The sequence below is a fragment of the Nocardioides sp. NPDC059952 genome, assembly GCF_042730435.1.
Taxonomy (GTDB): domain Bacteria; phylum Actinomycetota; class Actinomycetes; order Propionibacteriales; family Nocardioidaceae; genus Nocardioides.
Genome location: NZ_JBHWLY010000015.1, coordinates 1 through 55,605, shown reverse-complemented (window position 1 = coordinate 55,605; position 55,605 = coordinate 1). Strand labels below are relative to the sequence as shown.

At 70.0% G+C, this 55,605-nt stretch carries 55 protein-coding genes and 1 riboswitch (1 of these 56 only partly in view); of the genes, 25 read left to right on the top strand and 30 right to left on the bottom strand.

The genetic code is table 11. The features are described 5' to 3' along the window. On the top strand, positions 1–1,100 hold the 3' portion of the coding sequence (locus ACFV9G_RS09570) for an FAD-binding oxidoreductase (RefSeq protein ID WP_378727127.1). Its footprint begins 265 nt before the window's first position; 1,100 of the gene's 1,365 nt are visible here — the last part of the coding sequence; its start codon lies beyond the left edge, outside the window; its stop codon occupies positions 1,098–1,100. A 21-nt stretch (positions 1,101–1,121) separates the two neighbouring features. On the opposite strand, the gene ACFV9G_RS09565 is transcribed toward ACFV9G_RS09570, so the two are convergent. Beyond that, positions 1,122–1,499 (bottom strand): hypothetical protein, encoded by a 378-nt coding sequence (locus ACFV9G_RS09565; protein WP_378727125.1) that lies wholly within the window; start codon positions 1,497–1,499, stop codon positions 1,122–1,124. Positions 1,500–1,571: 72 nt separating this feature from the next. On the opposite strand from ACFV9G_RS09565, the gene ACFV9G_RS09560 reads away from it, so the two are divergent. Beyond that, a complete protein-coding gene (locus tag ACFV9G_RS09560) occupies positions 1,572–2,777 on the top strand; it encodes a M20 family metallopeptidase (RefSeq protein ID WP_378727123.1) in 1,206 nt (401 codons plus the stop codon). A 4-nt stretch (positions 2,778–2,781) separates the two neighbouring features. Here the strand turns inward: ACFV9G_RS09560 and ACFV9G_RS09555 are convergent, their stop codons facing one another. The 5 genes from ACFV9G_RS09555 to ACFV9G_RS09535 form a co-directional block, all read right to left on the bottom strand. Beyond that, positions 2,782–3,294 (bottom strand): hypothetical protein, encoded by a 513-nt coding sequence (locus tag ACFV9G_RS09555; protein WP_378727121.1) that lies wholly within the window; start codon positions 3,292–3,294, stop codon positions 2,782–2,784. Between the two features lie 172 nt (positions 3,295–3,466). Beyond that, positions 3,467–3,733: a DUF202 domain-containing protein gene (locus tag ACFV9G_RS09550; protein WP_378727119.1), complete on the bottom strand. Its 267-nt coding sequence runs from the start codon at positions 3,731–3,733 to the stop codon at positions 3,467–3,469. Next, positions 3,730–4,098 carry a YidH family protein gene (locus ACFV9G_RS09545; protein ID WP_378727117.1) on the bottom strand — a complete coding sequence of 123 codons (369 nt, stop codon included), beginning with the start codon at positions 4,096–4,098 and terminating at the stop codon, positions 3,730–3,732. Before ACFV9G_RS09545 ends, ACFV9G_RS09550 begins: the two co-directional genes overlap by 4 nt. Next, complete coding sequence (locus ACFV9G_RS09540; RefSeq protein WP_378727115.1) at positions 4,095–5,420, bottom strand: MFS transporter; 1,326 nt, start codon at positions 5,418–5,420, stop codon at positions 4,095–4,097. Before ACFV9G_RS09540 ends, ACFV9G_RS09545 begins: the two co-directional genes overlap by 4 nt. A 101-nt stretch (positions 5,421–5,521) precedes the next feature. Then, complete coding sequence (locus tag ACFV9G_RS09535) at positions 5,522–6,127, bottom strand: TetR/AcrR family transcriptional regulator (RefSeq protein ID WP_378727114.1); 606 nt, start codon at positions 6,125–6,127, stop codon at positions 5,522–5,524. 111 nt (positions 6,128–6,238) lie between these two features. On the opposite strand from ACFV9G_RS09535, the gene ACFV9G_RS09530 reads away from it, so the two are divergent. From ACFV9G_RS09530 to ACFV9G_RS09510, 5 genes are read left to right on the top strand one after another with little or no spacing between them, the layout of a single operon-like run. Continuing rightward, entirely contained in the window at positions 6,239–7,816 is a 1,578-nt protein-coding gene (locus tag ACFV9G_RS09530) for a class I adenylate-forming enzyme family protein (RefSeq protein ID WP_378727112.1), read from the top strand. Between the two features lies 1 nt (position 7,817). Next, positions 7,818–9,002, top strand: coding sequence for an acyl-CoA dehydrogenase family protein (locus ACFV9G_RS09525; RefSeq protein ID WP_378727110.1), 1,185 nt, complete (start codon positions 7,818–7,820; stop codon positions 9,000–9,002). Then, positions 9,002–10,822, top strand: a complete 1,821-nt coding sequence (locus ACFV9G_RS09520) for an alkyl/aryl-sulfatase (protein WP_378727108.1) — start codon at positions 9,002–9,004, stop codon at positions 10,820–10,822. Before ACFV9G_RS09525 ends, ACFV9G_RS09520 begins: the two co-directional genes overlap by 1 nt. Before the next feature lie 31 nt (positions 10,823–10,853). Further along, on the top strand, positions 10,854–12,356 hold the full coding sequence (locus ACFV9G_RS09515) for an acyl-CoA carboxylase subunit beta (RefSeq protein WP_378727106.1): 1,503 nt from the start codon (positions 10,854–10,856) through the stop codon (positions 12,354–12,356). Between the two features lie 46 nt (positions 12,357–12,402). Continuing rightward, on the top strand, positions 12,403–12,840 hold the full coding sequence (locus ACFV9G_RS09510; protein WP_378727104.1) for a DUF3592 domain-containing protein: 438 nt from the start codon (positions 12,403–12,405) through the stop codon (positions 12,838–12,840). 18 nt (positions 12,841–12,858) lie between these two features. Here ACFV9G_RS09510 and ACFV9G_RS09505 read toward each other — a convergent pair whose 3' ends face one another. The 4 genes from ACFV9G_RS09505 to ACFV9G_RS09490 form a co-directional block, all read right to left on the bottom strand. Beyond that, complete coding sequence (locus ACFV9G_RS09505) at positions 12,859–14,304, bottom strand: collagen-binding domain-containing protein (RefSeq protein ID WP_378727102.1); 1,446 nt, start codon at positions 14,302–14,304, stop codon at positions 12,859–12,861. A gap of 119 nt (positions 14,305–14,423) precedes the next feature. Then, the gene (locus ACFV9G_RS09500; RefSeq protein WP_378727100.1) at positions 14,424–15,302 is read right to left on the bottom strand and encodes an LLM class F420-dependent oxidoreductase; all 879 of its coding nucleotides are present in this window, start codon (positions 15,300–15,302) and stop codon (positions 14,424–14,426) included. 42 nt (positions 15,303–15,344) lie between these two features. Further along, entirely contained in the window at positions 15,345–16,583 is a 1,239-nt protein-coding gene (locus ACFV9G_RS09495) for an MFS transporter (protein WP_378727098.1), read from the bottom strand. Between the two features lie 6 nt (positions 16,584–16,589). Continuing rightward, positions 16,590–16,934, bottom strand: a complete 345-nt coding sequence (locus ACFV9G_RS09490) for a winged helix-turn-helix transcriptional regulator (RefSeq protein ID WP_378727096.1) — start codon at positions 16,932–16,934, stop codon at positions 16,590–16,592. 129 nt (positions 16,935–17,063) lie between these two features. Between ACFV9G_RS09490 and ACFV9G_RS09485 the strand changes: the two genes are divergently transcribed. After that, the gene (locus tag ACFV9G_RS09485) at positions 17,064–17,414 is read left to right on the top strand and encodes a DoxX family protein (RefSeq protein WP_378727094.1); all 351 of its coding nucleotides are present in this window, start codon (positions 17,064–17,066) and stop codon (positions 17,412–17,414) included. Between the two features lie 17 nt (positions 17,415–17,431). On the opposite strand, the gene ACFV9G_RS09480 is transcribed toward ACFV9G_RS09485, so the two are convergent. Beyond that, positions 17,432–18,850, bottom strand: a complete 1,419-nt coding sequence (locus ACFV9G_RS09480) for an aminopeptidase (RefSeq protein WP_378727092.1) — start codon at positions 18,848–18,850, stop codon at positions 17,432–17,434. Between the two features lie 115 nt (positions 18,851–18,965). Here ACFV9G_RS09480 and ACFV9G_RS09475 point away from each other — a divergent pair, with 115 nt between their 5' ends. Then, positions 18,966–19,388 carry a PPOX class F420-dependent oxidoreductase gene (locus ACFV9G_RS09475; protein ID WP_378727090.1) on the top strand — a complete coding sequence of 141 codons (423 nt, stop codon included), beginning with the start codon at positions 18,966–18,968 and terminating at the stop codon, positions 19,386–19,388. Between the two features lie 84 nt (positions 19,389–19,472). On the opposite strand, the gene ACFV9G_RS09470 is transcribed toward ACFV9G_RS09475, so the two are convergent. Further along, positions 19,473–19,796 (bottom strand): SPW repeat protein, encoded by a 324-nt coding sequence (locus tag ACFV9G_RS09470; protein ID WP_378727088.1) that lies wholly within the window; start codon positions 19,794–19,796, stop codon positions 19,473–19,475. Positions 19,797–20,043: 247 nt separating this feature from the next. Here ACFV9G_RS09470 and ACFV9G_RS09465 point away from each other — a divergent pair, with 247 nt between their 5' ends. The 7 genes from ACFV9G_RS09465 (at position 20,044) to ACFV9G_RS09435 (ending at position 24,927) form a co-directional block, all read left to right on the top strand. Further along, entirely contained in the window at positions 20,044–20,409 is a 366-nt protein-coding gene (locus tag ACFV9G_RS09465) for an MmcQ/YjbR family DNA-binding protein (RefSeq protein ID WP_378727086.1), read from the top strand. 84 nt (positions 20,410–20,493) lie between these two features. Further along, a complete protein-coding gene (locus tag ACFV9G_RS09460) occupies positions 20,494–20,769 on the top strand; it encodes a Fe-S cluster assembly protein HesB (protein ID WP_378727084.1) in 276 nt (91 codons plus the stop codon). A gap of 96 nt (positions 20,770–20,865) precedes the next feature. Beyond that, positions 20,866–21,615: a VOC family protein gene (locus tag ACFV9G_RS09455; RefSeq protein WP_378727082.1), complete on the top strand. Its 750-nt coding sequence runs from the start codon at positions 20,866–20,868 to the stop codon at positions 21,613–21,615. 9 nt (positions 21,616–21,624) lie between these two features. After that, the gene (locus ACFV9G_RS09450) at positions 21,625–22,749 is read left to right on the top strand and encodes an endonuclease/exonuclease/phosphatase family protein (RefSeq protein WP_378727080.1); all 1,125 of its coding nucleotides are present in this window, start codon (positions 21,625–21,627) and stop codon (positions 22,747–22,749) included. Between the two features lie 89 nt (positions 22,750–22,838). Further along, positions 22,839–24,128, top strand: a complete 1,290-nt coding sequence (locus tag ACFV9G_RS09445; protein WP_378727077.1) for a CehA/McbA family metallohydrolase — start codon at positions 22,839–22,841, stop codon at positions 24,126–24,128. Positions 24,129–24,211: 83 nt separating this feature from the next. Then, on the top strand, positions 24,212–24,403 hold the full coding sequence (locus ACFV9G_RS09440; RefSeq protein WP_378727075.1) for a hypothetical protein: 192 nt from the start codon (positions 24,212–24,214) through the stop codon (positions 24,401–24,403). Next, a complete protein-coding gene (locus tag ACFV9G_RS09435; RefSeq protein ID WP_378727073.1) occupies positions 24,400–24,927 on the top strand; it encodes a DoxX family protein in 528 nt (175 codons plus the stop codon). Before ACFV9G_RS09440 ends, ACFV9G_RS09435 begins: the two co-directional genes overlap by 4 nt. Here the strand turns inward: ACFV9G_RS09435 and ACFV9G_RS09430 are convergent. Then, positions 24,882–25,352: a GNAT family N-acetyltransferase gene (locus tag ACFV9G_RS09430; RefSeq protein WP_378727071.1), complete on the bottom strand. Its 471-nt coding sequence runs from the start codon at positions 25,350–25,352 to the stop codon at positions 24,882–24,884. The two genes, ACFV9G_RS09435 and ACFV9G_RS09430, sit on opposite strands and share 46 nt — an antisense overlap. Before the next feature lie 185 nt (positions 25,353–25,537). Here ACFV9G_RS09430 and ACFV9G_RS09425 point away from each other — a divergent pair, with 185 nt between their 5' ends. After that, positions 25,538–26,266, top strand: coding sequence for a peptidylprolyl isomerase (locus ACFV9G_RS09425; protein WP_378727069.1), 729 nt, complete (start codon positions 25,538–25,540; stop codon positions 26,264–26,266). 106 nt (positions 26,267–26,372) lie between these two features. Here the strand turns inward: ACFV9G_RS09425 and soxR are convergent, their stop codons facing one another. Next, positions 26,373–26,846 (bottom strand): redox-sensitive transcriptional activator SoxR, encoded by a 474-nt coding sequence (gene soxR / locus ACFV9G_RS09420; RefSeq protein WP_378727067.1) that lies wholly within the window; start codon positions 26,844–26,846, stop codon positions 26,373–26,375. Positions 26,847–26,907: 61 nt separating this feature from the next. Here soxR and ACFV9G_RS09415 point away from each other — a divergent pair, with 61 nt between their 5' ends. Beyond that, entirely contained in the window at positions 26,908–27,606 is a 699-nt protein-coding gene (locus ACFV9G_RS09415) for an SDR family oxidoreductase (RefSeq protein ID WP_378727065.1), read from the top strand. After that, entirely contained in the window at positions 27,603–28,664 is a 1,062-nt protein-coding gene (locus ACFV9G_RS09410; protein WP_378727063.1) for an S-adenosylmethionine:tRNA ribosyltransferase-isomerase, read from the top strand. Before ACFV9G_RS09415 ends, ACFV9G_RS09410 begins: the two co-directional genes overlap by 4 nt. A 13-nt stretch (positions 28,665–28,677) precedes the next feature. On the opposite strand, the gene ACFV9G_RS09405 is transcribed toward ACFV9G_RS09410, so the two are convergent. Continuing rightward, positions 28,678–29,115, bottom strand: a complete 438-nt coding sequence (locus ACFV9G_RS09405) for an OsmC family protein (protein WP_378727061.1) — start codon at positions 29,113–29,115, stop codon at positions 28,678–28,680. A gap of 37 nt (positions 29,116–29,152) precedes the next feature. Between ACFV9G_RS09405 and pepN the strand changes: the two genes are divergently transcribed. From pepN to ACFV9G_RS09385, 4 genes are all read left to right on the top strand, one after another. After that, positions 29,153–31,603 (top strand): aminopeptidase N, encoded by a 2,451-nt coding sequence (gene pepN / locus ACFV9G_RS09400; RefSeq protein ID WP_378727059.1) that lies wholly within the window; start codon positions 29,153–29,155, stop codon positions 31,601–31,603. Positions 31,604–31,663: 60 nt separating this feature from the next. Then, positions 31,664–32,863, top strand: coding sequence for an exonuclease SbcCD subunit D (locus tag ACFV9G_RS09395; RefSeq protein WP_378727058.1), 1,200 nt, complete (start codon positions 31,664–31,666; stop codon positions 32,861–32,863). After that, complete coding sequence (locus tag ACFV9G_RS09390) at positions 32,863–35,784, top strand: AAA family ATPase (protein WP_378727056.1); 2,922 nt, start codon at positions 32,863–32,865, stop codon at positions 35,782–35,784. Before ACFV9G_RS09395 ends, ACFV9G_RS09390 begins: the two co-directional genes overlap by 1 nt. A gap of 197 nt (positions 35,785–35,981) precedes the next feature. After that, complete coding sequence (locus ACFV9G_RS09385; RefSeq protein ID WP_378727054.1) at positions 35,982–37,202, top strand: hypothetical protein; 1,221 nt, start codon at positions 35,982–35,984, stop codon at positions 37,200–37,202. 52 nt (positions 37,203–37,254) lie between these two features. On the opposite strand, the gene gcvP is transcribed toward ACFV9G_RS09385, so the two are convergent. The 3 genes from gcvP to ACFV9G_RS09370 form a co-directional block, all read right to left on the bottom strand. Then, the gene (gcvP, locus tag ACFV9G_RS09380; RefSeq protein WP_378727052.1) at positions 37,255–40,143 is read right to left on the bottom strand and encodes an aminomethyl-transferring glycine dehydrogenase; all 2,889 of its coding nucleotides are present in this window, start codon (positions 40,141–40,143) and stop codon (positions 37,255–37,257) included. Positions 40,144–40,207: 64 nt separating this feature from the next. Then, a riboswitch (glycine riboswitch) is annotated at positions 40,208–40,298 on the bottom strand. A gap of 81 nt (positions 40,299–40,379) precedes the next feature. Next, positions 40,380–40,997 carry a MerR family transcriptional regulator gene (locus tag ACFV9G_RS09375; protein ID WP_378727050.1) on the bottom strand — a complete coding sequence of 206 codons (618 nt, stop codon included), beginning with the start codon at positions 40,995–40,997 and terminating at the stop codon, positions 40,380–40,382. Positions 40,998–41,148: 151 nt separating this feature from the next. Then, complete coding sequence (locus ACFV9G_RS09370) at positions 41,149–42,549, bottom strand: MFS transporter (protein WP_378727048.1); 1,401 nt, start codon at positions 42,547–42,549, stop codon at positions 41,149–41,151. A gap of 142 nt (positions 42,550–42,691) precedes the next feature. Here ACFV9G_RS09370 and ACFV9G_RS09365 point away from each other — a divergent pair, with 142 nt between their 5' ends. Beyond that, the gene (locus tag ACFV9G_RS09365) at positions 42,692–43,528 is read left to right on the top strand and encodes a helix-turn-helix transcriptional regulator (protein WP_378727046.1); all 837 of its coding nucleotides are present in this window, start codon (positions 42,692–42,694) and stop codon (positions 43,526–43,528) included. A 6-nt stretch (positions 43,529–43,534) separates the two neighbouring features. Here the strand turns inward: ACFV9G_RS09365 and ACFV9G_RS09360 are convergent, their stop codons facing one another. From ACFV9G_RS09360 to ACFV9G_RS09315, 10 genes are all read right to left on the bottom strand, one after another. After that, the gene (locus ACFV9G_RS09360; protein WP_091042032.1) at positions 43,535–44,002 is read right to left on the bottom strand and encodes a bifunctional nuclease family protein; all 468 of its coding nucleotides are present in this window, start codon (positions 44,000–44,002) and stop codon (positions 43,535–43,537) included. A 64-nt stretch (positions 44,003–44,066) separates the two neighbouring features. Further along, positions 44,067–44,819: a MerR family transcriptional regulator gene (locus ACFV9G_RS09355; RefSeq protein ID WP_378727044.1), complete on the bottom strand. Its 753-nt coding sequence runs from the start codon at positions 44,817–44,819 to the stop codon at positions 44,067–44,069. A gap of 3 nt (positions 44,820–44,822) precedes the next feature. Beyond that, positions 44,823–45,305 carry an FHA domain-containing protein gene (locus tag ACFV9G_RS09350; RefSeq protein ID WP_378727043.1) on the bottom strand — a complete coding sequence of 161 codons (483 nt, stop codon included), beginning with the start codon at positions 45,303–45,305 and terminating at the stop codon, positions 44,823–44,825. A gap of 101 nt (positions 45,306–45,406) precedes the next feature. Then, positions 45,407–45,793, bottom strand: coding sequence for a glycine cleavage system protein GcvH (gene gcvH, locus ACFV9G_RS09345; protein ID WP_378727041.1), 387 nt, complete (start codon positions 45,791–45,793; stop codon positions 45,407–45,409). A gap of 93 nt (positions 45,794–45,886) precedes the next feature. Then, positions 45,887–47,224, bottom strand: coding sequence for a DUF881 domain-containing protein (locus tag ACFV9G_RS09340; RefSeq protein WP_378727039.1), 1,338 nt, complete (start codon positions 47,222–47,224; stop codon positions 45,887–45,889). Further along, the gene (locus ACFV9G_RS09335; protein WP_008359542.1) at positions 47,217–47,549 is read right to left on the bottom strand and encodes a small basic family protein; all 333 of its coding nucleotides are present in this window, start codon (positions 47,547–47,549) and stop codon (positions 47,217–47,219) included. The genes ACFV9G_RS09340 and ACFV9G_RS09335 overlap by 8 nt, the downstream gene beginning before the upstream one ends. After that, a complete protein-coding gene (locus ACFV9G_RS09330; protein ID WP_378727037.1) occupies positions 47,546–48,469 on the bottom strand; it encodes a DUF881 domain-containing protein in 924 nt (307 codons plus the stop codon). The genes ACFV9G_RS09335 and ACFV9G_RS09330 overlap by 4 nt, the downstream gene beginning before the upstream one ends. Beyond that, the gene (locus ACFV9G_RS09325) at positions 48,462–49,154 is read right to left on the bottom strand and encodes a CDP-alcohol phosphatidyltransferase family protein (RefSeq protein WP_378727035.1); all 693 of its coding nucleotides are present in this window, start codon (positions 49,152–49,154) and stop codon (positions 48,462–48,464) included. The genes ACFV9G_RS09330 and ACFV9G_RS09325 overlap by 8 nt, the downstream gene beginning before the upstream one ends. Positions 49,155–49,196: 42 nt before the next feature. Then, positions 49,197–50,255 (bottom strand): hemolysin family protein, encoded by a 1,059-nt coding sequence (locus tag ACFV9G_RS09320; protein WP_378727033.1) that lies wholly within the window; start codon positions 50,253–50,255, stop codon positions 49,197–49,199. Further along, positions 50,255–51,598, bottom strand: a complete 1,344-nt coding sequence (locus ACFV9G_RS09315) for a hemolysin family protein (RefSeq protein WP_378727031.1) — start codon at positions 51,596–51,598, stop codon at positions 50,255–50,257. The genes ACFV9G_RS09320 and ACFV9G_RS09315 overlap by 1 nt, the downstream gene beginning before the upstream one ends. A 289-nt stretch (positions 51,599–51,887) precedes the next feature. Between ACFV9G_RS09315 and ACFV9G_RS09310 the strand changes: the two genes are divergently transcribed. Then, on the top strand, positions 51,888–53,498 hold the full coding sequence (locus tag ACFV9G_RS09310; RefSeq protein ID WP_378727208.1) for a GMC oxidoreductase: 1,611 nt from the start codon (positions 51,888–51,890) through the stop codon (positions 53,496–53,498). A 163-nt stretch (positions 53,499–53,661) separates the two neighbouring features. Here ACFV9G_RS09310 and ACFV9G_RS09305 read toward each other — a convergent pair whose 3' ends face one another. Beyond that, positions 53,662–53,997, bottom strand: a complete 336-nt coding sequence (locus tag ACFV9G_RS09305) for a DUF1048 domain-containing protein (RefSeq protein ID WP_378727029.1) — start codon at positions 53,995–53,997, stop codon at positions 53,662–53,664. Between the two features lie 122 nt (positions 53,998–54,119). Next, on the bottom strand, positions 54,120–55,466 hold the full coding sequence (locus tag ACFV9G_RS09300) for a DUF222 domain-containing protein (protein ID WP_378727027.1): 1,347 nt from the start codon (positions 55,464–55,466) through the stop codon (positions 54,120–54,122). Positions 55,467–55,605: the final 139 nt, after the last annotated feature.

The window sequence follows — 55,605 nt, the reverse complement described above, 5'->3', positions numbered from 1 at the left end:
CCATGCGTTCGATCGAGGTCGATGCCGAGGCTCGAACCGCTCGCGTGGGCGGCGGGGCGACACTCGCCGACCTCAACGAGGCAACCCACGCGCACGGCCTCGCGACGCCCGGCGGGATCGTGTCGACGACCGGCGTCGGCGGCCTGACGCTGGGCGGCGGCATCGGCTACCTCACGCGCGGTTTCGGTCTCTCGATCGACAACCTTCGCTCGGCCGACGTCGTCACCGCGGACGGGCAGCTCCGCCACGCCAGCGAGACCGAGAACCCCGACCTGTTCTGGGCACTCCGCGGAGGCAGCGGGAACTTCGGGGTCGTCACCACGTTCGAGTTCGACCTGCACCCCGTGGACCAGGTCGTCGTCGGACTCTTCTTCTACGAGCTGGAGCACGCCGGCGACCTGCTGCGCTTCTTCCGCACCTGGATCACCGACGCCGACGAGCGCTACGGCGCCTTCCCCGCCTTCCAGGTCGCTCCTCCCCTGCCCTTCCTGCCTGAGGACCGCCACGGCGACACGTTCTGCGCCGCCGTCGTCCACTGGAGCGGGCCGGTCGAGGAGGGCCAGGCGGCGATGCAGCCGTTCCGGGACCTCGCGCCGCGCGTCGGCGAGATGGTCGAGACCATGCCGTACACGTGGCTCAACGGTGCGTTCGACGACCTGTTCCCCCGTGGCGTACGCAGCTACTGGAAGGGCAACTACGTCACCGAGCTGACCGACGAGGCGATCGACGCGCACCTGGCCCACGGCCCGAAGGCGCCGAACGCGAGCTCGACGATGCACCTGTACCCGATCAACGGTGCTGCTTCCCGCGTCGGCGCGACGGACACCGCGTTCTCCTACCGCCACGCGACGTTCTCGACAGTGATCGTCTCGGCCTGGCCGGACGCTTCGGAGGACGCCGCCAACATCGCCTGGGTTCGCGACTACGCCGACGCACTCACGCCGCACTCCGAGGCCGGCGGCTACGTGAACTTCATGTCCGACGACGACCAGGGCCGCGTCACCGACACCTACGGCAGCAACTACGCGCGACTCAAGAAGGTCAAGCAGGCCTACGACCCGGGGAACCTGTTCAGCCACAACCAGAACATCGCGCCCTAGCCGGATACGCCTGGCGAGTACCTAGCGCAGAGACGGTGCGTCCTCACCTCGACTCAGCGCGTGGATCGTCCGGGCGTCGGCAGCCGTCGCGAACACCAGCGCCGATGCCGCGATCTTGGGCCCGATGTTGCCCTCGCTGCGCGCCAGATGGGTGCAGTACGCCGCGATCGCCACGTTGAGCCCGGCCCGGGCAGCCATCCACGGCAGCCTGCGGCGTCCGGCCAGCAACCCGGGCACGAGCGCCAGATCGGCGGCACCGATGACGCGCAGCGCGACCGGATGATCACCGAGCTTCAGGGTCCGGCCCACCCACTCCGGCTTGAAGAGGATCGCCACCCCTATCGGCAGCGTGGCAATTCCGACGACGGCGGCCGAGCGCCGCGCACTCTCAGAGTCCATGAAGCCATCCTGTCCGATGGCCGGTGATGCCAGGCGCTGACGGCCGACACCTCAGCCTGGTACTTTCTAGACATGCTGTCCAGTAACGCCGGAATCGCCACTCGGATCATCGATACCGCCCACGCGCTCGTGCCGGAACTGGTCGAGCTTCGCCGGAGCATCCATGCGGAGCCCGAGCTGGGGCTCGACCTACCGGCCACGCAGCGGCGGGTGCTCGAGGCGTTGTCCGGACTCGACCTGGAGATCACTGAGGGACGGTCCCTGTCCTCCGTGACCGCGGTGCTGCGCGGCGGGCGGCCGGGTCCGACCGTACTGCTCCGCGCCGACATGGATGCGTTGCCGATCACCGAGGCGGTCGAGGTCCCCTACCGGTCCAGCAACGGCGCGATGCACGCATGTGGTCACGATCTGCATGTCGCCGGCCTCGTGGGCGCCGCCCGCGTTCTCGCCGAGCACCGCGCCGACCTGGCTGGCAACGTCATCCTGATGTTCCAGCCGGGCGAAGAGGGACACGGTGGCGCGAAGCTGATGATCGAGGAGGGAGTGCTCGATGTGGCCGGCGGCCGGCCGGTGGCGGCGTACGCAATCCATGTCGGCAACGCGCCGCGCGGCATCTTCCTCACCCGCCCGGGCACTGTCACCGCGAGCTCGACCCACCTGAGGATCGACCTCGAGGGCCGCGGCGGTCACGGCTCCCGCCCGCACGAGGCCCTCGATCCGGTTCCGATCGCGGCCGAGATCGTGCTGGCGCTGCAGGGCTACACCGCGCGCCGCTTCGACTCCTTCGACCCGGTCGTCGTCTCGGTGACGAACCTGACGGCGGGCACCGGAGCCGATAACGTGATCCCCGAATCGGTCCAGCTCACCGGAACCGTACGCACTGTCGATCCGAACACGCTGTCCAGGATCGAGGAGGAGCTTCCCAGGCTCGTCGAAGGCATCGCTGCGGCCCACGGCCTGGTCGCCAGGGTCACGCTCGACACCGGCTACCCGAGCGTCGTCAACCACGAGGCAACCGCCCGGCAGGCGATGGAGACACTGCGCAACGCCTTCGGACCTCGGGTCGTCGAGGTGCCGCGGCCGACGATGGGTGCCGAGGACTTCGCGTTCGTCAGCCAGCAGGTCCCAGCCACCATGATCCTGTTGGGCGCCGCCCCGACCGACGATGCCGCGCCCAACCACTCCCGCGACGCCGTGTTCGACGACAGCGTGCTCGGCGACCAAGCGGCGGCACTCGCGCTGCTCGCGATCGACGCTCTGGCCGCGGAGCGTCGGTGAGGGCTCAACCCTTGTCGGGACCGTTGGCGCGTACGCGCTCGACGTTGACCAACGACTCCTGAAGCTCGCTCAGCCATTCGCTCGAGTGCTGCTGGACGAGCTTGACGCACCAGCCGAGCGCGTCGCTCCGGCTCCGGGCGACACCGCCGGAGACGAGCAGGTCGAGGACCGCACGCTCAGGCTGACGCAGCCGTGTCATCACCGGTGCGGAGACCGTGGTGAACATGTGCCGCTCTCCCCCGACCTCCACGCCCCAGGAAACCTTCCGGTCGAACCGTCGCTCCGCCTGCCGCGCGACAGCCATCCGGTCCTCACGGGTGCGCTCACGGAACTCGCTCGCGCGCCCCTCGTTCGCAGCGGCCCGCTCTTCGTCCGAAGCGCCCTCGGCGGTCTTCGGCTCCTTGATCCGCCCGACCACCGTGATCTCCTCGCGGTCGACCACGACGTCGACGATCTCGTCGTACACACCATCGGGCAGTCGTCCGCTGAACCACCCGCGCAACTCGTTTGTAAGCATGTAATCATGCTTACTCGCCGTCACCAGGAATTCAAGGGACGCCGTCAGTGGGCTGCCCACGCTCCGCCAGGCCGGCTGGGATAGCGATGACCGCAGTCCTGCGGGCCGCGGTCGAGCAGTGCGTGCTCACGAGACTGCCGTGACCGGATTGGACGGCGAAGTGAATGGCGCGTTACGAGACCAACCCGACCACCTCGACGAGGGCGATCAGCGCCGCGACAGTCGCTGTCACGCCGACCCGGCGCCGCCCGAGAAGCAGGTACGCGGCCAGCCCGCCCACGGCCAGCGCGGCCGCGAGCCGCCACCACAGCTGACCCTCGGCCAGCGGGTGCCGAGCGACGACGAGAGCGGCGACCACCAGGGAGAGGTGGGTGCGCCGCCAGGCGAGCTCGGTCCGCTCCGGTTGCAGTCCGGGGTCGGCCGCCTCTCCCCCGCTCACGCCAACAGCGCCAAGGAGACGAGGGCGATGGAACCGAGCACGCCGAACACCAGGGGAAGCGGTGCCCGGCGGCCCGGGAGGGCGTCGCGCCGGCGGATCGCGCGCTCGCTGCGTACCCAGCTCCACCAGGACCAGACGGCGCAGCCGGCCGCCAGGAGCGCCAGGCTGAGCGGGGCAAGCACGGCCAGTGCCGTGCCGCCACCCACCTCCAGGGTGTCGACCGCGACCGCGACGGCGAGGAACGCCAGCGAGGTGCGGATCCAGGCCAGGAAGGTGCGCTCGTTCGCCAGGGTGAACCGGACGTCGGGCTCCTCGGTCTCACGGTAGACCCAGCTGTCCAGCCGGCCTCGTGCCGCGCGGTTCACGACGCAGGCTGCGTGACGGCCCCGGCGTCGGCATCGGAGTCCGTCCGGGAACGACGACCGGTCGCGGCGGGGACGAGCGCCGCGGTGAGGGTGAACAGGACCGTCGCGACCCAGACGACCGTCATCCAGCGCTCCCAGCCGCCGGTCGCCTCGACCACGCGCGGCGCGAAGAGCACCGTCGCCAGGATGAAGGTGCGGTTCAGCAGATGGTTGAGACCGAAGGCGCGGCCCTGGATGTCGGGGTGGACCTCCTCGACGTGCTCGGAGAAGCTCGCCATCCACGGGCCGAAGATCGCCGCGAGGGCCACGCCGATGCCGATGAACAGGACGACCACCAGGCTCGTTGACGCCTCGCTACCCCGGTCCATGAGTGCCAGGAAGGCGCCGAGGAAGATCGCCGCGGCGATGCCGCCGCCGACCATGAAGGCACTGCGTCGCTGCGTACGGTCGGAGACTCGGGCGAAGACCAGGCTCAGTGCGAGGTTGCTCAGCCAGAAGACCATCGTCATCGCCGAGGCGGCCCGGACCGAGACGCCGAACTGCTGGACGAGCATCGTCTGGGCATAGGCGTTCATGGTCGCCAGCAGGACGTAGAGGAACGACATCGCGAGCACGTGCGTCCAGAACGCGCGGCGCCCGACGAGGAGTCGCAGGCCCTTCGCGCCCTGCGGCACCTCGACCGTGTGAGCCTCGCGCTCGGTGAGGCGTACGGCGCGGCGCACCTCCGGGGCGAGGTCGCGCAGAATCATCGCGACCACGATGGCACCGACCAGGGCGGCGCCGGCCATGATGAACAGCTGGGATCGCCACTGGTTGCCGAAGACGCCCAGCGTCGCCGAGGCCACGGCCGCAGCGAAGAAGTTGGCGCCGACCGAGCCCCAGCTCCAGAACGCGAACGCCTGGGCGCGGCCCATCCGCGGGGTGAAGTCGCGGATCAGCGGCTGGGTGCCGGCGACGGCGACACCCTCGACGAACGCGAGCACGATCCGGGCGAGCGCGAAGTGGGCCACCGAGTCGGCGGTCGCCATGAACAGGCAGGCGGCAGCGGAGAGGAACATGAACGGGACCAAGATCCTCACCCGGCCGACGCGGTCGGCGAGCTCGCCGCCGAGATAGCCGGCCAGAGCACCGAAGATCAGCGACGCGGCCGTGATCAGGCCGTACGTCTTGAGCGACATCCCGAGGTCGTCGAGCAGCAACGGCAGGACGGGGGCCAGCTGGCCCTCGAACGCCGAGATGAACAGGGCGAGCACGACAACGGCCAGCAGCACGCGACGGCGTGCTCCGACCGGGTACTCGGTGAGCAGGGTGCGGTAGGACATGGGGATTCGCCCTTCAAGATGTTAGACATAGCGTCTATTAACGGTCGACGCGTCTGACTGTAGGCCGAGTGACCCGCACCACACAAGACACCGTGTCCACGTCAGCGCGGGTCGGGGTCGAATCCCGTCGCCCAGAAGCGCCCGCGGCGCGAGAGCTCGACGAGCGTCTCGACAACCTGGTCGGTGGCCGGCCGCGGCTCGGGAGCATCGAGCCACCACAGCAGCACCGCCATCTGCTCGCCCACCCACGCTCGCGCCAGCACCTGGAGATCAACCCGCGGGCGCACTGCGTTCGCCTTCACCCGCGCAGTGAAGATCTCGAAGGCGGTGGCGCTCCAGGCATCCTCGAAAGCCCGCAGGCCACGACCGTCCCCCTCGCCCCGCAGGATCATCCGGTACGCATCGGGCTGCTCGGTCGCATGCCGGAAGACCTCGGCCACCGGCTCCCCGGTGAACCCGGCATCCTCCGGGGCCAGCACCTCGGCCAGTCGCTCCTTCAGGTCCTGGAGCACCGAGGCCACGACGTGGTCATAGAGCGCCTCCTTGTCCTTGAAGTGCGTGTAGAAGGTCGCCCTGCCCACGTCGGCCGCGCCGACGATGTCCTCCACCGTCACCGCGGCGTAGCCACGCTCGAGCACCAGGGAGACGAGCGCGTCACGGAGCGCCCCTCGCGTTCGCCGGCTGCGCCGGTCCTCAACCACCGTCATGCGCACTGTTGTAGCACTTTCCCGAACAACTGGACTGTTTCTGGACACTCTGTCTATGATCTCGGGTGACCGCGCTCACAGCAGCGACACCCGACAACCAGGAGGGCACCCGTGAATCTCGGCAGCTATCTCACCCGCACCGCGACCTTCACCCCCGACGCCACCGCCCTGGTCTCCGGCACCGACCGATGGACCTACCGCCAGCTCGAGGACGACACGAACCGGCTCGCGGCCGCCCTCATCGCCCGCGGCTGCACACCCGGCACTCCCGTCGCGACCCTCGCCGCCAACCGTGGCGAGCTGGTCGTCGCCGAGATGGCGATCTGCAAGGCAGGTGCTCTCCGCGTCCCGATCAGCGCTCGGCTCGCCGCTGCCGAGGTCGAGCACGTGCTGCTCGACGCCGCGGTCAAGGTCGTCTTCACCGGCGGCGCCCACCTCGACCTCGTCCGCAAGATCGTCGACGCCCACAGCCTGGACGCCCTGGTCATCGACCTCGACAACGGCACCACCGCAGGCGCCGGCGCGACAGCGTACGACGCCCTGCTCGCCGAAGGCGCCACCGAACCGGTCTGCGTCGACGTCGAGGAGGATGCCCCGGCAGTCCTCAACTTCACCTCCGGCTCGACCGGCACCCTGAAGGCAGCGGTCCAGACCGTCGGCAACCGGCTCGCCAACATGCGCAAGCTGGCGATGAACCCCTACGGCTCGCTGACCGCGGAAGCCGTCTACCTCGCACCCGGACCGATCACCCACGCCAGCGGCATGGTGATCCTCGGCTGCTTCTTCCGCGGCGCGGCCGTGGTCGTGCTGCCCGCGTTCGACACCGAGGCCTACCTCGACACGCTCGAGCGCGAGCAGGTCACCCACACCTTCGTCGTGCCGGTCATGCTCAACCTGGTCCTCGCCTCTCCCACCTTGGGTGAGCGCGATCTCTCCGCGCTGCGGAGCATCACCGTCGGCGGCGCCCCGGTCAGCCCGGCTCGGCTGCGCGAGGCTGTCGAGGCCTTCGGTCCGGTGGTCAACCAGGGCTACGGACAGGGCGAGACGACGAGCGCGATCACCTTCCTCAGCTCCGAGGACGTCGTCCGCGGCATCGAGTCGGACCCGGAGCTGCTGCTCTCCTGCGGCCGTCCGGTCTACGACACCGAGGTGATCGTGGTCGATGACGACCACCACCCGCTGCCCGCCGGCGAGATCGGTGAGATCGTGGCGCGCGGCCCGGACTGCGTCCGGGAGTACTTCCATGCCCCCGAGGCGACCGCCGAGACCTTCCGCGACGGTTGGGTGCACACCGGTGACCTCGGTCGGATCCGCGAGGACGGGTTCGTCTTCATCGTGGACCGGAAGAAGGACATGATCATCTCGGGCGGCTACAACGTCTACTGCTCCGAGGTCGAGGCAGCGCTCTACGAGCACCCGGCGGTCCGGGAGGCCTGCGTCGTCGGGGTGCCCAGCGAGAAGTGGGGCGAGACGGTGAAGGCGTACGTCTCCCTCGCCGCCGGCACCACCGCGACCGAGTCGATCACGGAGGACGAGCTGCGCGACTTCTGCCGCACCCGGCTCTCGGGGGTGAAGGTGCCCCGGATCATCGAGTTCGCCGACGCGCTGCCCCAGAACCGCAACGGCAAGGTCGACCGGCGGGCACTGCGCGAGCGCGACTGGGCCGGTACCGAGCGGAAGGTCGGCTGAGATGTCCTTCTCCCTCACCCCGTCCTTCCCGGACAACCCGCGCCTCGACTCCCTGGTGACCCGGCTGCGGGACTACCTCGACGGCGAGCTCGCCGACTACGAGCGCGACCTCGGCCTCGGTCCGGAGACGCCGCTGGAGCGCTCGATGCTGGAGCCGGTGTGGCAGCGCAGCCGCGAGCTCGGCTTCTACGGGATCCACCTGCCCGAGTCGCTCGGCGGGCAGGGCCTGAGCCTCACCGAGCTCGCCGCCCTCAAGGAGGAGATCGGCGCCTCCGGCCGCCAGCTCGCCACCAGCGTGCTCGGCGACATGGGCGGCCCGCTGCGGGTCGGCGCCATCTTCGAACACGCGAGCGAGCACCAGATCGAGAAGTACCTGATGCCGGTCGTACGCGGCGAGCGCGCCTGCTGCTTCTCGATGACCGAGGACGACGCCGGCTCCGACGTACGCCGGATGCGGACCACCGCCACTCCGACGCCGGGCGGTTTCACGATCAGCGGGCAGAAGGTGTTCAGCACCGGCGGCACCTTCGCCGACTTCGCGATCCTGGTGGCCAGGATGGCCGGCGAGGAGGAGTCGTACGCCGCGTTCTTCGTCGATCTCGACTCCCCCGGTTGCCGGGTTCTGCCCGGGGACCTGCCGCTGTCGGGGCAGAACATCGAGAGCGACGTCGTGCTCGAGGACTGCTTCGTGCCGCAGGAGAACCTGCTCGGCGAGGTCGGCCAAGGGCTGCGGATCGCCCTCGGCCGGGTGACCGCGAACCGGCTGCTGCACTGCCCGACCGCGCTCGGCGCGGCCCGCCGGGCGCTCGCGCTGGCGCTCGACTTCGCCGCGCACCGCACCGTCTTCGACGGGCTGCTGATCGAGAAGCAGGCGATCCAGCACCGGCTCGCCGACATGGCCACCGACTACTACGCCGCCCGGTCGATGACCTACGACGCCCTGGCCGACCTCGACGCCGGCAAGCGCCCGCGCATCGAGTCGTTCATGTGCAAGCTGTTCGTGGCCGAGCGGTCCTTCGAGATCGCCGACGCGGCGCTGCAGCTGCACGGCAAGGCGGGGATGGTCCGGGGTGCGGAGATCGAGGTGATCTGGCGGCGGCTGCGGATGTTCCGGGTGCTGACCGGCTCCTCGGAGATCCAGCGCAACGGGGTCATCCGCGACCTGGTGAAGTCGTTGGGGGCATGATGGTCGACTTCGCTCAGGAGGAGGCCGACGCGCATCGCGGGTTCATCGCTTCCCTGAAGCCCGGGGTCGTCGCCAAGGCGGACGGGTCGGTCGCGTTCGACGCGGACGCCGGCGCCTTCCTCGACGGCCCGGCGCCTCCGACGGCGCACGCGGGCCTGTGGCAGCACAGCCGGCTCACCTCGCTCCAGGGACTGTTCGAGGTGACCGACGGCATCTATCAGGTGCGTGGCCTCGACCTCGCCAACCTCACGATCGTCGAGGGTCGTCGCGGGATCATCGTCATCGACACCCTCACCACCGCGGAGACAGCGGCCGCCGCGTTGGGGCTCTACCGTGCGCACCGCGGCGACCGGCCGGTCACCGGGGTGGTGCTGACCCATCCGCATGCCGATCACTTCGGCGGGATCGCTGCCGTGCTCGCGGCGGGTGCCGGCGACGTACCCGTCCTGGCGCCGGAGGGGTTCCTGGAGCACGCGGTCTCGGAGAACGTCTACGTCGGTCCGGCGATGGGCCGGCGGTCGGGGTTCATGTACGGCAGCCTGCTGCCGGTCACGCCGGACGGACACGTGGGCTGTGGTCTCGGCCCGCGGCTCGCGTCCGGGAGCATCGCTCTGGCCGCGCCGACCGACTCGGTCACCCGCACCGGGGAGACGCGCGTCATCGACGGCGTCGAGATGGAGTTCCAGCTCACGCCGGGCAGCGAGGCACCGGCGGAGATGAACATCCTCCTCCCCCGCCACAGGGCACTCTGCCTGGCCGAGAACGCCGTGCACACCCTGCACAACATCGTCACGCTGCGCGGCGCCGAGGTGCGCGACGCCCGGCTGTGGGCGTGCTATCTCACCGAGGCGCTCTCGCTCTTCACCGGGCGTGTCGACGTCGCGTTCGCCACCCACCACTGGCCGACCTGGGGTGCGGAACGGATCGAGGCGTTCCTCTCCGGGCAGCGTGACGTCTACGCCTACCTGCACGACCAGACCGTACGTCTCATCAACCGCGGCCTGACTCCGAAGGAGATCGCCGAGGAGCTGGTCCTGCCGCCGGCCCTCGACGCCCAGCCGTCGACACGCGGCTACTACGGCTCACTGAGCCACAACGTGAAGGGGATCTACCAGCGCTATCTGGGCTGGTACGACGCCAACCCGGCCCACCTGTGGGACCTGCCGCCGAGGGCGGAGGGCGAGCACTGGGTGCGCCTGCTGGGCGGTGCAGACGCTGCCGTGAACCACGCCGCTGCGCTCGTCGCCGGCGGCGCGACCGATAACTTGCGGTTCGCCGCCACGCTCCTCAACCATGTCGTCTTCGCCGAGCCTTCGGCCGGCGCCGCTCGGAAGCTGTTGGCCGAGGTCTACACCCGGCTCGGGCACGGCGCCGAGAACGCCACCTGGCGCAACATCTACCTGACCGGTGCCCGCGAAGTCGTCGACGGCCCGAGGGCCGCGCCGCGTGGTGGTGGCCGCGGCCTGCTCGCCGCGCTCTCGGTCTCCCAGCAGCTGGAGTCACTCGCCATCCGCGTCGACGGACCACAGGCGTGGGATCTCGACCTTCGCATCGACTGGCACCTGCTCGACCACGACGACACCTCCGCAGGTGGCTGGTGGCACGCGCGCCTCCATCACGGCGTGCTCGTGCACCGGCGGGGCGACGCCCCGGACCCGGCTGCCGCCCTCACCCTGACACTGACCCGTCCCCAGCTCGCCGGCCTGCTCGGCACGCGAAGACTCGACGGGATCGACCACACCGGCGACCTCGGAGTGCTCCAGCGGCTGCTGGAGGTCCTGGAAGCACCTGACCACGAGTTCGCGATCGTCACCCCCTGACCGGTCCACGCCCCGTGGCACCATGTGCTGCGTGACCGACGACACCCCTGCCACGGGACTGACCGAGCTGCACGCCCGCCGCTTCCTGACCACGGACGCGGCGCGAGCAGAGAAGGTCGCCCGGTGGCACGCCAAGGGGAGGCGTACGGCTCGGGAGAACATCGCCGATCTGGTCGATCCGGGCTCGTTCGTGGAGTACGGGAGGTTCATCACCGCCGCCCAGGAACGCCGCCGTGACCTGGCCGAGCTCGTCGTCGAGACGCCTGCCGACGGGATCATCGGCGGCACCGCGACCGTCGCCGGGAAGCCGTGCGCGGTGCTGTCCTACGACTACCTGGTGATGGCCGGTACGCAGGGCATGCGCGGGCATCGCAAGTCGGACCGGCTCATCGAGATCATCGCCCGGATGCGGCTGCCGACCGTGTTCTTCACCGAGGGCGGTGGCGGGCGCCCCGGTGACACGGACATCCCGCTCGTCTCGGCGCTCGACGTCGGCTCGTTCGCGCTGTGGGCCGAGCTCGAGGGCGTCGTACCCCGGATCGCCGTCGTCTCAGGCCGCTGCTTCGCCGGCAACGCGGTCCTCGCCGGCTGTGCCGACCTCCGCATCGCGACCCCCGACGCCAACCTCGGCATGGCCGGTCCGGCGATGATCGCCGGCGGTGGGCTGGGCACGTTCTCCCCCGAGGAGATCGGCCCGGCCGACGAGCAGGCCGCCAACGGTGTCATCGACGTGCTCGTCGCCGACGAGGCGGAGGCCGTCGAGGCCGTACGCGGCATCCTCGCCGGTCTCGAACCCGCGCGCGAGCAGGGCGAGGCCGACGACCAGGGCATCCTCCGGACCCTCCTCCCCCACAACGACCGCGAGGTCTTCGACGTACGCCCGGTGGTGGAGGCGCTGGCCGACCTCGACTCGGTGACGTGGCTCCGTGAGGGATTCGCACCCGAGCTCGTCACCGCGTTCACCCGGATCGACGGGATCGCGGTCGGCGTGCTCGCCAACCAGTCGACGCACCTCGCGGGTGCCCTCACCAGCGACGCATCGGTGAAGGCCGCCGACTTCCTCGCACTCTGCGGGCGCTGGGGCCTCCCGGTGGTCTCGCTGGTCGACACCCCGGGGTTCATGGTCGGTCCCGAGGCCGAACGCGGCGGCCTGGTCCGTCATGCGTCCCGGATGGTCGTCGCCGGCGCACAGCTGTCGACCCCGCTGGTCGGGGTGGTCCTGCGCCGTGGCTACGGCCTCGGCGCTCAGGCGATGCTCGGCGGCAGCACCCATCGCCCGCTGCTCACCGTCGCCTGGCCCGACGCCCACCTCGGCCCGATGGGCCTGGAGGGCGCCGTACGTCTCTCCATGGCGGCCGAGCTCGCCACGATGCCCGAGGCGGAGCGCGAGGAGCGGGTCATCGCGCTCACCGAGGAGTACCGCAAGCAGGCCAGCGCGCTCAACGCCGCCCGGATGCTCGAGATCGACGACGTCGTGGACCCCGCCGAGACACGTGCCGTCATCGCCGCCACCCTGCGCCGTGCGGTGACGTAGCCTCCTGCCATCGGGCGGCTCTCGCCTCGGGCGATGGGAGACACGGATGTTCTTCGGCTGGATCTTCGCGGGGATGGGCCTGCTGTTCGCGGGTATCGGGGTGTGGATGGTGGTCTGGTCGATCATCAGCCGGCAACGGCTCTCGTCGTGGACGCCGTGGGAGGCGACGATCCGTGAGATCGAGACGCGGACGACCTCGAGCGGTGAGCACGGGAGCCGTACGCGCCTGGTCGCGCACTACGAGTATCGCGGTCCCGACGGGAGCGAGTATGCGAGCTCGGGAACGCTGCCCGACCGTCGGTTCCGGCTGGACGGCACCGTGCCGCCGCTGAGCATCGTGATCAACCCGCTCGACCCGTCGAAGTCGATGATCGCAGGAACAGGCGGAGGCACCGGCTGTGCGATCGTCTTCGGGGTCGTCTTCGCCGGGATGGGGCTGCTGTTCGCGTCCATCGGCTTCGGGCTCGCCCAGACTCCGATCTGACCGTGCTTCCCGGGCGGCTCAGCTGCGCTGACGACGGGCGAACATGATCAGCAGGGCTCCGCCGGACAGAAGGGCCACGCCGATGGCGACGCCGAGCACGCTCACCGGCGAACCGGTGGCGGGCAGCGTCTCGGAGCCAACGGGCGACGTCGAGACCTCAGGACCCGACGAGTCCGCCGGAGCGGATGGCACGGCGTCGCTCTGCTCGGGCTCGGAAGGAGACTCGGTCGGGGCGGGCTCCGAGGGGCTCTCGCTCGGGGTGGGGTCCGTGGGCGTGGGTTCCGTCGGGGTCGGATCTGTCGGGGTCGGTTCTGTTGGCGTGGGTTCCGTCGGCGACGGGCTGGGTTCCACGTCGCCACAGCTCACCTCGCCGAGGAACAGGTAATGGTGGATCTCACCGCCGCCAGTCGTCAGGGTGTCAGTGAAGATCTGGCCCTCGACCGGCGTGCCGACATCGACGGTCAGGTCGAGCCCGGGGGCGTAGATGGAGCCCGAGACCAGCGTGTCGCCGCCGATGGTGAGCGAGGTGCCCTCGGCGTAGGAGGAGAAGTCGTAGAGGACGTACGGTGCGACGGGGTTGGGCTGGTCGGCGTTGGGACTCTCGGTGCCGGCGAACTGGGGCAGGTCGATCGTCGCGCCGTCGGGCGCGCCGACGACGCGCACGACCAGCGGGGTGTCGGCAGCGAGGGCCGCACCGGTGGTCCGGAGCACGCTGAAGGTGCTGAGCTGGGCGTACGGGATCTCGAGGACGTTGGTCTTGCCCGCCTCGAGGTCGACGGTCATCTCGGCGGCATTGCCGCCCGGGCTGAGCGTGCTCACGTGCACCTCGTCGCTCTCGACGGGGGTGAGCTCGGTCAGACACTCGGTGGCGTCGTCGGAAGAGACCTCGAGGTCGGCGAAGTAGGCGTCGTACGCCCCCGGGGCACCGACACGGGAGGCGGGCTCGCCGCCGTTGTAGAGCTGGTTGGGGTTGTAGATGCCCTGCTCGGTGCCGGAGGGTCCATTGGCGACCCAGATCGCGCCGGCCCCGCGCTCGGTCACCTGCAGGTCGGTGAGGTCGCCGATCTTGACGAACCCGCGCTGGGCGTCGTTGACGTAACCACGGGAGTCGACGGTGACCTCGCCGTTGTTTCCGGGCACGAAGGTGCCGCCGGTCAGCAGGCGCGTGGGGTCACCGGCGACGACGGGGATGTCGTAGTCCGTCGGGGTCAGACCCGAGCTGTGGATGATCGGATACGTGCCGTTCGGGAAACGTACGTCGCCCCCGACCGCGAGGGAGCCCTCCAGCTCGCCGTTGCCCATGGTCGCGTCCGCGGTGGTCACGATCGTGAACAGTCCGTTCACACCCATCGGGTTGAGCGAGCCGGTGGCGGCCGACGCCGGGCCCGCACCGCTGCCGAGAATGCCGGCTCCGAGCGCGAGCCCTGCGACGACAACAGCCGTTGAAACGTATGTTTTCGCCATCAACTGAGCGGTCTCCGATCAATTCATCAATGAACAATCGAAAACCTAACTGATCCGGGTCATCGGATCACGCACCAACGCCACCCTCGGCGTGGGTGTCTCGGACGAGATCGGGCTTCCTAGATCTCCTTCAGCCGCGGCACCAGGTCCACGAGCGAGGTGGTCCACGGAACCGGGTCGACGTACGGCGTCGGCATCAGCCCGACGAGCGTGATGCCCAGAGCGGCGTACTCCTCCATCGACGCCAAGAAGGCGTCCGGGTCCTCGACCGAGGGGCCCTGGAAGAGCATCGTCTTCTCGATCGCGTCGTAGTCGGTGCCGAGGTCGTCGCAGTGGCCGCGCAGCACCTCGAGCTTGTGCCGGACCGTCTCGACGGCCTCGGGGCTGGGAGCGCCGAAGAGGTTGGTGCCCTGGCCGTACTTCGCGACCAGGCGCAGCGTCTTCTTCTCGCCACCACCGCCGATCAGCACCGGGACGGTGCCGTTGACCGGCTGCGGGAGCGAGATCGTCTCGGCGAGCTGGTAGTGCTTGCCCTCGTAGGCGCCGTCGTTCTCCGACCACATCTGGCGGCAGATCTCCAGGGTTTCCTCCAGGCGCTCGAACCGCTCGGCCGTCGGCGGGTACGGCACGCCGAGACCCTGGTGCTCACGCTCGTACCACGCCGCCCCGATGCCCAGCAGCGCCCGGCCACCGGAGAGCCGGTCGAGGGTGGTGACGATCTTGGCGAGCAGCCCCGGGTGGCGGTAGGTCACCCCGGTGACGAGCAGGCTGAGACGCACGTTGTCGGTGATCCCGGCCAGGTAGCCCAGCGTGGTGTAGCCCTCGAGCATCGGCTCGAAGGGGCCGCCGGCCTGCTCCATCTGGAACCAGTGGTCCATGACGGTGAGCAGGTCGACGCCGCCCTCGTCCGCGATGCGGGCCGTCTCGGTCAGCTTGTCGGCCAGCGTGGTCTCCCACTCGGGGTGGGTGAACGTGAAGTAGTGGAGTCCAAGATCCATACCTCAGACGCTATGTCTTCGAGTGCGCTCGAAGACAAGCCCTCAGTCGGGACGGGAATCGTGACGGGCGGTACGTAACGGCGAGCCGACCACGACCACGGCTGCGACGACGAAGAGTGCCACCGCTACCCACAGCGCCGGGCGGAGCCCCAGCAGCTGGGCGACGATCCCGCCGGCCAGCGCGCCCACCACCGCGCAGGTGCGGTTCGCGGACCGGATGGTCGCGTTCATCCGCCCCTGCAGCTCGTCCGGCGTCACGGACTGCCGATAGCCCAGCGAGTTGGCGTTCTCGACCCCCATCCCGAACCCGACGAGCACCTGAGCGGCACCGAGGACGACGGCGCCGGCCACCGTGGGCGGCGCCAGTGCGGCGCATCCCCACGCCACCGGCGCGGCCGCGTAGCCGAGCACCATCGCTCCCCCGGCCCCGAGCCGACGCCCGGCCTTCACGGCGAGCAGCGCTCCGAGCAACCCGCCGACACCGGTGAACGCGAGCACGATGCCGTACGCCACCACCCCGAGCCCCATCTCGCGGAGCGCGAACGGCGCGAACGCCGTCACCGCCACGGCGTTGCCGACGAACCAGATGTGGGTGGAGATCGCGTGCGGGGCGATGGTGCGGTGGCGGTAGATGAAGCGGATGCCGGCGGCGACGTCGCCGAGGACGTCGGCGGGCGTGCTCGGCCGGCGCGGCAGCGCCGGCTCCTCGACGCGTACGCGCGCGTTCATCACCGCCCCGAGCGCGCAGGTCAGCGCGTCGGCGAGGACAGTGAACGGCGCCCCGATGACGGCGACCATCCCGCCGCCCAGCGCCGGCCCGGACGTCAGCGCGACGGTGTCACCCTGGTCGATGCGGGCGTTGGCCGAGAGCAGTGCGCCCCGTGGCACCAGGCGAGGGAGGAAGGACTGCCGAGCCGCCATCTCGAGGACCGAGAGGGCTCCGACCACGAAGAGCACCGCGGCCACCACGGGCAGCGTGAGGGCGTCGACCAGCCAGAGCACCGGGATGGCGAGCAGGGCCACCGCCTGCGCGGCGTTCGACCAGACCAGCATCGGTTTGCGCCGGACCCGGTCGACCAGGACGCCGGCGAAGACTCCGAGGAAGGCGTACGGCAGCACTCTGGCGGCGTTGACGACGCCCACCTCCGCGGGCGTCGCGACCAGGACCTGGACGACGAGCACCTGGATCGCGACGGTCGAGACGGCGGTGCCGAAGGATCCTGTCGTGGAGGCGGTCCAGTAGCGCACGAAGGCGGGATATCGCATCGCCTCGCCGCTCACGCGGCCTCACTCTAGTGACAGCTCCGCGAGGTGCTTGTGGCCCCACTCGCCCAGCGGCTGGAGTGCGGCGATGAGCTCCGCCCCGGCGGGGGTCGGCCGGTAGAGGACCTGAACCGGTGTCGACGGGATCACCTCCCGCACCAGGAAACCGTCGCGCTCGAGCTCTTTGAGGCGGAGGGCGAGCATCCGGTCGGAGATGCCCTCGACGGCGCGGCGGTATTCCCCGAAGCGGCGTGCGCCGGCCACGGACGCGAAGAGGACCGCACCCGACCAGCGTTGCCCGACGCGCTCGAGCGTGCGCTGAAAGATCGCGCACGACCTTCCGTCGATCTGTACGTCATCCACGGTCACTTACTCAGGATAAGTTGCTAATGTGCCAGTTGCAACGTTGTGTCGCGCCACCCAGACTCTGCGGTTGTCGGCTCATCGGGCCGGCCTCGAGATCACCCGCCCAAGCGGGTCAGCCCAAGGAGTACACGCGTGTCCATCGCGTACATCGTCGTCTCGTCCCTGCTCGCCCTCGCCTGCCTGGCCTCCGGAATGGCCAAGGTGACCAGACAGCCGGCCCTGGTCGAGCAGCTGGGTGGGCTCGGCGTCGCCGCCAAGCACGTCCCCCTTCTCGGCACCCTGCTCCTGCTCGGCGCCATCGGCCTCGTCGTCGGTATCTGGGTCGGAGCCCTCGGCGTCGCGGCCGCAGGGGCGCTCGCGCTCTACTTCGTCGGCGCGATCATCACCCATCTGCGTGCCGGCGACGCCAAGGGCTCCGTGCCCACGGTCGCTCTCACCCTCACCTCGGTCGCCGCGCTCGCGCTGGGGCTGCTCTCGCTCTGACCTCGGCGAGGCCCGGGTCAGCGCAGCATCGGCTCCCGCCTGAGGTCACGCTTGTCGAGCTTGGCGTCGTACGTCGCCAGCGGCTTCGCCTTCGACGCGTCGGCCTCGACCGCGGCGGTCGCCACGCCGGCCCACTCCAGGATCCGGGCGGTGGCGAGCTCGCGCTCGTCGGCGACCAGGCCCGCCACGTTGGCACCGTGGTTCATCCCCGGCGCGGTGAAGACGTAGGAGTCGGTCGCCTTCCGACCCGGGCGGAAGCGCTCGGCACCCCACGGGTCGGCCTCGCCGTAGACGAAGAGCATCTGGTGGGCGTGCTTGCGCACCCAGGAGTCGACGTCGCGCATCGCGGACGGGTCGAACCGCATGTCGATGTCACGCGGGACGAAGCTTCGCGGCGGCTGGTAGCCGTAGCGGATCAGGTCGTCCTCGATGTGCGGGAAGCCGATCGTCGGCGCACCGAGCTCGGTGCCGGCCTGGTAGTAGTAGGGCGTGTAGGGGCTCAGACCCTGGTCGGTGTAGAACCCGAAACCCGAGTAGTAGTCGATCGAGTCCCAGATCTCCTGGTCCGTGGCGGTCGCCGCGTCGGCAGGGATGTCGGCGCACTGGCTCGTGCCGGCGTACTGCCAGAAGGCCCAGACGTAGTCGAGCACCACCATCTCGTAGGCAGAGTCCAGGCTGCCCACGGTGTCGAAGGTGTAGCCCTCGGTCTCGGCGAGGTCGGCGTAGGTCGCCTTCAGCGCCTCGCGGCGGACGAGCGCCTCGCGCTGGACGCCGTTGAGGCGGTCGCGGCAGTCCGCGGTGCCGACGGTGGCGAAGAAGTCGTCGTAGGCGGAGTCCTCGCGGTTGACCACGTCGTTGGGCGCGACGTAGGCGACGATGCCGTCCATGTCACGGGGGTAGAACCGCTCGAAGTAGGTGGCGGTCATGCCGCCCTTGGAGCCGCCGGTGGCGAGCCAGTTGGCGGAGTAGATCGGCTTCAGCGCCTTGAAGATGGCGTGCTGGTCGCTGGCGGCCTGCCAGATGTCGAGGTCGTCCCAGTCGGCCGGGTCGGGGCGCGACGGGGTGAAGAACCGGTATTCCATCGAGACCTGGTTGCCGTCGATGATGCGGGTCGGCTCGCTGCGGCCGGGGTTGGTCGAGACGTTGTAGCCGCTGGTCTGGAACACGGTCGGGCGGGCGGTGTCCTTGTGGAGCACGGTGAACCGCTGCTGGAAGGTGTCGCCGTGGGGTTTGCGGTGGTCCACGGGCTGGGTGAAGTTCAGGACGAAGTAGCGGTAGCCGGCGACCGGCTTCTCCTGGATCAGGCTGACGCCGTCGATGGCGAGCAGGCGGTCGAGGATGTCGTCCTCGGCGGCGGTCGCGGGGTTGCCGGGTGTGACGAGGAGCAGGGATACCAGCCCCATCGCCACCAGAAGCCGACTGATCAATGCACGCATGCGGGGTCTCCTTCGGTGCGGGGTCTCGGCAACCTAGCCGACCCACGCGCGGTGCACCTCCGAATTTCGGATGGTCCTTGGGAAGGAAGTCGTACGTCGATGCGTTCGGGTCGACATGACGTTCGATCCGCACGAACTGCTCGCCACCACCCGCCACGGGATCCTGGCCACGATCAAGGCGAACGGGCTGCCACAGCTCTCACCCGTGTGGCAGTTCTACGACCGTGAGCGCGGCGAGATCCTGATCTCCACCCGCGAGGGGCTGGTGAAGACGAAGAACCTCCGCCGCGACGCGCGGGCTGCGCTCGAGGTCGACGGACCCGGCGGGCGGTCCTGGGCGACGGCCGAGGGCACGGTCACGCTGACCGGACCCGGCACCTCACCCGACGGCCCGGAGGTGGAGGCGCTCGTCGACTACTACCGCCGAGGCGCCGGTGAGCACCCCGACTGGGAGGAGTACCGCGAGGTGATGGTCGAGGACCGACGCGTGCTCATCACCATCGCGGTCACCAAGGTCTACGGCGCCGACCTGGGCTGATCTGGGCTGAGCTGGTCAGGGCAGCTCGGGGCCGGCCGAGCGCTCCTCGCTCGGCCGGTCGATGCGATGACGAGTCCGCGGGCGCTACCGACGCGGATTGAACAGCGTGCCGAACCCGGACGAGCCGAGCCCGCACAGCATGATGACCGCTCCGACGATCACGTTGGACGTGATCATCGCGCCGGTCGTGTCGACGCCGCTCATGAGCCACGGCGAGATGATCGCCCAAGCACCCATGAACGGCACGGTCCAGGCCAGACCGTGCGTGCGGCCGAACGCCGACGCGAAGCAGAGCGCCAACAGAGCAACCGTGATACCGACGATCAGGTTGCTGACCATCAGAGGCGACGCCGTGGTGTTGAAGCCCACGATCCACGGCGAGACGGCCAGATAGAGGCCGGCCAGCATCGTGACACCGTCGACCACCTGAGCGGTGGCGGTGGACCCGGTCAGATCGAACCGGTCTCGGAGTGCCGCGATGTCGGGGTGTTCCTGAATGGACAGGTTTTCAGACGACATTTTGATTCACCTCCTCAGCCCCATGCCAAAGGAAGAACGACTGTCCTTGGCCAACATTCTAGGCCCGCGACACAGCAATTGACCCACCCGAAATCACGGCGCCGAACCGCGCGTCGTCGATGGCACCATGGGTGCCATGGACGTCTCGTCGCTGCAGGCCTACTGCCTCACCAAGCCCGGTGCCTGGCCGGACAACCCGTGGGAGCACGAGCACCCGGTGATCAAGGTCGGACCGGATGAGCGCGGCAAGATCTTCGCATTCCTCGGGGCCGCGAAGGTGGGGCTGAAGTGCGGTGCCTCCCGGGAGATCGCCGACGAGTGGCTGCTGCGCTATCCCGACGATGCGACTGTCACCGGATACATCGGACGCTCGGGCTGGAACGACCTGGCCTGGGGCGGTGCGATCCCTGACGAGGAGATCCTGGAGGCGGTCGACGAGTCGTACGCCACGATCGTCTCGAAGCTCCCGAAGAAGCTCCGTCCGGAGGGCTGGGACGCCTGAACCCGGCATGCCGGGCTTGAACGAGGCCGAACTGTGAGGAATGGTGGAGCGGGTACTCCGTACCCAACCATGGAAGATCTCGACATGCTTCAGCTGACCGAGAACGCCACCACCATCGTCCGCTCGATCTCCGAGCAGTCCCAGGGCGCCGGCCTCCGGCTCGCCTCCAACGCAGAACCGGACGGCGCATTGAGCGCCGCCCTCGTCCCGACCGCCGAGGCGGAGGACCAGGTCATCGAGCAGGAGGGCGCGCGGGTCTTCCTCGACCAGGGCGCCGCCGCCGAGCTCGACGACAAGGTCCTCGACGCCGGGATGGACGACTCCGGCAACGTACAGTTCGGGATCTCTCTGCAGGCCTGATCCCGCGCTACGCCGGGGTGTGCCGCATTCGCGGTGCGCCCCGGCGTAGCTGATTTTGGGACTGCGTACGCCGCCAGGCGCGCGTAGTCTCCGGGCATGAGCACCGCCGGCGTACCTGCCTGGTTCCATCTCTTCCTCGACGTCCCGCGTGAGCAGTGGGAGGAGGCGGTCGGCTTCTGGTCGGCGGCGACGGGCTGGGCGCTCTCGGCGCCTCGTGGCGAGGACGGCCAGTTCCTCACCCTCGTGCCGCAGGAGGGCGACGCCTGGCTGAAGATGCAGGCCATCGCCGACACCACACCACGGATCCATCTCGACCTCGACGCCTTCGATCGTGCGGTCGCGGTCGAGCGGTCGGAGTCCTCGGGCGCGAGCCCGGCGTGGACGTACGAGGACGTCCCGGTCATGCGCTCCCCCGGCGGGCTGCTCTTCTGCCACACCCTCCCCGAGGGATCCCACCCGCACTTCGCGCGCTCAGAGCCCGAGCGGGTGCTGGACCAGGTGTGCATCGACATCCCACGCTCGCGCTGGGCGCAGGAGGTGGCGTTCTGGGCAGAGGTCACCGGACGGACTCCCGAGCCGGCCAAGACCCCCGAGTTCGTACGCCTCGCCGACCCCGATCCGCACGGCGGGCTCCGGATCCTTCTGCAGCGGCTCGAGGACGAGGACGGCGAGGTCCGCGCCCATCCCGACCTCGCGGTCGCCCACCGGGCCACGGAGACCTGCCGTCACGAGGCACTCGGCGCCGAGACCGTCGGCGTCTTCGAGTGGTGGACGGTGATGCGGGCGCCGTACGGACAGATCTACTGCCTCACCGATCGTGACCCGGTGACCGGTCGGGTGGCCTAGCCTGGAGGGATGCGACTCGCATCGTTCAACGTCGAGAACCTCTTCGCCCGGCCGAAGGCGATGGACACCGACGAAGCTGACGCTACGACGCGGCGAGCGGTCCTGACCGCCCACTCCCGCGTCTCCACGCTCCTTGCCCAGCCCAGCTATCAGGGCGACGAGCAGGAGATCCTGGACAACCTCGAGAAGCTCGGCCTCCTCAAGAGCGACGAGGGCGAGTTCGCGCGGCTGCGGAAGATGCGCGGCGCGCTGCTCAAACGCCCGCGGTCGGGGCCGGTGCAGCTGGTCGCCAAGGGACGCAACGACTGGGTCGGGTTCGTCGAGCTCAAGACGACCGCCGTCGACGAGATCGCCACGGAGAACACCGCACGCGTCTTCGCCGAGCTGCGGGCCGAGGTCGCGGTGGTCGTCGAGGCCGACGACCGGCCGGGGCTGCACATGTTCTCCCAGACGTTGCTGCCGGAGGTCGGCGCCGAGGCGTACGAGCAGGTGATGGTCGTGGAGGGCAACGACGAGCGCGGCATCGACGTCGGTGTGATGGTCGGCGACGGCTATCGCCTGGTGCAGATCCGCACCCACATCTTCGACCGCGACGAGGAGGGCGTGGTCTTCTCCCGCGACTGCTGCGAGTATCACCTCGATGCTCCCAGCGGCGCGCGGATCGTGGTGCTCGCCAACCACTTCAAGTCCAAGGGCTACTCGGAGAAGGGTGACCGGCAGGGCGCCAAGCGGCGCGGCCGGCAGGCGAAGCGGGTCGCGGAGATCTACCAGGGGCTGCTCGAGGAGGGGATCGAGCACGTCTGCGTCGCCGGCGATCTCAACGACTCCCCCGGAGGCGGGTCGCTGGAGCCGCTGCTGTCGGTCTCCGGGCTCGTGGACGCCAGCGAGCACGCGAACTGGGACTGGAACCACCGCCGCGGGACCTACGGTTCCGGCAACGAGGACGACAAGATCGACTACCTGCTCCTCTCCCCCGCGCTGAGCGCGAAGCAGACCGGTGGCGGCGTCTTCCGCAAGGGCGTGTGGCACGGGCCGCGGACCAAGGACCCCTGGGACCTGTTCCCGACGCTGACCGCGGAGCAGCACGCCGCCTCCGACCATGCCTGTCTCTACGCGGACTTCACCGACCTGTGATCTGAAAGCCTCCCGTACGCTGCTGGGATCTGCGTCAAATAGGGGCCATGTGCCTCGGACACGGACAGCAGCACGGGACTTTTCGGTCGATGAACGGGCCGCTCACGCGGCGTACGGCGCTGGGAGCGGCGGGAGCGGGGCTCCTGCTGGCGTCGATGTCCTCGTCGTTCACGGGTGCGGCGGCCTCGGCGACCGCCCGGGCCGGTGTCGGGGCGAGCCGGATGTCGCGGCTCTCGTCCGGGACCACGCTTGTCCATGCCGACCTGCACAACCACACGCTGATGTCGGACGGCAACGGCGACCCGGACCTCGCCTTCGACTCGATGCGGAGCGCCGGGCTGGACGTCGCGGCGCTCACCGACCATGCCACCGTCTCCGACCACATCCTCGGGGATGCGCTCGCGGGGCTGCTGCCGGCGGCGTACAAGCAGATCGGCGGCATCACCCGCTCGGACTGGGCGCGGACCCGGGATCTGGCCGACGCGGCCAACGCCGACGGCACCTTCACCGCGATCCGTGGCTTCGAGTGGTCGGAGCCGTTGTTGGGTCATATCAACGTGTGGGGAAGCGAGCACTTCACCGACATCGTCGACGTCGGCGCGATGCGGCCGTTCTTCGACTGGCTGATGCGCTCGCCTTCCACGCCGCTGATTGACGGCGGGGCCGATGGGATCGCCGGCTTCAACCATCCCGGGCGCGAGCCGTTCCGGTTCCAGGAGTTCCGCTACGACGCGCGGGCCCGGGAGCGGATGGTGTCGCTGGAGATGTTCAACCGCGGCGACGACTACCTCTTCGAGGGCTTTGCCGACGGCAAGACCTCTCCCCTGTGTCAGTGCCTCAACGCCGGCTGGCGCACCGGGATCAGCGGGGTCACCGACGAGCACGGCACCGACTGGGGCCACCCGGAGGGCAAGGGGCGCACCGGGCTGTGGGTCGCCTCCCACGACCGCGCCGGCGTCTTCGAGGCGATGCGGGCGCGGCGGTTCTTCGCCACGCGCACCTCGGGACTCCGGGTCGACGCGGTGGCCACGCTGGACGGCGTGGAGCACCGGATGGGCTCGGTGGTCCCCGGCCGTGGTGGTGACCTGCGGTTCACCCTCGACCTGGCCCGCGACGAGGAGTGGGTCGGCCGGGAGCTCCACATGCAGGTGCTGCGCCCGGGCCCGTCGGTGCCTGTCGTGGCCGACGTCGTGGCGTTCCGCGTCGGCGACCCGATCTCGGTGACCGTGCCGGTCTCGGTCGACGACGGCGACTGGGTGCTGCTGCGGGTCAGCGACCCGACGCAGGCCAATGCGACCCCGGGCCCGGAGGGCCACCCGTGCAACGACCTGGGCATCGCCTACACGAGCCCGTGGTGGCTGCAGCCCTCAGTTTCCTGAGAAGGCGGCTCGCAGGCTGAAGATGCGCTGAAGGCGGGCGTCCGGGCGGTGGTTGCGGGCCTCGACTGTGGCACGCTGGCGACGTGAACGAGGTTGGGTACGTCGTCGGGCTGGTCGCGGTCTCCGTGGCCGTGCTGGCGCTCGGGGTGTGGTTCGTGCGGCGTGAGATCCGGGACGAGGTCTCGCCGGCGCCGCTGTTGTGGACCGGTTACGGATTGGTCGCGGCGTTCGTCGTCTTCGGCGTCCTGCGCACCTCCTGGGTGGTGCTCTCATGAGGACACGTGCTGACCTGTTGGGCTGGATCGGTCTCGCCGGCCGCCTCTACCTCGGCTTCGTATTCCTCGCCGCCGGGCTGGCCAAGCTGCCCGAGCCGGCGATCACCGAGCAGGCGGTGCGCGGCTACCAGCTGCTGCCGTGGCAGCTGGCCCCGGCGTACGCCATCGCCATGCCGATCGCCGAGATCGTACTCGGCGCGCTGCTGATCCTCGGGCTGTTCACCCGGACGGCGGCGGTGGCGACGGCGCTCGGCCTGTGCTCGTTCCTCGTCGGGATCACCTCGGCGTGGGCGCGCGGGCTCAACATCGACTGCGGCTGCTTCGGTGGCGGCGGCGCCTCGGCCGACCCCGCCTATCTCGCCGACACCCTGCGCGACCTGGGCTGGCTCGCGATCGCGGTCTACCTGATCGTCGTACGCCGCACCAAGCTCTCTCTCGACAACCTGCTGTTCCGGCGGGCTGCTCCCTCTGTCGACGACTACAGCGAGAGCTCGAAGAAGACCGAGTTGGGATCGAGCACGTAGCTGCCGAAAGGCGGGCGCTCGGTGAAGCCGTTGCCCGCGTAGAGGCGCCTGGCGGGAGCATGGAAGTCCTCGCTCCCGGTCTCGAGGAGGATCCGGCGGCCACCAGCGGACCGCGCCTGCTCGATGAGGTGCTGGAGCAGCGCGGTCGCGATGCCGCGGCCGCGGGCATGGGTCGAGGTGCGCATCGACTTCAGCTCGACATCGCCCTCATCCAATGACTTGAGCGCACCGCAGCCGACGAGCTCGGTTCCGTCCCAGGCCGACCAGAACGCGATCTCGGGCACCTTCAGAGCCTCGAGGTCGAGTGCGTGCACCGACTCGGCCGGGCTCACCGCGTACATGTCCTCGAGGTGCTCCTCCAGGAGCCGGATCACCTCGGGACGGGTCAGGTCGTCGAGCTCGAAACGCAGGGAGAGCGCAGGCACGGCTGGAGGTTAGCCGAGCCCTTGCCTCGTCGTGGCGAGCGGGTGCGGTGGGGCAGGTGCAGTATCGCGGCAAGCAACCAAGGTGTGCGATAGTGCGTGGCTCCGATGCTGGCGACGGACGCCGGCGGCATCGCCGCGTGGGGTCCGTCGAGGGATCGTTCGGACCGCTCCCCTAGCATCTGGGCATGCCTTCTCGTGCGCTCCCGGCCGTAGCCGCCGCTGCCCTGCTCCTGACGCTGTCCGCCTGTGGTTCCGACGACGGCGGGTCCGGTTCCGCCGGCGCCGAGGAGAGCAAGGGCCCGAAGTCGAGCGAGTCCAGCGACTGGAAGTCGATCGTGAAGCCCGGCACGACGAGCTGCGACTACACCGAGGACCCGATGGGCGCCTCCAAGGAGGTGGACCAGCCCGAGAAGACCGCGCAGTACACCGGCAAGGTCGCCGCCACCATCAACACCTCCGTCGGCCCGCTCGCGATCACCCTCGACGCCGACAAGGCGCCGTGCACGGTCAACTCGTTCCTCTCGCTGGCCTCGCAGGACTACTACGACGGCACCAGCTGCCACCGCCTCGGCGCCAACCCCGGCTTCGAGCTGCTGCAGTGCGGCGACCCGACCGGCGAGGGCACCGGCGGCCCGGGCTACACGATCCCCGACGAGTTCGAGGACAGCGACACCTTCCCCGCCGGCACCCTTGCGATGGCCAACACCGGTCAGCCCAACTCCGGCGGCAGCCAGTTCTTCATGGTGTTCGGCGACACCCAGCTCCCGCCCGCCTACACCGTCTTCGGCACCCTCGACGAGGCCGCCATCAAGACCCTCCAGGAGGTCGGCGAGGCCGGCGTGGCCGAGGCCGGCCCCGACGGCACCGGCGCCCCCAAGACTCCCGTCGAGTTCGAGAACATCACCGTCGGCTGATCACCTCTCCCCGAGGCGTCAGGCACGTCGGGCGAAGCGTCACTCCGGTCGGCCGAGTCGGCACCTGCGTGCCAACTCGGCCGACGCAGTTGACGCCTCGGCTGATTCAGGCCCGGCGGCGGGGAGGGTCGCGGCGCAGGACCTTGGGGAGGTACGCGGCGCCGGTGCTCTGGGCGGCGGCGGCGTCACCCGGGTTGGAGATGCCGCAGCGCTGCAGGGAGAGGCAGCCACAGCCGATGCAGGAGTCGAGGTTGTCGCGGAGGCGCTCGAGGGCGTGGATCTGCTCCTCGAGGCGTCGGCGCCAGTGCCTGGACATCCGGGCCCAGTCGGCCTTGGTGGGCGTCCGGTCCCCCGGCAGGCAGTCGAGCTCGGCCTTGATCTCGTCCAGCGACAGCCCGACGTTGGCGGCCGCCCTGATGAAGGCGAGGCGGCGCAGGACGCTGCGCTCGAACGTACGCTGTCCCCCGGCCGATCGTTCGGCCTGGATCAGGCCCTGGCTCTCGTAGTAGCGCACCGCGGAGGCCGCATAGCCACTGCGCCGGGTCACCTCGCCCATCGTGAGCAGGTCGTGGGTGTTCATCTCACTCTTTTCTGTCACAGCCCTTGATCTCAAGTTCACTTTAGGTTGAATCCTAGGGGGCATGAACAGATCAGACAACGAAGTAGCCGTCATCACCGGCGGATCCGCGGGGCTAGGACTCGCCCTCGCGACCTCCCTCATCGACAAGGGTTGGAACGTCGTCACCGACGCCCGCGACGCGGACCGTCTCCATGCCGCGCTGCCGGGCAACTCTCGGGTGACGACGCTGAGCGGGGACGTACGCGACCTCGACCATCAGGACGCGATCGCCGCCGCCGTCGCCCGGCACGGACGCCTCGACCTGCTCGTGCACAACGCCAGCGAGCTCGGTCCCATGCTTCCCCTGGCCGAGGTCCCCGAAAGCCTCTTCTCGCGCGTGCTCGAGACGAACCTGCTCGCCCCGCTCACCCTGACCCAGCGACTCCTCCCCTACCTGATCGCCTCGCGCGGGACCCTCGTCGGCATCTCGAGCGACGCGGCGGTGGAGCACTACCCGACCTGGGGAACGTACGCCGCGAGCAAGGCCGCGCTCGACCACCTGATCCTCACCCTCGGCGAGGAGAACGGCATTCGCGCGTACGCCGTCGACCCCGGCGACATGCGTACCGCCATGCACCAGGACGCCTTCCCCGGCGAGGACATCTCCGACCGACCGCTACCGGAATCGGTCGTTCCGCACCTGCTCGCGCTGCTCGCCGGCGACGAGCCGACCGGGCGCTACCGCGCCACCGATCTCGCACAGCTTGGAGCCACCCGATGACGATGCTCGCCGAACGACCGACGACCACCTTCCCGTTTCCCGACGACACCACGGCCCCCGCGCCCGCGGAGTGGCGCGGGCTCGAGCGCGACGGCGTACGCCTCCTGGTGGCGAAACCCGGCGGCGTACGACATGCGCGGTTCCGCAACCTCGCCGACCACCTCTCCCCCGGCGACCTGGTCGTGGTCAACGACTCGGTGACCGAGGCGCGCCAGCTCGATGCCGACATGGTCGGCCGCGGCCGGGTCGTCCTCCACCTCGCTCAGCGTCTCGACACCGGCTGGGCCGTGGAGATCCGCTCGGCTCCGGACGCCTCCCGGTCCGTGCTCGACGCCGCCGAGGGCGACGTGGTCGTGACCGCGGGCCTCCGGGTCACGCTGCGGGAGCCCTACCCCGACGGTCGCGCCTCCTCCCCCACCGGCGAAGGCAACCGGCTGTGGCGCGCCCGGGTCACCGGCGACGTTGCCGCCGAGCTCGAGCATGCCGGCCGCCCGATCGCGTACGGCTATCTCGACCGGCGCTACCCGCTCTCCGCCTACCAGACGATCTTCGGGCACCGCCCCGGGAGCGCCGAGATGCCGTCGGCGGCACGCCCGTTCACCCACCCGTTGGTCACCGAGCTGGTCACCCGCGGGATCCAGATCGCGCCCATCACCCTGCACACCGGCGTCTCCTCCCAGGAGGCCGGCGAGGCCCCCGGCGCGGAGTGGTTCGAGGTCTCCGAGACCACGGCACGGCTGGTGGAGCAGACCAGATACGCCGGTGGCCGCGTCGTCGCGGCCGGCACCACCGTCACCCGAGCCCTCGAGTCGGCGGTCATCCCCGCGACGGGCGCGGTCAGGGCGGCGAGCGGGTGGACCGACCGCGTCATCACACCGGCGAACCCGCCGTACGTCGTCAACGGGCTCATCACCGGCTGGCACGACCCGCAGGCCAGCCATCTGCTCCTGGTCGAGGCGGTCGCCGGCCCCGAGCTCACCCAGGCGGCCTATGACGCCGCCGCCGCTGACGGCTATCTGTGGCACGAGTTCGGCGACTCCGCCCTCCTGCTCCCGTGATCGCCGAGACGGGCTAGGAGAGGGCGCCCTCGCCGTAGGTCACCGGGGTGCCGACGGCGACGGTGCGGCCGACGGTGCACAGCCGGGTCTCGGACTTCTTGATGGCGTCCGGGAGGACCTTGCGGGCGGTATCGCCGGCCTCGCCCTCGGGGAAGGTGATGTCGAAGGTGACCGAGATGTCGACGAGGCGGTTGCCCTGCTCGTCGCGGATCTTGGTGGCCGCCGCGAGTGCCTCGAACGTCTCCATCGGGGACCGCTTGGCGGTGATGAAGTCGACGTCCAGAGCGCTGCAGCCGGCCAGGGCCGCGAGGAGCAGCTCGACCGGTGTGAAGTCGGGGTCGTCGCCGTGGCCGATCACCACGGTGCCGCCGCGCGCGTTGATCGCGCGGAAGCGGTGCTCGCCGATCTTCTCCAGAGATACCGAGCGCTGGTCTGCCGCATCAGAAGTCATGGGGTAAGACTGCCATCCGCCAGTTAGCCTGTGCGACGTGAGCACCCAGAGCCTGCCCCTGCGCCGTGACGAGGCCACCGCCCGTGCCGGACTGCTGAAGATCGAGGACTACGACGTACGCCTCGACCTCGCCTCCAGCGAGGAGACCTTCCACTCGGTGACGACGATCCGGTTCACCTCGAAGGGCGGGCCGACGTTCGTCGATCTGAAGCCGGTCTCGGTCGAGCGGATCGTCCTCAACGGCAGCCCGGTCGACCCGGCCACGCTCGCCAAGGGGCGTCTCCCGATCAGCACGCAGGAAGGCCCGAACGAGCTCGTCGTCGAGGCCACCATGCCGTTCCGCAACGACGGCGAGGGGCTTCACCGCAGCGTCGACCCGGCCGACGGACGGGCCTACGTCTACGGGATGTGCTTCATGGACGCGGCCCCGACGATCTTCGCCTGCTTCGACCAGCCGGACCTGAAGGCGCCCTACATCTTCCACGTCACCGCGCCGCACGACTGGACGGTCATCGGCAACGCGCCGGGGACCCAGACCGAGCCCGGGACCTGGGAGTTCGAGCGGAGCCAGCCGCTCTCGACGTACTTCGTCACTCTCGTCGCCGGTCCGTGGCACATGATCTACGACGAGCACGACGGGATCCCGCTGTCTCTGAGCTCGCGGCAGAGCATCGCCGCCGACCTCGACAAGGACGCCGAGGAGCTCTTCACGATCACCAAGCAGTGCTTCGACGAGTTCCACCGGCTCTTCGGGATCCGCTACCCGTTCGGCAACTATCACCAGGCGTTCGTGCCGGAGTTCAACGCCGGCGCGATGGAGAACCCCGGGTGCGTGACCTTCCGGGACCCGCTGGTCTTCACCTCGCGGGTGACCCGCGGGATGCGGATCCAGCGTGCCACCACGGTCGCCCATGAGATGGCCCACCAGTGGTTCGGCGACCTGGTCACGCCGCAGTGGTGGGACGACCTGTGGCTCAACGAGTCGTTCGCCGAATACATGGGCAACCGGGTGACCGCCGACGTCACCGAGTACGACGACGCCTGGGCCGACATGTCCTACGCGCGCCGCCAGTGGGGTCTGACCGCCGACCAGCGCGGCTCGACGCACTCGGTCGCCGGGAACGGCGCCGAGGATGCCGTCTCGGCGCTGCAGAACTTCGACGGGATCTCCTACTCCAAGGGCTCGGCGATCCTGCGCCAGCTCGCCGCGTCGCTGGGTGACGAGGTCTTCTTCGCGGGCGCGATCGACCACTTCACCAAGCACCGGTTCGGCAACGCGACGATGCACGACCTGTTCGCGTCCTGGGACTCCGCGGCAGCCGAGGCGGGTGTCGAGTTCGACCTGGACACCTTCACCTCCCAGTGGCTGCTCACCGCCGGTCCGGACACGCTGTCGTGGGACCCGGCCAAGATGGTCGTCAACCGCACCGCCCCGTCGCGGCACCCCGCCGACCGCTCCCACACCTTCCGCGCGGCGATCCTCAACGGCACGCAGTGGACCAGCCAGGAGATCACGGTGAGCGGCGACCAGACGCCGCTCCAGGTAGCCGCCAACGCCGTCGTGCTCGACCCCTACGACGACACCTGGGCCTCGGCCATCCCCGACTGGGAGACGGTGCAGGCGCTCAAGGGGGCACTACCGGACGTGACCGACGGCGGCCTGCGCGCCGGAGTGTGGAACAACCTGCGCAGCGCCTGGTTCAACGCCGCGGTCGACCCGGCCGACGTCGTCGACATCGCCGAGGCCTCGCTGCCGGTCGAGGACGTCGAGGACAGCCCGCGGCGCACCATGCCCTGGCTCTTCGGCGCGGTGGTTCCGCTGGCACCCGCCGGGGCGCGCGAGCGGTTGCACGAGGCGGCTCTGCGCAAGCTCGCCGAGGTCGCTCCCGGCTCAGAGCTCCAGCTCTCGGCCTACCGCACGGCGATCCGCTCGGCCACCTCCGAGTCCCTGCTGCGGGAGTGGCTGGCCACTCCCCCGGCCGGGATCGAGACCGACCTCGACCTGCGCTGGCGCATCCTGGCCAAGCTCGCCGAGAACGGGTTCGCGGATCGTTCCGAGCTGCAGGCGGCGTACGACACGGAGCCGGCCAACGAGGCCCGCATCCACCTCAACGGCGCGCTGGTCAGCATTCCCGACGCGGAGGCGAAGGCGTACGGCTGGTCGGTGTTCACCGGCGAGACCGACCTGCCGAACTACGACATCCTGGCAGCCGGGCGGGCGTTCTGGACCGGTCCGGCCGAGCTCACCGCGGGCTACGTCGAGCGCTACTTCGCCGAGCTTCCCGCCACCGCCGAGAAGCGGTCCGGCTGGAGCCTGGCCGAGGCCGCCGAGGCGTTCTTCCCGAGCGGATCGGTGACCGAGGAGACGCTCGCTGCCGCGCGGGCGGTCATCGAGCTGGACCTGGACCCAGGCGTACGCCGTCGGGTCTCCGACGCTGCCGACAACCTGCAGCGTCAGCTGGCGATCAAGGTGACCTATCCCGTGTAGGCGGGCTCCGGCGGTGAGTCGGCGGAGAGAGTGTCGGCGCTGACCGATAGTTTTCGTTTCATGCGGATCCTGCACACCTCCGACTGGCACCTGGGCCGGTCCTTCCACCGGGAGGGCATGCTCGGGCACCAGGCGGCGTACGTCGACCATCTCCTCTCCGTGGTGGAGCAGGGATCGGTCGACGTGGTGTGCGTATCCGGCGACGTCTACGACCGGGCGCTTCCGCAGGTCGACGCGGTGCGGCTGGCCTCGGAGGCGCTCTCCCGGCTCGCGGCCTCGCGGGCGAAGGTCGTCATCACCAGCGGCAACCACGACTCGGCCCAGCGACTGGGCTTCGGGTCCGAGCTGATCGACGCCGCCGGCATCTTCATCCGCACCGACCTGGCCGGGGTCGGGCGCCCGGTGATGCTCCCCGACGAGCACGGCGAGGTGGCCTTCTACGGTCTCCCCTATCTCGATCCCGACGCCGCCAGGGCGTCCTGGGGGTTGGAGTCGCGCTCTCACCAGGCGGCGCTGGGTGAGGCGATGCGACGGGTCCGAGCCGACCTCGACGGTCGGGGTGGCCGCAGCGTGGTGATGGCCCACGCCTTCGTCACCGGCGCCGAGCCCTCCGACTCCGAGCGCGACATCTCCGTCGGTGGCGTCTCGATGGTGCCCGCCAGCCTCTTCGAAGACATCTCCTACGCCGCTCTCGGCCACCTCCACGGCCGCCACACGATCACCGACACGGTGCGCTACAGCGGTTCCCCGCTGGCCTACTCCTTCTCCGAGGCCAACCACCTCAAGGGCTCCTGGCTCATCGACCTCGACGAGTCCGGGTTCGTGGCGAGCGAGTTCGTGGAGGCCCCGGTGCCGCGCGGGCTCGCCAGGCTGCGAGGCACCCTCGAGGAGCTGCTGAGCGACCCGCGCCACGAGGTCCACGAGACCTCCTGGCTGCAGATCACCCTGACCGACCGGATCCGCCCCGCCCAGGCGATGGAGCGCCTGCGCCGTCGCTTCCCGCACACGCTCGTCCTGGGGTTCGAGTCGACCGCGCCGGTCCTGGGTGCCCTGTCCCGGCCCGACCCGTCCCGTCCGCGACGTGACATCGACCTGGTCACCGAGTTCGTCGCCGAGCTTCGCGGCGAGCCCGCGGCCAAGGCCGAGCTCGCGCTGCTGCAGACCGCCGTGGATGCCTGCTGTGAGGACCCTGAGGTCGACTCGCTCGACTCGCGCTCCGGCGACGCCGAGGAAGAGGAGTGGCTCGAGGTGCTCTTCTGATGCGCCTTCACCACCTGGAGGTCACCGCGTTCGGCCCGTTCACGGGCACGGTGAGCGTCGACTTCGACCAGCTCTCCGAAGCGGGGCTCTTCCTGCTCTCCGGCGCCACCGGAGCCGGGAAGACGAGCGTCCTGGACGCGGTCTGCTTCGCGCTCTACGGCGACGTACCGGGCGACCGTTCTGTCGCGAAGCGGTTGCGCAGCGACCGGGCCCCGGCCGAGGTTGCGACCCGGGTCGTCCTGGAGGCGACGCTCGCCCAGCGGCGCTTCCGGATCACCCGCTCCCCCTCGTGGGAGCGGCCCAAGCGGCGTGGCGCCGGCACCACGACCCAGCAGGCCTCGGTCGTGCTCATGGAGCAGGTCGGCGAGGAGTGGCGCACCCTCACCACCCGCCTCGACGAGGCCGGCCACCTGGTCTCGGACCTCCTCGGGATGACGCTGACGCAGTTCGTGCAGGTCGCGATGCTCCCCCAGGGCCGCTTCCAGGCCTTCCTCCGCTCCAGCGCCGAGGAGCGCAAGCGGCTGCTCGAGCGGCTCTTCCGCACCGAGCGCTTCGCCGATGTCGAGCGCTGGCTGCGTGAGCGTCGCGTCGAGCTCCGGCGGCGTTCCGAGGGGCTCAACGCCGGTGTCGCCGAGGTGGTCAGCCGGATCAGCGAGACCGCGGCGGTCACGCTCCCTGACGACTGGGACGTCCACGACCTCGGCCTCCCCGCCGGCGACGGCGCGATCGCCACCTGGGCCCGCGCTCTGGCCGAGGAGGCCACCGAGTCGCAGGCCGTCACCTCCGGCGCCGCGATGGAGGCCCTGGCCGCTGAGTCGGAGACCCTCGCCGCCCTCGACGCCGCCCGCGCGATGGCTGAGAAGCAGCGCGGCCTCCGGGCCGCTGCCGCCGCCGAGAGCCGTCTCGTCGCAGCGGCCGAGGAGCAGGAGGAACGCGTACGCCGCGTCGAGTCCGCTCAGCGTGCCGAGGCGGTGGCCGGGGTCAGCGAGCTCACCGACCAGGCGCGGCGCGAGCACGCCAGGGCCGCCTCGCTCGCCCCGAGCGACCTGACCGTGACCGATGCCAGGTCGGCGGCGGACCGGATCTCTGCCCGGCTCGCGCAGGCCCGCGCCCTGGTGCCGGTCCAGCGGCGTCTGAGCGAGGTCACCCGCGAGCTCGCGTCCACCGGCACCCAACGGGACCGCCTCCTCACCCAGACCCGCGAGCAGGCTCGGCTCGCCGAGGAGCTGCCGCAGCAGGCTGAGGCCCTTGCGGCGGACCTCGCGGCGGCCACCGAGGCCGTCGCGGCCATCCCGGCGCTGCGCGCCCAGGTCACCGCTGTCACCGAGGTCCGCCGGCTGACCCAGGAGCTCCACGACGCCCGAGCCAGGCACGAGTCGGCCAGGGCGGCCGCCATGGAGGCGCGCACCCGCTATCTCGACGTACGCCAGGCCCGGCTGGACGGCATCGCCGCCGAGCTCGCCGGCGCGCTCGCCGTCGGCGCGGACTGCCCGGTGTGCGGGTCCCACGAGCATCCCCACAAAGCCTCCCCCGCCGACGGCGCCCCCGACGCGGCGGCCGAGAAGGGGGCCCAGGCGACCTACGACAACGCCAGCGCCGAGGAGCACGCCCGCGACCAGCACGTGCGCGACCTCACCACCCGTCTGCAGCTCGCCCAGGAGGCTGCCGGAGAGACCGACGAGCCCGCCGGGGCGATGGCCGAGCGGCTGGCTTCGCTGGAGCGCACCGCCGCGCGCGAGGCCGGCCTGCGCGCCGAGCTCGCCGCGGCCGAGGAGACGCGGTCCCGCTCGGCGACGCTCCGTGCCGAGCTCGAGACCCGCACTGCCGAGCTCGAGACCACGCTGCGCCACCTCACCGAAGAGCGCGAGCGTCTCGAGGAGCAGCTGACCGACGTCCGCGGTGACCACCCGGATCTCGACGCCCTGCTCACCACGCTCGAGCGCGACCAGCGCGCGGCGACCACGAGCCTCGAGCGGCTCGAGGCGGCCACCCGTGCCGCCGAAGCGCTCGCCGGCGCCGAGCGCACCCTCACCGCAACCGCGGTCCGGGCAGGCTTCGACACCCCCCGGAGCGCCCTCGCCGCCGCGCTGGCGCCGGAGCGGGTCGCGGCGCTGAACAGCCAGATCAAGACGTACGCCGACAGCCTGGCGGCCGCCCGAGCGACGCTCGACTCCCCCGGCGCCGCCGAGGTCCTGGCCACCGACGAGCCGGACCTGCCGACGCTCGCCACGGCCCACCGCAGTGCCGCCGATGCCGCTGACGCCGCCCGCTCGGCGGCCGACAGCGCCGCCCACCGGGCCGCTCGCCTCGACTCCCTGCAACGCGACCTGTCCGGCGCGCTCTCGACCTGGGCCCCCGTACGCGACGAGCTCGAGGTCGCGGCCCGGATCGCCTCCTTCGCCGAAGGCAAGAGCAGCGACAATCAGCTCCAGATGAGCCTGTCGGCCTACGTCGTCGCCTACCGCCTCACCCAGGTCGTCGCCGCCGCCAACGAGCGGCTGGCGAAGATGAGCGACCAGCGCTACGCCCTGGAGCACTCCGCGGCCAAGGGCGCCGGCGACCGCCGTGGTGGCCTCGCGCTGATGGTCCGCGACGACTGGTCCGGCGAGTCGAGGGACCCGGCCACCCTGTCGGGCGGCGAGACCTTCGTGGTCTCCCTCGCGCTGGCGCTCGGCCTGGCCGACGTGATCATGAACGAAGCCGGCGGCCAGATGCTCGACACGCTCTTCGTCGACGAGGGCTTCGGCTCCTTGGACGCCGACACCCTCGATGACGTACTCGACGTCCTCGACACCCTCCGCGAGGGTGGCCGCATCATCGGCGTGGTCAGCCACGTCACCGAGATGCGGGAGCGCATCCCCACCCAGCTGGCGGTGAGCAAGGGACGCAGCGGGTCGACGTTACGCGTCTGCGACGGCTGACCGACGCCTCGGCGGCGGATGTCCGTCGATCACCCGAAAACCGGAAAGATCTCAGGTCGACTTGGCTGCCCGCGGGAAAACTTAACCGTCGGGCGACAGGTATTACCTCCGAGCCCTATCCCTGGTGTGACGTACGTCTCTAGCCTGAGGCGGCTCCGCACCGCGGAAGCCGGTCCCAGATCTCATCGGAGGTTTCCGTGCCCCGTCTCACCGCCCGCGTCGCCAAGGTCGCCGCGACTCTTCTCCTTCCCGCGTCCCTGCTCTCGGCAACATCGTTGATGGCCTCCCCCGCACACGCCGACGGCCCCGGCAGCGGCACGCCGTGGATGGTCACCGTGGGTGACAGCTACGTCTCCGGGGAAGCCGGCCGCTGGGCAGGCAACAGCAACTCCGGCGAGTCGCTCATCGATGCGGGCGGCAGCGCGACGTACTTCGACAACGCCACCCACACCGCGGAGACGATCAACCGGTGCCACCGCAGCACGGCCGCCGAGGCATACCTCGGTGGTGGCGTGAGCGGGCTCAACCTGGCCTGTTCCGGGGCGATGGTCAACACGACCACCTCCAGCGGCTACTTCAAGCCCGGGATCGACTTCTACTCCAGCGGCAGCAACCAGGGCCAGGCCCTCATGCTGCAGGGCTTCGCGGCGAGCCACAACGTCAAGGCCGTGACGATCGGCATCGGCGGCAACGACTTCAACTTCGCCGCCATCGTCACCCAGTGCGTCCAGGACTTCCTGGCCTCGCCGTCCTGGTTCAAGGACTACTGCAAGGACGACGCGGTCGTCACCAACGCGATGGCCGCGAGCAACGTCGCCGCGGTGCGCGCCCGGATCGCCACCGCCTTCCAGAACGTACGCACCGCCATGCGCAACGCGGGCTACGCCGACAACGCCTGGACCCTGATCGTGCAGAACGTACCCTCGCCGCTGGCGACCTCCTCGGTCTACCGCTACAGCGAGTCCGGCTACACCCGTCAGAACACCGGCGGCTGCGGCTTCTGGAACGCGGATGCCGACTACGCGTACAACACGATCCTGCCCACGATCAACAACGCGATCTCGGGCGCGGCGACCGACTCCGGGCTGACCAACATCAAGACGCTCAACGTCACCAGCGCGTTCGCCGGCCGCCGGCTGTGCGAGAACACCGTCGGCCTCCTCGAGGAGAAGGGCCTCTCGAGCTGGCAGGTCGCCGGTGCGGTCGACAAGACCGAGTGGGTCAACCAGATCCGCACCGTCTCCACCGCGAGCGGCAACTACTACATCCAGGAGAGCCTGCACCCCAACTACTGGGGCCAGCTCGCCCTGCGCAACTGCCTGCGCCAGGCCTACAACGCCGGTACGCCGCGGTCCGGCACCTGCACCCACGGCACCGGTCTCAACGCCAACGGCGAGCCCAACATGACCCTCAGCTGAAAGTAGAACCACGCCGAGTCGGCGCGTTGTAACGCGCCCACTCGGCGGGAGGTCACTCGGCGAAGGACTCCACCGGCGGGCAGGAGCAGACCAAGTTGCGGTCGCCGTAGGTGTTGTCGATACGGGCCACCGGCGGCCAGTACTTGTCGGGGTCGATGCCGCGCGGGAAGACGGCCTCCTCGCGCGAGTAGGCCCGGTCCCAGTCGCCGACGAGGGCGCGGGAGGTGTGCGGGGCGCCGCGCAGGACCGAGGTCTCGGCGGTCCACTCGCCCGAGCCGACCCGGTCGATCTCACCCTTGATCGCGATCATCGCGTCGATGAACCGGTCCAGCTCGCCGAGGTCCTCGGACTCGGTGGGCTCGACCATGAGGGTGCCGGCGACCGGGAAGGACATCGTCGGGGCATGGAAGCCGTAGTCGATGAGACGCTTGGCGACGTCGTCGACGGTGACTCCGGTCTCCTTCGTGATCGGCCGCAGGTCGAGGATGCACTCGTGCGCGACCAGGCCGGTCTCGCCACGGTAGAGCACCGGGAAGTGCTCGTTCAGGCGGGACGCGACGTAGTTCGCCGACAGCACCGCCGCCGACGTCGCCCGGGTCAGACCCTCGGCGCCCATGAGCCGGACGTAGGCCCACGAGATGGGCAGGATCCCCGCCGAACCGTACGGGGCGGCCGAGATCGCACCGATGCCCGAGCGCTTGGCGGCGTCCGGGTGCAGCGAGTGCGACGGCAGGTAGGGCGCGAGATGCGAGCGGACGGCCACCGGACCCACCCCGGGGCCACCGCCGCCGTGCGGGATGCAGAAGGTCTTGTGGAGGTTGAGGTGGGAGACGTCCCCGCCGAACTCGCCGGGCTTGGCGTAGCCCAGGAGCGCGTTGAAGTTGGCGCCGTCGATGTAGACCTGACCACCGGCCTCGTGCACCAGCGAGCAGACCTCGGTGATGCCCTCCTCGTAGACCCCGTGGGTCGAGGGGTAGGTCACCATGATCGCGGCGACGTTCTCGCCGTGAGCGTCCAGCTTGGCCCGCAGGTCGTCGAGGTCGACGGTGCCGTCCTCCGACGACTTCACGACCTCGACCTTCATCCCAGCCATCACGGCCGAGGCGGCGTTGGTGCCGTGCGCCGAGGAAGGCATCAGGCAGATCTTGCGGTGGCCCTGGCCCTGCGCGTCCAGGTAGCCACGGATCGCCATCAGGCCGGCGAACTCGCCCTGCGAGCCGGCATTCGGCTGGATGGAGACCTCGTCGTAGCCGGTGACCTCGGCCAGCCAGCCCTCGAGCTCCCCGACGAGACGCGTGTAGCCGGCGGCGTCCTCGGCGGGCACGAACGGGTGCAGGTCGGCGAAGCCGGGCAGCGAGATCGGCTCCATCTCGGTGGTCGCGTTGAGCTTCATGGTGCACGAGCCGAGCGGGATCATGCCCTTGTCGAGCGCGTAGTCGCGCGCCGCCAGCTTGTGCAGGTAGCGCAGCATCTGGGTCTCGCTGTGGTGCGCGTTGAAGACCTCGTGGGTGAGGTAGTCGGTGGTGCGGAGCAGACCGTCGGGCAGCGCGCTGGCCGTGGTGCGGTCGATCTCGTCCAGGTCCGCGCCGGAGACGCCGAAGGCGTTGAGCACGGCGGACAGGGTCGAGCGGGTCGTCGCCTCCGAGGTCGAGATGCCGACGGTGTCGGCGTCCACGAGACGAAGATGTACGCCGAAACGACGCGCCGCGGTGACGACATCGGCCGCCCGCCCGGGGACGGTGACACCCAGCGTGTCGAAGAACGACTCCGAGACCAGCGGGAGCCCGGCCGACTTGAGCGCGGCGGCCAGGACGGCGGCGTAGCGGTGCGTGCGGGTCGCGATCGACCGCAGCCCGGCGGGGCCGTGGTAGACGGCGTACATGGAAGCACCGACGGCCAGCAGCACCTGCGCGGTGCAGATGTTGGAGGTCGCCTTCTCGCGGCGGATGTGCTGCTCACGCGTCTGCAGCGCGAGCCGGTACGCGGGCCGCCCCTCGGCGTCGACGGAGACGCCGACCAGGCGACCGGGCAGGTGCCGCTCGATCCCCGCGTGGACGGCCATGTAGCCGGCGTGCGGGCCACCGTAGAAGAGCGGGATGCCGAAGCGCTGGGTCGAGCCGACGACGACGTCGGCGCCGAGCGTGCCGGGCGCTTCCAGGACGGTGAGAGCGAGCAGGTCGGCGGCGACGACGGCGAGCGCACCCCGCTCATGGGCGGCGTCGATGACCGGCTTGAGATCGGGGACGCGCCCGGAGGCACCCGGGTACTGCACCAGCACGCCGATCACGTCACCCTCGGGCAGGCCCTGCGAGAGGTCGGCCACGACGACCTCGAGGCCCATCGCCTCGGCGCGTACCTTGACGACCTCGATCGACTGCGGCAGCGCGTCGGCGTCGATCACGAACGGACCGGATCCCTTGCGGTTGGCGCGGTGAACCAGTGCCAGCGCCTCGGCGGCCGCGGTGCCCTCGTCCAGGAGCGACGAGTTGGCGACCGGCAGACCGGTCAGGTCGCCGACCATGGTCTGGAAGTTGATGAGCGCCTCGAGGCGGCCCTGGGAGATCTCGGGCTGGTAGGGCGTGTAGGCGGTGTACCAGCTCGGGTCCTCGAGCACGTTGCGGCGGATCACCGGCGGCGTCACGGTGGCGTGGTAGCCGAGCCCGATCATCGCCTCGCCCGGCTTGTTGGAGGCCGCGATCTCCCGCGCCAGCGACGCGACCTGGGCCTCGCTCAACGCGGCCGGCAGGTCCAGCGACTCGACCGAGCGGATCCCCGCCGGGACGGCTGCGTCCATCATCGCGGCTACCGAGTCGTACCCGAGCCGCGCGAGCATGGTCGCCTCGTCAGCGGCCGAGAGCCCGACGTGGCGCTCCACGAACGGGGAGGCGGCATCGAGCTCGGACAAGGTGGGCGTGTCGGACACAGTGGCTCCTGAGGGCATCTAAGTAAGACAACTCGTACGCCCTCCCCCTCTGTCACGCGCGGATGCACCGCTTCAGAGTTGCCTGGTCCGCACAGTCGTGGGTGCCTGAGAGTTTCCGGGGAGGAATTGCCCCTTCGGCGCCCCTTCGAGAGGAGCTCTCCCGTGCGGGATGGTCAGCACCACCAGCATAAACGACAGCACCCCGAGGTCCCGTCTCCGCGGGGCCTCGGGGCTGGTGTCGACTGAGTCCTAGATCACCCGGCGTTGCGCGCGGCGCGGCGGGCGGAGAGCTCGTCGGACATCGAGGCGACCTGCTCGCCGTCCTCGGCCGTGCGCTCGCTGGGGAGCTCGGAGAGCGTGCCCTCGATCTCGCGCCAGACGCCACCGATGGCGATCCCGAAGACGCCCTGCCCGCCCTGGAGCAGATCGATGACCTCGTCGTTGCTGGTGCACTCGTAGACCGAGGCGCCGTCGCTCATCAGGGTGACGCGGGTCAGGTCGTCGGTGCCACGCTCACGCAGGTGGTGCACGGCGGCACGGATCTGCTGCAGCGAGATCCCGGCGTCGAGGAGCCGCTTGATGACCTTGAGGATCAGGATGTCTCGGAAGGAGTAGAGCCGCTGGGTGCCGGAGCCGGTGGCCCCACGCACGCTCGGCTCGACCAGACCGGTGCGAGCCCAGTAGTCGAGCTGCCGGTAGCTGATCCCAGCCGCATTGCAAGCCGTCGGGCCGCGGTAACCGGTGTCGCTCGGCAGAGGCGAGACATCGTCGGTGAAGAGAAGGCCCTGCTCGTCAGCCTGCTCCGCCGCGCGTTGCGCGTCGTCGGCGCCGTGGCCGGGCTTCTGCTCGTGGTCGAACACGATGTCCTCCATCGTCTACTCCGTTGCGCGTAACTCCACTCGGGGAATGAACGGCTGCGGCGGGGGGACCACATCGTTGGAGTTACAACAGAGACAACTACAAGGTAAGCGTCGCAAGGGCCCTGGTCAAAGAACCCCTCCGGCGTGTCGTTCCCCCTAACCCTCAAGTAGAGGATGAGGGTCTGCGCGCCCCGCCCGTCGACGCCAGCGCGGTCAGCGTCAGCACGACGGCCCCGACGAGAAGGCAGGCCTGCATCCCGGACAGGGTGAGGAAGCCCGTCGCACCGGCACCGAGACCCCCGAACACGGCCACCGCGATCGCTCCGCCGGTCTGCCGGAACGTGCTGAGCACGCCGGTGGCGACGCCCACCCGGGCGGGCTCGACGGCATCGATCAGGTCGGCGGTGACGACGGTGATGGCCAGTGCGCCACCCGTGGCCAGCGGGATGAGCAGGACGAGGACCAGCCAGACCGGTGTGGAGGTGGTGAGCGGGCACAGGACGAGCATCGCCACCGCGAGGATCAGCTGACCGCCGACGATGAGCGGCCGCCGACCGACGGCGTGCGCGAGCCGCGGTGCCAGCACGTTGGCACCGGTGGTCAGGACCGCCGGGATGACGAACATCAGCCCCGCCTCGGCGCCGCTCCAGCCCCGAACCTGCTGGTAGTAGAGACCGAGCAGGAAGATCCCGCCGTAGAACCCGAAGTTGATCCCGAAGCCGGCGACCAACGCGACCATCACGCGGCCTCGGCCCAGCAGCCCGAGCGGCAGCACCGGCGCTGCGGATCGACCCTCGACGACGACGAACGCCACCGCCGCCGAGACCGACGCCGCACCCGCGAGCAGGGCACTCGCGTGCCAGCCGGTGTGACCGGCCTCGATGACGGCGTACGTCAGCGCGGACAGCGCGACCACGGCGAGGGCCTGGCCCGGGAGATCGAGCGGTACCTGGCGGCGCACGGGCCGGATCCGCAGACCCGCCAGCAGGGCGACGATGAGGATCCCGATCGGCACGTTGACCAGGAAGACCCAGCGCCAGCCGGCGTACTCGCTCAGCAGGCCGCCGGCCACCGGACCCAGTGCCATGGCGGCCGATCCGCCGACGGTCCACACCGCGATGGCATGTGCGCGGGCCCCCGCGTCGTCGTACGCCACCCTGACCAGCGCCAGCGACGCCGGCATCACCAGCGCCGCGGCGGCGCCCTGGAGCACTCGCGCGGCGATGAGCGCCGGCATCACCGGAGCGGCCGCGCAGGCCAAGGACGCCACCGTGAACAGCACCACCCCCAGCGCGTAGGCCCGCACCGGTCCGACCCGGTCGGTCACCGCTCCCGCCGAGAGCATCAGCGCCGCGAACATCAACGTGTACGCGTCCACCACCCACTGCAGGCCGGCCATGCCGCCACCCAGATCCCGATGCAGATAGGGCAGGGCGATGTTCACCGCGGAGACGTCCACGGTGATCACCGTGAAGCCCAGCAGCGCGGCGAGCAGCGCTCGAACGCTCCCCAGCCGCGTCGGCGCCGGGCCGCCGGTCGACGCCTCATGGGCGAGTACGGTCATCGGATTCCTCCTCCGGTTCGTGATGCCGGAAAGTCTGGTCGCGCCTCGCGCACAGAGGCAGACCGTGTGATGCCGCGGTGCCGCCAGGGGTGGGTATGGCACGGCCCCTCACGCGGGCCGGACGTGCGGCACACTGGTGGGGATGAGCGAGATGGCTGCGACTGAGCTCGGGCGCTACCTGCGCGCCCGGCGGGCACGGGTGACCCCCGAGGAGGCGGGCCTGCCCGCGGGCACCGGGGTGCGGCGTACGCCTGGCCTGCGGCGTGAGGAGCTGGCCGCCCTCGCGGGCGTGTCCGTCGACTACTACACCCGGTTGGAACGGGGTCGGGAGACCAACCCGTCGGCGTCCGTCCTGGACTCCCTGGCCCAGACGCTGCGCCTGAGTGGCGACGCCCACGAGCGGCTGCACGAGCTCGCCGAGGTCGCCTCGGGACGCTTCGGCGAGCCCCGGGCGACGACCGATCTGACCGTACGTCCCTCCGTGCTCGTCATGCTCGAGACGTTGCGTCCGCTGCCGGCCTTCGTGGTCAGCCGGCACAACGACCTGCTGGCGTCCAACCTGCCCGGGCGGCGGCTCTACCCCGGCCTGTGGGACGGTCCCACCGAGCACCGCAACCTGACCCGCTACCTCTTCCTCGACCCGGTAGGACGGCACCTGCTCGACCCGTGGCACGAGACGGTGGCCGGCTCGGTCGCCAACCTGCGCGCCGTCGGCGGCACCGACGTCGACTCCCCCCGCCTGGCCGCGCTCGTCGGCGAGCTGCTGCTCAAGTCACCCGAGTTCGCCGGGATCTGGGAGCTCTACGACGTGTGCGAGCGCAGCGGGGGCACCAAGACGTTCGAGCATCCGCGGGTGGGCCGGATGACGCTCACCTACGAGGTCATGCAGCTGGCCCGCACCGGCGGCCAGCGCATGGTCGTCTACCAGGCGGAGGCCGAGACGGTCGACGAGAAGGCGATGCTGGCCCTGAGCGAATGATCCGCCCTAGTGGGACTCGAAGTCCTCGGGGGTGATCTCGTCGAGGAACTCGCGGAACTTCTCGATCTCGTCCTCCTGCTCGGCCGGGACAGCGAGCCCCGCCTCGTCGAGGACCTCGTCCGAGACCACGATCTTGGTCCCCGTCCGCAGCGCCAGCGCGATCGAGTCCGAAGGCCGAGCGCTCACCTCGACGCCGGAGGCGAAGACCAGGTTGGCGTAGAAGACGCGGTCGGTGACCGAGGTGATCTGCACCTCGGTCAGCTCGTTGCCGGTCGCCTCGAGCACGTCCTTGAGCAGGTCGTGGGTCAGCGGACGGGGCGGAACCACGCCCTGCTGGGCGAAGGCGATGGCGGTCGCCTCCACCGCGCCGATCCAGATGGGCAGGTATCGCTCACCCGCCACCTCGCGCAACAGCACGATCGGCTGGTTGGAGGGCATCTCCACTCGGACTCCGAGCACATCGACCTCGCGCATGTCATCCACCCTACCCGTCTCCAGGTCGCGACAGCAGCCCGGTTGACCGGCGACACGAACCGAGTCAGCGGTCGCGCAGGCCCGACTTCACCAAGGTGGCGTGCAGACGGACCGCCAGGGAGGCGATCTCGCTGCCGATCTCCTCGGCCCGGCCCTGCGCTCCGGCGTTCCCGGGGCGCCGCAACGGCGCCACGATCTGCTCGATGAGGCCGACCTCGCGGTCGGCGGCGGCCTTCATGCCGCGCAGGTGACGAGGCTCGATGCCGAACTCGGCCAGCTCCTTGGCCGTGCGCGCGATCGCGAGGGCGTCGGTGTCGTAGTGACCGCTGCGCAGCGGCACCACCAGCGCCATCTTCTCCAGCTCGGTCAGCAGCACGTCGTCGACCTCGGCCACCTTGAGGAGCTCACGCCGCGAGATCCTCATGTTGTCCGTACGCCGGAACGACTCCGCCCCGGGCGCGCCGCTGGGAGTCAGGGCGACCGTCGGGACCGTGGGCACGGTCGGCTCGATCGCCGGCGGCTCGAGGCCGCGGTCGATCGCGTCGAGGTGATCGCCGATGACCTTGAGCGGCAGGTAGTGGTCACGCTGCATCCTCAGGACATAGCGCAGCCGCTCGACATCACGGCGGGAGAACTTGCGGTAGCCCGCGGGCGTACGCTCCGGCTTGATCAGTCCCTTGTCCTCGAGAAACCGGATCTTCGGGATGGTGACCGTGGGAAAGTCCGGACGCAACTGGTCCAGGACCTGCCCGATGTTGAGCCGCTCCCCCGAGTCGCTAGCCGGCCGTTGAGGGTCAGGCATCGCGGCGGCGGCCATCGGCTACGCCCCTTCGTGCCCGGCGTAGAAGACGAGCCGGAACTTCCCGACCTGGACCTCGTCGCCGTCCGTGAGGACGACCTTCTCGATCCGGTCGCGGTTGACGTAGGTGCCGTTGAGGCTGCCGACGTCGGAGACCTCGAAGGTGTCGCCGGTGCGCGCGAACTCGGCGTGGCGACGCGAGACGGTGACGTCATCGAGGAAGATGTCGCTGTCCGGGTGGCGACCCGCGACCACGGTGTCCTGGTCAAGCAGAAAGCGGCTTCCGGCACCGGGACCACGCTGCACGACGAGCATGCCGTTGCCCCTCGGCAGGGCCTCGACGGTGGCCGCCTCGATCGGGCTGAGCACCCGGTCAGAGGTGTCGGCGTCAGCCCCGAGCTGAATCGTCGAGGTCTGGTCGGTCCCGGTCAGGCTTACGCCACACTGCGAGCAGAACCGCGCTTCGTCGGGGTTCTGGCTGCCGCAAGCGGGGCACACGGACATTTTTGAGCTCCAGGTTCATCGAGGGCCGGGCACCTACCCTCAAGTGAGCGTTGAGGGATGGTATCCGCAACCTATCAGGTCGGCCCAGGTGTTCGGTTGAGTTACGCGTCGAGTGATGCCTCGTACGCCGCGGCGTCGAGGAGGCTCTCCAGCTCGGCAGGATCGGACGGTGTGACCTCGAACAGCCAGCCACCGCCGTAGGGGTCGTCGTTGACCAGCTCGGGCGTGGCGTCGAGCGATCCGTTGACCGCGACGACCTCGCCGGAGATCGGCGCGTAGATGTCGCTGACCGACTTGGTCGACTCGAGCTCACCGCAGCTCTCGCCCGACGTGATCGTGTCGCCGACGGCCGGCAACGACACGTAGACGATGTCGCCGAGAGCGTCCTGGGCGTAGTTGGTGATGCCGACCCGTACGGAGCCCTCGGTCTCGCCAGGGTTGCGCAGCCACTCGTGCTCGCTGGTGTACTTCAGGTCCTCGGGGTACACGGCCATCTCCTCATCAGGCGTACTGGTCTGGCCGCGGAAGATCGTCCCGCGAGCCGGTTGTCGAAACCCTACTGCGCCCCACCGACGAAACCGTCAGCGGGACACGGTGTGAATCGACTCGATGTCGATCTTCTCCTCCGGCTCCACCTTGACCTCCGCGCCCTGCTCCTCGAGCTGGTCCTGCGGGCCCTGGTAGAAGTCGATCGCGCCGGCCAGCGTGTCGGGCGGGCCGATCACCTTGAGCCGGTAGGGCGGGCTGATCAGCTCGCCGCCGACGTTGAGTCCCTGGCCGGGCTGGCTGACCTCGATCGAGGACGACGCGACCAGGCGCACGGCCTCGCCATCGGCACCCTCGATCTCCATCGCCTCGGCGCCGCTCGTACGCAGCTCCTCGATCAGGTCGAGGAGCGCGGTCAGCCGCAGCGGATCGGTGCCGGGGTCGATCTCGATGGTGATCCCCGGACCGCTGACCGGCACCGTCCCGGCGATCACCCGGAGCGTGTCGACCTGCTCCTCGGCACGCTGGAGCGCGGTCTGCTGCTGGAGGGTCTGGTCCTCGAGCTCGTCGCGGGTCCCCTCGAGCTCCTCGATCTGCTCCTGGGCCTTCTGCGTGGTGCCGGCCAGGCCGGAGAGGATGTCGATCAGCTCCTGCTCGCGCAGACCGGCGTACGTCGAGTCCTCGGTGTTCGTCTGGACCTGCACCACCGCGGCGTAGCCGAGTACGCAGAGCAGGACCGCCACGGCCACCTGGCCGCGCCGGAAGTGGGTGAGCGCGTCGAACAGCCGCGCCCGGCCGACCAGCGGCCCCGGCTCCTCCTCGGGCTCATCCGGTTCACCCGCCTCGTCAGCCTCGTCGACCTTCTCGGTCTTCGGAAGCTCCTCGGCGTCGGCGACCTCCTCGGCCTCGTCGGCCTGTTCAGGCTTCTCGTCTCCAGCCGCGTCCACGACCTCGTCGGGCTCCGGGCTGTCCGAGGGCTCATCGGCCTTCTCGGCCTCCGGCTCCTCGGTCTCCTCGGGCTCTGCTGCCTCCGCCGCAGCAGGTTCGACGTCGTCCGCTTTCTCGGTGGACTCGACCGGCGCGTCGTCCGTTTCCTCGGCGTCGTCCGCCTCCTCGGGCTCGCGTGCGGAGGATTCCTCGGCCACCTGCTCCTCGGGTTCGTCGACAGCCTCGTCGGACGCAGCCTCATCAGGTGCGTCCGTCTCCGACTGCTCCTGGGCCTCCTCGGCCTCGGCCGACTCGGTCGACTCGGCAGACTCCGCGGGCGCCTGCTCAGCAGGCGGCGTACCTTCGTCCGAGACCTCGGGCGTGGCGGCGTCCTCGGTGACGGTCTCCTCCTCGGGCTCGGCAGGCTTCTTCGCCGGCACCTTCTTAGCCAGCGCCTTCTTCGCCGGGGTCCGCTTCGCCGGTGGCCTCCTCTTCCGGTCAGGCATGGAAGATGTGCCTCCGGATGGCTGCGACGTTGGTGAAGATGCGGATGCCGAGGACGACGATGACGCCGGTGGACAGCTGGCCGCCGACGCCGAGGCGGTCACCGAGGTAGACGATGCCGGCGGCGATGACGACGTTGCTGATGAACGAGACGACGAAGACCTTGTCGTCGAAGATGCCGTCCATGAACGCGCGCAGCGCACCGAAGACCGCGTCCAGGGCGGCAACGACGGCGATCGGCAGGTAAGGCGCCAGACCGACAGGCACCTCGGGCTGGAAGAACAGTCCCAGCACGATGCCGATCACTAGGCCGATGACGGCGATCATTCTTCGCGGTCCCCTTCGCTGTTCTCTTCGGAGTCTTCGTCGGTGTTGTCGGTGGGCTTCTCGGAGCCCTGGGTGCCCTTGGACTTGGCCCCGAGGTGGGTCAACTCCAGCAGATCAGGCGGCGCCGCGGGAAGGGTGAGCCGGTCGATGTTCTCGACGTCGTAGGGCATCCCGTAGTCCTGCGTCGTGGTGTGAATCATCGCGCCGGAGACCGTCTCGGCGAAGCGTGCGGCCAGCGTACGCGTGTCGCCGATGGCCGACACCTCATAGGGCGGCGAGAGCGAGACGTCGTTCATCCGCAGGGTGGAGCCGGAGGTGATCACGCCGCTGCGCGGGGTGACCCGCTGGCCGTCGACGGCCACGGCGGTCGCCCCCGCCTGCCACAGTCCGTTGACGATTACGGCGAGATCGTAGTCGCGGACGGTGCCGCCCTCGCTGCCGTCGGCGGCGTTGTCGATCGTGATCCTGATCCCCGAGCCGGTCACCGGGGCGAACCCGGTCTCCTCCGCGGTCGCCGCGGCGCTCGAGGATGCCGACTCGGCCCGCAGGCCGAGCGCGCTGAGCGCCGACTCGCGGCTCTGGTTGTCCTCGCGCAGCTCCGAGATCTCCTGATGCAGGTCGGCGATCCGGTCCTGGCGCTGCTCGATGCGGTCGACCAGGACCTGCCTGCTGGTCTGGCGGATGTCCTCGTTGCGGGAGGTCTGCACCGCGGCGGTCGTGGCCAGCAGCGCGAACAGCCCGACCACCACCATCGCCCACAGCCCCGGCCGGCGACGCCGGGTCGGCTCCTCCCCCGCGGGCTCGCGCCGCTCGGCGGCGGCCATGTAGTCGGAGTCGATCGCCTGATCGGTGATGCGGTCCAGCAGTGGCTTGGTGACGTAGGCGCGCAGGTCCTCGGAGCCAGGGATCTGGTCAGGCACGGGTCGCCCCGCCCTTCTCCCGCGGCGGCGTGGTGGCCATCAGCCGACGCGCCTCCTGGGCGTAGAGGACCAGGCTCCACCAGAGCAGCAGGATCCCCCACAGCGCGAAGGCCCATCCGAAGGCCTGCGCCACCTGGATCGCCAGGCTCGGCTCCAGGCCGAGATCGAGCGTCTCGGGGATGTCGTGGCTGAGGTAGAGCAGCGGGAAGGAGGCCAGCAGACAGAACGCGGCCACCTTGCCGAGGAGATGGACCGGAAGCGTACGCACCCCACGGCTGCGCAGTGCCGGGATCATCGCCAGCAGCCCGACGAGCCGCAGCGGCACCAGCAGCGCGATCGGCCACGGCATCACGTCGATCTGCCAGAGCGCGAGGGTCGCGGCCAGGACGAAGACGGTGCTGGCCACCACGTCGAGCAGCTCGCCCGAGCGGCGGCGGCCCAGCTGCTTGCGGTTGAGCCAGCTGTCGAGCAGGTCGGTGACGATCGCGAGACCGAACGCGGACAGCGCGATCGTGTCGTCCTCGGCGATCATCACCGCCCACAGCACCACCGGCGCGTAGACGAGCCGCAGGATGCTGAGCAGCTTGCCGAGCACGGGCTGGTTGCGGTCGGCCGAGCCACGGGGTCGCCGCCGAGCGTCCCGGCCAGGTTGCAGGCGGGGATCACCGGATCGACGGTTGGGCATCTGCGGGCTCTCCTCTGTCACCAGACGCGGCACGAGCCAACCCTAGTCGGTGGGGGTGGAGTCATCGGCGTGGGCGGCGTCGCGGATCTCACCGACCAGCTCCTCGATGACATCCTCCAGCGTCGCCAGCCCGATCGTGCTGCCGTCCTCACGGACGACCCGGGCCAGGTGGGCGCCGCGGCGCTGCAGGGTCTCGAGCGTCTCGTGGAGCGCGTCGTCGGGGGTGACCGTCGCGAACGGGCGGACCCACTTGTTCTGGACGGGCTGCCGGCGGCGTACGTCATCGGGCTCGAGTACGTCCTTGATGTGAAGGTAGCCGACCAGGTCGCCGCTCTCGCCCGCGACCGGGAACCGGCTGTAGCCGGTCGAGGCGCATACCGCCTCGATGTCGGCACCCGAGGCGCCGCGCGGCACGATCGTCCACTCGGAGATCGGGATGGTGACCTTGGCGACCGTCTTCTCGGTGAAGCCGAGCGCCCCGGCCAGACGGCCGTACTCGTCCTCCTCCAGGAGCCCCTCTCCGCGGGACTCCTCGACCATGGCGGCCACCTCCGCCCGGGTGAAGGCCGAGCTCACCTCGTCCTTGGGCTCGATGCCGAGCGCCCGGATGCACACGTTGGCGACGTAGTTGAACGCGACGATGATCGGGCGCAGCACGTAGACGACCGCGTAGATGGCCGGGCCGAGGACCAGGGCGGCCTTGTCGGGACCGGCCAGCGCGATGTTCTTCGGCACCATCTCGCCGACCACCACGTGCAGATAGGTGACCACGAGCATCGCGATCACGAACGCGACCGGATGGTGGAAGGCCTCGGGCAGGCCGATCAGGTCGAAGCCGGGCTCGAGCAGGTGGGCGAGCGCCGGCTCGGTGATCGCCAGCAGCAGCACCGAGCAGACGGTGATGCCCAGCTGGGCACCGGCCATCATCAGGCTGATGTTCTCCATCGCCCGCAGCGTGATCCTGGCCATCTGCGAGCCTGCCTGGGCGGCCGGCTCGATCTGGCTGCGCCGGGCCGAGACCAGGGCGAACTCCGAGCCGACGAAGAAGCCGTTGGCGAGCAGCAGCACCAGGCCGAGCAGGAGTCCTGTCGTCGTACTCATCAGCCGATCACCTGCATCGAGATCCGGTCGATCCGGCGGCCTTCCATGACCTCCACGGTCAGCTTCACGTACCTCGCGTACACATCGTCGTCATCGGAGTCCGGCGGCGGGTTGCCGGGGACGGTCAGCTCGGTGGAGGCACCGCGCTCGGGGATGCGGCCGAGCAGGCTCAGCATCAGACCGGCGACGGTGTCGTAGTCCTCGCTCTCGGGCAGGGCGACACCCGTGATGTCCTCGACCTCGTCGGGACGCAGCAGCCCCGACAGCGACCAGCCGCCGTCGCGGCGCAGCCGGGCTCGGGCGCTGAGCGGGTCGTGCTCGTCTGCGATATCGCCCACGATCTCCTCGATCACGTCCTCGAGCGTGACGATGCCGGCCTGGTCGCCGTACTCGTCGAGCACCACGGCCAGCTGGAACCCCTCGGCGCGCAACAGCGCCATCAGCGGGTCCAGGCGCAGCGAGTCGGGCACGACCACCGGCGGCACCATCAGGTGCTTGACCTTGGCCGTGGGCCGCTCGTGCACCGGCAGCGCCACGGCCGCCTTGACGTGCACGGTGCCGACCACGGCCTCGCGGTCGTCGAGCACCGGGAAGCGGGAGTTGCCCGTACGCCGGGTGAGCTCGATCAGCGCCTCGGCGCGGTCGTTGTGGTCGAGGCTGTGGACGCGTACGCGCGGGGTCATGATCTCCCCCGCCGTGCGGGTGCCGAACTCGACCGAGCGCTCCATCAGCTCGGCGGTGTCGGCGTCGAGGGTGCCCTCGTGAGCGCTGCGTTGGATCAGCGAGGAGAGCTCGGCCGAGCTGCGCGCCGAGCGCAGCTCCTCCTGCGGCTCCATGCCCAGGCGGCGAACGATCGCGTTGGCGGTGCCGTTGAGCACCCTGATCGGGCCGCGCATGATCCGGGTGAAGGCCCGCATCGGCCCCTGGGTGACGCGCGCGGTCTCCAGGGGCAGTGCCAGCGCGAGGTTCTTCGGGACGAGCTCACCGAAGAGCATCGTCACGATCGTGGAGAGGGTCAGCGCGATCGCCACCGCGATCCCCGTCACCGCACCCTCCGGCAGCCCGGTGGCGAGCAGCGGCGCGTCGATCAGCTCGGCGATCGCCGGCTCCGACATCCAGCCGATGCCGAGGTTGGTCACGGTGATGCCGACCTGCGCGCCGGAGAGGTTGCTGGAGAGCTCCTTCATCGCGCTGAGTACGCCTTGGGCGCGCTTGTCGCCCTGCTCGGCGGCCATCTCCACCTGGGAGTGGTCGACCGTGACCAGGGAGAACTCGGCGGCCACGAACACACCGCAGGCGGCGACCAGCAGCAGGGCCAGGAGGATGAACAGGACCTCGGTCATCGCACCGACCTCGACTGGTACGGCCGCGAGTCACACAGCGGGCATGGATATTGGCCGGGTTGCGGTCCGTCCATCGGGGTTCAGATCGTCCTTAGCTGTTGGAAGTGCGGTCAGCCTACATGGCTGTGGTTGCGCCTCCTGCGTTTGCTGTGCGGGGGCCTGAGGGACGTGTCGTGTTCCGGACACGGTTGTCCAGAACGAGGCTGTGAGCCTTGACACATCTCGCCCGTTCGTCAACTCTTACGCGGCAGTAACCGACGAATCACGAGCCGAGGGAGCCCCCTTGACCATGTTCTCAGCCTCAAGACGTACGTTCCTCGCCGGAGCCGGTGCCGCTGGTGCCGCCGCGTCCGGGCTGCTCGCCGGTCCGGCAGCCGCCACCTCGCCCCGTCGCGTACGGCTGGTGCGGGAGGAGCACCGGGCGGTCGTCATCGGGTCTGGCTTCGGTGGCGGGGTGGCCGCGCTGCGACTGGCCGAGGCCGGCGTACCTGTCACGGTGCTCGAGCGGGGACGCCGCTGGCCGACGGGCCCGGACGCGCAGACCTTCCCGACGGTGCGCTCGCTGGACAAGCGGGTGCTGTTCCACACCACCGCACCCGAGGCGCTCAAGCCGCTGCAGAAGCTGCTCGGCACTCCCCTGAACTTCGGTCCGTACGTCGGCCTGCTCGAGCCCGTCCTCGGCCAGAACATGCTCGCGATGTGCGCAGCCGGCGTCGGCGGCGGCTCGCTGGTCTACCAGGGCATGACGCTGCAGCCCTCCGCCGAGGTCTTCAACACCTGGTTCCCGAACGAGCTCGACTACGAGCTCATGGACCGGGTCCACTACCCACGCGTGGCCAAGATGCTCGGCGCCGCGACCGCGCCCGACGAGCTGATCGCCTCGGACAGCTACCGGGTCTCGCGTACATTCGGCGAGCGCGTGGAGGCCGCCGGCTATGACCTGCAGAAGATCCCGATGCCGATCGACTGGTCCTACGCGCTGGCGGAGCTGCGGGGCGAGATGGCTCCCTCCTACACCAACGGCGACTGCGCCCTCGGCGTCAACAACGGCGGCAAGCACTCCGTCGACGTCACCTACATCGAGCAGGCCGAGGCCACCGGACTGGTGCACGTCGCCACCCGGCACAACGTGACGAGCGTGGCCCGGGCCGCCGACGGTCGCTGGGAGGTCCATGTCGATCGCACCGACGACGCCGGCGACGTGGTGGAGCAGAAGATCCTGACCACTCGCGCGCTGGTCATGGCGGCCGGCTCGCTCAACACCAGCAAGCTCCTGGTGCGTGCCGCGGCGACCGACACCATCCCGGACCTTCCCGAGCAGCTCGGCAAGGGCTGGGGCACCAACGGCGACCGGATCTACATGTGGCGCCCCTTCGACGAGAATCTCACCGGTACGCAGGGTGGTCCCGTCGTCTACCAGAGCCAGGACTGGGCCGACCCGACCAGGGCCAACACCGTCATCCAGGCATCGTTGCCACCACTCCCCCTCGGCCTCGACCTGGGCGCCACGATGCTGGTCGGCTTCGGCGTCAGCGCCGACCGCGGCAGCTTCCGCTACAGCTCACTGACGGACTCGGTGAGCCTGCGCTTCCCCTTCGGTGGCGACTCGGCGAGCTATCGCGCCATCCACGAGCGGGTCTCGAAGATCAGCGGTGGCCTCGGCGCCCTGATCGACACCAACGCCATCGTCAACAGCACCTGGCACCCGCTCGGCGGCGCGAACATGGGCACCGTCTGCGATCTCGACGGCCGGGTCCAGGGCCAGGACGGCCTCTATGTCCTCGACGGCGCGCTCATCCCCGGCACCACCGGAGCGTGCAACCCGTCGATGACCATCGCCGCCGTCGCCGAGCGCGCGATGGACAACATCGTCGCCAAGGACGTCGGGACCGTCATCTGACAGTGCCTGCTGGTCCCGAAACGGGACCAGCAGGATCATGCAATGCAAAATTCTGCAGATTTTGCCGAAAGGGGGTGACAACCCCTTAGGTGATGCGGCAACATTGTTCTTGCCCCGCTGGTGACCCGAGACGCCAGCGGGGCTCTTACGTTTTCCCACCACCTCATGCGAGCTTCTGGGCGACCTCGTTGAGGTTGGCCCGCAGCTTGGCGCGGTAGGCGTCGTGCTGCTCGGGGAGTCTGGCGTCGCAGAACGCGGCCAGGTCGGGTCCGGTGACCTCCAAGACGCTGCGGCCGACAGCGGCCTCGGTCTCGAACAGGTCGAGGACCTCACGCAAGATGGCGACGATGTCCATGCCGTCGCCGGCGGTGAAGCGCCACATGTAGCTCTTCATCTCCGCGTAGACGGTGCGGTAGTCGGCCGGCAGTTCGGCGGCGCGGGCCTCCATGCGCTTCCAGTCCTTCTTGTCGCCTACGAGGCGGTTGAGGAGGTTGTTCATGGTGGTGCTCCTTCTTCGGTGTTTGTTCAGTCCCTCGTGGGGCCGATGGAAGAAGCGTGCAGCCCTGACGCAGCGTCAAGGTCAAGCACCGATCCGAAGAAACTTTCCACCGGTCGCGACCCTCAGGCCGCCAGGGTGTGGTCGAGGATCAGGTCGCGCAGCCTGAGCTCGGCGGGCGACAGTGACGCTGGGTCCGGTGCCCGAGTGTCGGGTTGTGACTCCGGTGACCGAATGTCGGGCAGTGGGTACGGCGGCCAGGTGTCGGGTGGCGGGCTGGTGTAGGTGTGGCCCGTGGGTGTGATGGTGATGATGCTGCCGTCGGGTCCTGGTCTGGCTTGCCAGCCGAGGGCTTCTTTGGCTTGGTTGCATCGTTCGCACAGCCCCTGCAGGTTCTCGACGCTGGTGGTCCCGCCGTCTGCGTGGCGTTGGATGTGGTCGATGTTGCGGATCGGGGCATCACACCCATTGGTGCGACAGGTCCCGCCGTCTCGGGTGGTGATGAACTCCGCGAGTCCGTCGGGGGCCTTCCGTGCGCGGGACTCCATGGCGACCATGCGGCCGGCCGGGTCGGTGAACAGTCTGCGGACGAACACCTCCGCATCAGCGAGCGCCTCGCGGGCCCAGGCGGCGGGGACGGGTCCGTAGCCCTCGACCATGGCGGGCTGGTCGCCATCGTTGGCGAGGGAGTCGGCACTCATCACGATCTTGACCTCGATCCGAGGCTGGACTCCCTCAGCCCGACCCGTGACGCGTTCGACCAGGGTGTCGGCCATGACCTGACCACGGGTCCGCTCATCACCAGCGGCCGCCGCGCTCTTCGCGGCCTGATCGAGCGCGGCGAAGACCGCGACCCCGTCTTTGACGGGGAGCAGGGCGCCGAGCCAGGTCATCGTGTCTGGTGCCGGCCGCAGCCTGACCCGACGGTCCTTGGTTGCGTTCGCGGCCCTCGCAACCACTGAGGCCTGGTCGAGAGTGATGGCGAGCTTCTTGGCGGCGTTCTCGAGCTGCCGCAGGCCCATCACCACCGCTTTGGCGGGCTGACCGTCGGGTCCGGGGGCGCAGAGCCGGTGGTCGATGACGCGACGGTGCTCCACCGAGAGGCACGCCGTTTCGCGGGCAAGGATGGTGGCCTGCCACTGGGAGAACAGTCCCGCCCTCATCAACGCGAAGGTGTGCGGCATCTCGGCGATCAGGATCTTCGCCAACCCGAGCAACTTCGCGCCGCGTTCGGGTGAGACCCGTCGCGCCAACGCAACCTGGGAGGCCACCCCTTCACCAAGCTTCCGGGCAGGAACACCAGCCTCTGATTGACGCTCGCGGAGCGCTTCCTCCAGACGTACCGCCGCCTCTGCCTGAACGGCCTCGGCGGTGCACTTCACGGCCTCGAGGCGACTGATCCAGTCGACCAGCTCACCCTCGGACGCACCCGGAGGCGGCCCGTCGAGGAGGCGGTCGATGGTCTCGTACATAGCCGTCATTATATGCGATCAAGCACCACAGCGCGACTCATTTGTGCTGGTCAGATGACAGTTACGCAGTCAGCGAACAAGACACGTGAACTCCGCGCCACTCTCTCGCCGCCGCCCCGATACAGGCGAAATCTTTCTC

What these genes read in the sequence shown, in the direction of transcription:
- ACFV9G_RS09565 (WP_378727125.1), bottom strand. Translation starts at nt 1,499, where the DNA reads ATGGACTCTGAGAGTGCGCGGCGCTCGGCCGCCGTCGTCGGAATTGCC.
- ACFV9G_RS09560 (WP_378727123.1), top strand. Translation starts at nt 1,572, where the DNA reads ATGCTGTCCAGTAACGCCGGAATCGCCACTCGGATCATCGATACCGCC.
- ACFV9G_RS09555 (WP_378727121.1), bottom strand. Translation starts at nt 3,294, where the DNA reads ATGCTTACAAACGAGTTGCGCGGGTGGTTCAGCGGACGACTGCCCGAT.
- ACFV9G_RS09540 (WP_378727115.1), bottom strand. Translation starts at nt 5,420, where the DNA reads ATGTCCTACCGCACCCTGCTCACCGAGTACCCGGTCGGAGCACGCCGT.
- ACFV9G_RS09535 (WP_378727114.1), bottom strand. Translation starts at nt 6,127, where the DNA reads ATGACGGTGGTTGAGGACCGGCGCAGCCGGCGAACGCGAGGGGCGCTC.
- ACFV9G_RS09525 (WP_378727110.1), top strand. Translation starts at nt 7,818, where the DNA reads ATGTCCTTCTCCCTCACCCCGTCCTTCCCGGACAACCCGCGCCTCGAC.
- ACFV9G_RS09520 (WP_378727108.1), top strand. Translation starts at nt 9,002, where the DNA reads ATGGTCGACTTCGCTCAGGAGGAGGCCGACGCGCATCGCGGGTTCATC.
- ACFV9G_RS09510 (WP_378727104.1), top strand. Translation starts at nt 12,403, where the DNA reads ATGTTCTTCGGCTGGATCTTCGCGGGGATGGGCCTGCTGTTCGCGGGT.
- ACFV9G_RS09505 (WP_378727102.1), bottom strand. Translation starts at nt 14,304, where the DNA reads ATGGCGAAAACATACGTTTCAACGGCTGTTGTCGTCGCAGGGCTCGCG.
- ACFV9G_RS09500 (WP_378727100.1), bottom strand. Translation starts at nt 15,302, where the DNA reads ATGGATCTTGGACTCCACTACTTCACGTTCACCCACCCCGAGTGGGAG.
- ACFV9G_RS09480 (WP_378727092.1), bottom strand. Translation starts at nt 18,850, where the DNA reads ATGCGTGCATTGATCAGTCGGCTTCTGGTGGCGATGGGGCTGGTATCC.
- ACFV9G_RS09475 (WP_378727090.1), top strand. Translation starts at nt 18,966, where the DNA reads ATGACGTTCGATCCGCACGAACTGCTCGCCACCACCCGCCACGGGATC.
- ACFV9G_RS09470 (WP_378727088.1), bottom strand. Translation starts at nt 19,796, where the DNA reads ATGCTGGCCGGCCTCTATCTGGCCGTCTCGCCGTGGATCGTGGGCTTC.
- ACFV9G_RS09465 (WP_378727086.1), top strand. Translation starts at nt 20,044, where the DNA reads ATGGACGTCTCGTCGCTGCAGGCCTACTGCCTCACCAAGCCCGGTGCC.
- ACFV9G_RS09460 (WP_378727084.1), top strand. Translation starts at nt 20,494, where the DNA reads ATGCTTCAGCTGACCGAGAACGCCACCACCATCGTCCGCTCGATCTCC.
- ACFV9G_RS09455 (WP_378727082.1), top strand. Translation starts at nt 20,866, where the DNA reads ATGAGCACCGCCGGCGTACCTGCCTGGTTCCATCTCTTCCTCGACGTC.
- ACFV9G_RS09450 (WP_378727080.1), top strand. Translation starts at nt 21,625, where the DNA reads ATGCGACTCGCATCGTTCAACGTCGAGAACCTCTTCGCCCGGCCGAAG.
- ACFV9G_RS09445 (WP_378727077.1), top strand. Translation starts at nt 22,839, where the DNA reads ATGAACGGGCCGCTCACGCGGCGTACGGCGCTGGGAGCGGCGGGAGCG.
- ACFV9G_RS09435 (WP_378727073.1), top strand. Translation starts at nt 24,400, where the DNA reads ATGAGGACACGTGCTGACCTGTTGGGCTGGATCGGTCTCGCCGGCCGC.
- ACFV9G_RS09425 (WP_378727069.1), top strand. Translation starts at nt 25,538, where the DNA reads ATGCCTTCTCGTGCGCTCCCGGCCGTAGCCGCCGCTGCCCTGCTCCTG.
- soxR (WP_378727067.1), bottom strand. Translation starts at nt 26,846, where the DNA reads ATGAACACCCACGACCTGCTCACGATGGGCGAGGTGACCCGGCGCAGT.
- ACFV9G_RS09415 (WP_378727065.1), top strand. Translation starts at nt 26,908, where the DNA reads ATGAACAGATCAGACAACGAAGTAGCCGTCATCACCGGCGGATCCGCG.
- ACFV9G_RS09410 (WP_378727063.1), top strand. Translation starts at nt 27,603, where the DNA reads ATGACGATGCTCGCCGAACGACCGACGACCACCTTCCCGTTTCCCGAC.
- ACFV9G_RS09405 (WP_378727061.1), bottom strand. Translation starts at nt 29,115, where the DNA reads ATGACTTCTGATGCGGCAGACCAGCGCTCGGTATCTCTGGAGAAGATC.
- ACFV9G_RS09395 (WP_378727058.1), top strand. Translation starts at nt 31,664, where the DNA reads ATGCGGATCCTGCACACCTCCGACTGGCACCTGGGCCGGTCCTTCCAC.
- ACFV9G_RS09390 (WP_378727056.1), top strand. Translation starts at nt 32,863, where the DNA reads ATGCGCCTTCACCACCTGGAGGTCACCGCGTTCGGCCCGTTCACGGGC.
- gcvP (WP_378727052.1), bottom strand. Translation starts at nt 40,143, where the DNA reads ATGCCCTCAGGAGCCACTGTGTCCGACACGCCCACCTTGTCCGAGCTC.
- ACFV9G_RS09375 (WP_378727050.1), bottom strand. Translation starts at nt 40,997, where the DNA reads ATGGAGGACATCGTGTTCGACCACGAGCAGAAGCCCGGCCACGGCGCC.
- ACFV9G_RS09370 (WP_378727048.1), bottom strand. Translation starts at nt 42,549, where the DNA reads ATGACCGTACTCGCCCATGAGGCGTCGACCGGCGGCCCGGCGCCGACG.
- ACFV9G_RS09365 (WP_378727046.1), top strand. Translation starts at nt 42,692, where the DNA reads ATGAGCGAGATGGCTGCGACTGAGCTCGGGCGCTACCTGCGCGCCCGG.
- ACFV9G_RS09360 (WP_091042032.1), bottom strand. Translation starts at nt 44,002, where the DNA reads ATGCGCGAGGTCGATGTGCTCGGAGTCCGAGTGGAGATGCCCTCCAAC.
- ACFV9G_RS09355 (WP_378727044.1), bottom strand. Translation starts at nt 44,819, where the DNA reads ATGGCCGCCGCCGCGATGCCTGACCCTCAACGGCCGGCTAGCGACTCG.
- ACFV9G_RS09350 (WP_378727043.1), bottom strand. Translation starts at nt 45,305, where the DNA reads ATGTCCGTGTGCCCCGCTTGCGGCAGCCAGAACCCCGACGAAGCGCGG.
- ACFV9G_RS09340 (WP_378727039.1), bottom strand. Translation starts at nt 47,224, where the DNA reads ATGCCTGACCGGAAGAGGAGGCCACCGGCGAAGCGGACCCCGGCGAAG.
- ACFV9G_RS09335 (WP_008359542.1), bottom strand. Translation starts at nt 47,549, where the DNA reads ATGATCGCCGTCATCGGCCTAGTGATCGGCATCGTGCTGGGACTGTTC.
- ACFV9G_RS09325 (WP_378727035.1), bottom strand. Translation starts at nt 49,154, where the DNA reads ATGCCCAACCGTCGATCCGGTGATCCCCGCCTGCAACCTGGCCGGGAC.
- ACFV9G_RS09320 (WP_378727033.1), bottom strand. Translation starts at nt 50,255, where the DNA reads ATGAGTACGACGACAGGACTCCTGCTCGGCCTGGTGCTGCTGCTCGCC.
- ACFV9G_RS09315 (WP_378727031.1), bottom strand. Translation starts at nt 51,598, where the DNA reads ATGACCGAGGTCCTGTTCATCCTCCTGGCCCTGCTGCTGGTCGCCGCC.
- ACFV9G_RS09310 (WP_378727208.1), top strand. Translation starts at nt 51,888, where the DNA reads ATGTTCTCAGCCTCAAGACGTACGTTCCTCGCCGGAGCCGGTGCCGCT.
- ACFV9G_RS09305 (WP_378727029.1), bottom strand. Translation starts at nt 53,997, where the DNA reads ATGAACAACCTCCTCAACCGCCTCGTAGGCGACAAGAAGGACTGGAAG.
- ACFV9G_RS09300 (WP_378727027.1), bottom strand. Translation starts at nt 55,466, where the DNA reads ATGTACGAGACCATCGACCGCCTCCTCGACGGGCCGCCTCCGGGTGCG.